Annotated in this window: 45 protein-coding genes (1 of these 45 running past the window's edge); 26 read left to right on the forward strand and 19 right to left on the reverse strand. The window is 62.5% G+C overall.

What is annotated here, in order from left to right; translation table 11 throughout:
- Nucleotides 1–463 precede the first annotated feature (463 nt).
- The 7 genes from Q1M04_RS08900 (at nt 464) to Q1M04_RS08930 (ending at nt 6976) form a co-directional block, all read left to right on the forward strand.
- Nucleotides 464–1396 (forward strand): sugar-binding transcriptional regulator, encoded by a 933-nt coding sequence (locus Q1M04_RS08900; RefSeq protein ID WP_297998860.1) that lies wholly within the window; start codon nt 464–466, stop codon nt 1394–1396.
- Nucleotides 1397–1580: 184 nt separating this feature from the next.
- Nucleotides 1581–2189, forward strand: coding sequence for a DAK2 domain-containing protein (locus Q1M04_RS08905; protein ID WP_297998861.1), 609 nt, complete (start codon nt 1581–1583; stop codon nt 2187–2189).
- Between the two features lie 31 nt (nt 2190–2220).
- On the forward strand, nt 2221–3219 hold the full coding sequence (locus Q1M04_RS08910) for a dihydroxyacetone kinase subunit DhaK (RefSeq protein WP_297998864.1): 999 nt from the start codon (nt 2221–2223) through the stop codon (nt 3217–3219).
- 3 nt (nt 3220–3222) lie between these two features.
- Entirely contained in the window at nt 3223–4104 is an 882-nt protein-coding gene (gene lsrF, locus Q1M04_RS08915; protein ID WP_297998866.1) for a 3-hydroxy-5-phosphonooxypentane-2,4-dione thiolase, read from the forward strand.
- Nucleotides 4105–4119: 15 nt separating this feature from the next.
- Nucleotides 4120–4443 (forward strand): hypothetical protein, encoded by a 324-nt coding sequence (locus Q1M04_RS08920; protein WP_204791180.1) that lies wholly within the window; start codon nt 4120–4122, stop codon nt 4441–4443.
- 227 nt (nt 4444–4670) lie between these two features.
- Nucleotides 4671–5786 (forward strand): Ldh family oxidoreductase, encoded by a 1116-nt coding sequence (locus tag Q1M04_RS08925; RefSeq protein ID WP_366131989.1) that lies wholly within the window; start codon nt 4671–4673, stop codon nt 5784–5786.
- Nucleotides 5787–5803: 17 nt separating this feature from the next.
- The gene (locus tag Q1M04_RS08930) at nt 5804–6976 is read left to right on the forward strand and encodes an NADP-dependent malic enzyme (RefSeq protein WP_297998870.1); all 1173 of its coding nucleotides are present in this window, start codon (nt 5804–5806) and stop codon (nt 6974–6976) included.
- Nucleotides 6977–7056: 80 nt separating this feature from the next.
- Here the strand turns inward: Q1M04_RS08930 and nifJ (Q1M04_RS08935) are convergent, their stop codons facing one another.
- The 16 genes from nifJ (Q1M04_RS08935) to Q1M04_RS09010 form a co-directional block, all read right to left on the reverse strand.
- Nucleotides 7057–10602 carry a pyruvate:ferredoxin (flavodoxin) oxidoreductase gene (nifJ, locus tag Q1M04_RS08935; RefSeq protein ID WP_297998871.1) on the reverse strand — a complete coding sequence of 1182 codons (3546 nt, stop codon included), beginning with the start codon at nt 10600–10602 and terminating at the stop codon, nt 7057–7059.
- Between the two features lie 18 nt (nt 10603–10620).
- Nucleotides 10621–11784, reverse strand: coding sequence for a UxaA family hydrolase (locus Q1M04_RS08940; RefSeq protein WP_297998873.1), 1164 nt, complete (start codon nt 11782–11784; stop codon nt 10621–10623).
- A 12-nt stretch (nt 11785–11796) separates the two neighbouring features.
- Nucleotides 11797–12075: a UxaA family hydrolase gene (locus tag Q1M04_RS08945; RefSeq protein WP_293278733.1), complete on the reverse strand. Its 279-nt coding sequence runs from the start codon at nt 12073–12075 to the stop codon at nt 11797–11799.
- Nucleotides 12076–12121: 46 nt separating this feature from the next.
- The gene (locus tag Q1M04_RS08950; protein ID WP_293278730.1) at nt 12122–13492 is read right to left on the reverse strand and encodes a GntP family permease; all 1371 of its coding nucleotides are present in this window, start codon (nt 13490–13492) and stop codon (nt 12122–12124) included.
- 77 nt (nt 13493–13569) lie between these two features.
- Nucleotides 13570–14853, reverse strand: coding sequence for a DUF362 domain-containing protein (locus Q1M04_RS08955; protein WP_297998875.1), 1284 nt, complete (start codon nt 14851–14853; stop codon nt 13570–13572).
- Nucleotides 14854–14886: 33 nt separating this feature from the next.
- Nucleotides 14887–16767, reverse strand: coding sequence for a sigma 54-interacting transcriptional regulator (locus tag Q1M04_RS08960; RefSeq protein WP_297998876.1), 1881 nt, complete (start codon nt 16765–16767; stop codon nt 14887–14889).
- Between the two features lie 127 nt (nt 16768–16894).
- Entirely contained in the window at nt 16895–17401 is a 507-nt protein-coding gene (locus tag Q1M04_RS08965) for a TRAP transporter small permease (RefSeq protein ID WP_293278723.1), read from the reverse strand.
- Between the two features lie 7 nt (nt 17402–17408).
- Nucleotides 17409–18089 (reverse strand): cyclase family protein, encoded by a 681-nt coding sequence (locus Q1M04_RS08970; RefSeq protein ID WP_293278721.1) that lies wholly within the window; start codon nt 18087–18089, stop codon nt 17409–17411.
- A 31-nt stretch (nt 18090–18120) separates the two neighbouring features.
- Nucleotides 18121–19200: a DctP family TRAP transporter solute-binding subunit gene (locus Q1M04_RS08975; protein WP_293278718.1), complete on the reverse strand. Its 1080-nt coding sequence runs from the start codon at nt 19198–19200 to the stop codon at nt 18121–18123.
- Between the two features lie 36 nt (nt 19201–19236).
- On the reverse strand, nt 19237–20511 hold the full coding sequence (locus Q1M04_RS08980) for a TRAP transporter large permease (protein WP_204790322.1): 1275 nt from the start codon (nt 20509–20511) through the stop codon (nt 19237–19239).
- A gap of 96 nt (nt 20512–20607) precedes the next feature.
- On the reverse strand, nt 20608–21618 hold the full coding sequence (locus Q1M04_RS08985; protein ID WP_297998879.1) for a 4-hydroxythreonine-4-phosphate dehydrogenase PdxA: 1011 nt from the start codon (nt 21616–21618) through the stop codon (nt 20608–20610).
- 518 nt (nt 21619–22136) lie between these two features.
- A complete protein-coding gene (locus Q1M04_RS08990; RefSeq protein ID WP_297998881.1) occupies nt 22137–22916 on the reverse strand; it encodes a 5-deoxy-glucuronate isomerase in 780 nt (259 codons plus the stop codon).
- A 76-nt stretch (nt 22917–22992) separates the two neighbouring features.
- Nucleotides 22993–23853 carry a sugar phosphate isomerase/epimerase gene (locus Q1M04_RS08995; protein WP_295754875.1) on the reverse strand — a complete coding sequence of 287 codons (861 nt, stop codon included), beginning with the start codon at nt 23851–23853 and terminating at the stop codon, nt 22993–22995.
- Nucleotides 23854–23993: 140 nt separating this feature from the next.
- The gene (locus Q1M04_RS09000) at nt 23994–24914 is read right to left on the reverse strand and encodes a sugar phosphate isomerase/epimerase family protein (RefSeq protein ID WP_293278707.1); all 921 of its coding nucleotides are present in this window, start codon (nt 24912–24914) and stop codon (nt 23994–23996) included.
- Between the two features lie 44 nt (nt 24915–24958).
- A complete protein-coding gene (locus Q1M04_RS09005) occupies nt 24959–25972 on the reverse strand; it encodes a Gfo/Idh/MocA family protein (RefSeq protein WP_297998882.1) in 1014 nt (337 codons plus the stop codon).
- Nucleotides 25973–26389: 417 nt separating this feature from the next.
- Entirely contained in the window at nt 26390–28051 is a 1662-nt protein-coding gene (locus Q1M04_RS09010; protein ID WP_295754879.1) for a solute:sodium symporter family transporter, read from the reverse strand.
- Nucleotides 28052–28431: 380 nt separating this feature from the next.
- Between Q1M04_RS09010 and Q1M04_RS09015 the strand changes: the two genes are divergently transcribed.
- From Q1M04_RS09015 to Q1M04_RS09035, 5 genes are all read left to right on the forward strand, one after another.
- Nucleotides 28432–29466 carry a LacI family DNA-binding transcriptional regulator gene (locus Q1M04_RS09015; RefSeq protein WP_293278701.1) on the forward strand — a complete coding sequence of 345 codons (1035 nt, stop codon included), beginning with the start codon at nt 28432–28434 and terminating at the stop codon, nt 29464–29466.
- 196 nt (nt 29467–29662) lie between these two features.
- Nucleotides 29663–31042, forward strand: a complete 1380-nt coding sequence (locus tag Q1M04_RS09020) for an ROK family protein (protein ID WP_293278699.1) — start codon at nt 29663–29665, stop codon at nt 31040–31042.
- 166 nt (nt 31043–31208) lie between these two features.
- Nucleotides 31209–32411, forward strand: coding sequence for an AGE family epimerase/isomerase (locus Q1M04_RS09025; protein ID WP_293278697.1), 1203 nt, complete (start codon nt 31209–31211; stop codon nt 32409–32411).
- A gap of 14 nt (nt 32412–32425) precedes the next feature.
- Nucleotides 32426–33280: a MurR/RpiR family transcriptional regulator gene (locus tag Q1M04_RS09030; protein ID WP_297998889.1), complete on the forward strand. Its 855-nt coding sequence runs from the start codon at nt 32426–32428 to the stop codon at nt 33278–33280.
- Between the two features lie 9 nt (nt 33281–33289).
- A complete protein-coding gene (locus Q1M04_RS09035) occupies nt 33290–33934 on the forward strand; it encodes a YesL family protein (protein WP_297998891.1) in 645 nt (214 codons plus the stop codon).
- 85 nt (nt 33935–34019) lie between these two features.
- Here the strand turns inward: Q1M04_RS09035 and Q1M04_RS09040 are convergent, their stop codons facing one another.
- Entirely contained in the window at nt 34020–34847 is an 828-nt protein-coding gene (locus Q1M04_RS09040; RefSeq protein WP_297998894.1) for an AraC family transcriptional regulator, read from the reverse strand.
- 353 nt (nt 34848–35200) lie between these two features.
- Here Q1M04_RS09040 and Q1M04_RS09045 point away from each other — a divergent pair, with 353 nt between their 5' ends.
- The 13 genes from Q1M04_RS09045 (at nt 35201) to Q1M04_RS09105 (ending at nt 52234) form a co-directional block, all read left to right on the forward strand.
- Nucleotides 35201–36586: a carbohydrate ABC transporter substrate-binding protein gene (locus Q1M04_RS09045; protein ID WP_297998896.1), complete on the forward strand. Its 1386-nt coding sequence runs from the start codon at nt 35201–35203 to the stop codon at nt 36584–36586.
- 110 nt (nt 36587–36696) lie between these two features.
- A complete protein-coding gene (locus tag Q1M04_RS09050) occupies nt 36697–37572 on the forward strand; it encodes a carbohydrate ABC transporter permease (protein WP_293278687.1) in 876 nt (291 codons plus the stop codon).
- 12 nt (nt 37573–37584) lie between these two features.
- On the forward strand, nt 37585–38475 hold the full coding sequence (locus tag Q1M04_RS09055) for a carbohydrate ABC transporter permease (RefSeq protein WP_293278685.1): 891 nt from the start codon (nt 37585–37587) through the stop codon (nt 38473–38475).
- Nucleotides 38476–38484: 9 nt separating this feature from the next.
- On the forward strand, nt 38485–38691 hold the full coding sequence (locus Q1M04_RS09060) for a DUF6903 family protein (protein WP_295754906.1): 207 nt from the start codon (nt 38485–38487) through the stop codon (nt 38689–38691).
- 12 nt (nt 38692–38703) lie between these two features.
- Nucleotides 38704–40872 carry a 1,3-beta-galactosyl-N-acetylhexosamine phosphorylase gene (gene gnpA / locus Q1M04_RS09065; RefSeq protein WP_297999367.1) on the forward strand — a complete coding sequence of 723 codons (2169 nt, stop codon included), beginning with the start codon at nt 38704–38706 and terminating at the stop codon, nt 40870–40872.
- A gap of 99 nt (nt 40873–40971) precedes the next feature.
- A complete protein-coding gene (locus tag Q1M04_RS09070) occupies nt 40972–42333 on the forward strand; it encodes an acetyl-CoA hydrolase/transferase family protein (protein ID WP_297999364.1) in 1362 nt (453 codons plus the stop codon).
- 149 nt (nt 42334–42482) lie between these two features.
- Nucleotides 42483–46049 carry a pyruvate:ferredoxin (flavodoxin) oxidoreductase gene (nifJ, locus tag Q1M04_RS09075; RefSeq protein WP_297999362.1) on the forward strand — a complete coding sequence of 1189 codons (3567 nt, stop codon included), beginning with the start codon at nt 42483–42485 and terminating at the stop codon, nt 46047–46049.
- Nucleotides 46050–46217: 168 nt separating this feature from the next.
- The gene (locus tag Q1M04_RS09080; protein ID WP_297999361.1) at nt 46218–46733 is read left to right on the forward strand and encodes an RNA polymerase sigma factor; all 516 of its coding nucleotides are present in this window, start codon (nt 46218–46220) and stop codon (nt 46731–46733) included.
- On the forward strand, nt 46730–47395 hold the full coding sequence (locus tag Q1M04_RS09085) for a DUF4367 domain-containing protein (protein WP_297999359.1): 666 nt from the start codon (nt 46730–46732) through the stop codon (nt 47393–47395). The genes Q1M04_RS09080 and Q1M04_RS09085 overlap by 4 nt, the downstream gene beginning before the upstream one ends.
- Before the next feature lie 12 nt (nt 47396–47407).
- A complete protein-coding gene (locus Q1M04_RS09090; RefSeq protein WP_297999357.1) occupies nt 47408–48457 on the forward strand; it encodes a hypothetical protein in 1050 nt (349 codons plus the stop codon).
- A 133-nt stretch (nt 48458–48590) separates the two neighbouring features.
- Nucleotides 48591–49385, forward strand: coding sequence for a LytTR family DNA-binding domain-containing protein (locus Q1M04_RS09095; protein WP_297999355.1), 795 nt, complete (start codon nt 48591–48593; stop codon nt 49383–49385).
- A gap of 124 nt (nt 49386–49509) precedes the next feature.
- Complete coding sequence (locus Q1M04_RS09100; RefSeq protein ID WP_293279812.1) at nt 49510–49896, forward strand: BlaI/MecI/CopY family transcriptional regulator; 387 nt, start codon at nt 49510–49512, stop codon at nt 49894–49896.
- Nucleotides 49889–52234, forward strand: coding sequence for a M56 family metallopeptidase (locus Q1M04_RS09105; RefSeq protein WP_297999353.1), 2346 nt, complete (start codon nt 49889–49891; stop codon nt 52232–52234). Before Q1M04_RS09100 ends, Q1M04_RS09105 begins: the two co-directional genes overlap by 8 nt.
- Before the next feature lie 142 nt (nt 52235–52376).
- Here the strand turns inward: Q1M04_RS09105 and Q1M04_RS09110 are convergent, their stop codons facing one another.
- Both Q1M04_RS09110 and thyX read right to left on the reverse strand, forming a co-directional pair.
- Nucleotides 52377–54347, reverse strand: coding sequence for a beta-galactosidase (locus tag Q1M04_RS09110; RefSeq protein WP_300346437.1), 1971 nt, complete (start codon nt 54345–54347; stop codon nt 52377–52379).
- 189 nt (nt 54348–54536) lie between these two features.
- Nucleotides 54537–55883: an FAD-dependent thymidylate synthase gene (gene thyX, locus Q1M04_RS09115; protein ID WP_297999349.1), complete on the reverse strand. Its 1347-nt coding sequence runs from the start codon at nt 55881–55883 to the stop codon at nt 54537–54539.
- A 174-nt stretch (nt 55884–56057) separates the two neighbouring features.
- On the opposite strand from thyX, the gene Q1M04_RS09120 reads away from it, so the two are divergent.
- Nucleotides 56058–57671 carry the 5' portion of a helicase-related protein gene (locus Q1M04_RS09120; RefSeq protein ID WP_297999347.1) on the forward strand. Its footprint extends 600 nt past the window's final position, so only the first 1614 of its 2214 coding nucleotides appear in the window; the start codon lies at nt 56058–56060; its stop codon lies off the right edge, out of view.

The raw sequence follows: 57671 nt of genomic DNA on the forward strand, positions 1-57671 counted from the left end.
GTTTTCTTTTTCCGGCATCTATATTCCATATCGCTAAAACTTTCCTGTTTCATACTCCGCGCCCCCTTTCCCTTATTTTATCACATCTTTTATCATTTCGGGGGATTAAATCAGCGTTTCCTTAGATCAAGCCGAGAAAATCAGAAAGAGCATTTACAGTATTTTGCGGCAAGAACAGCGAACTACAATGGACAAGGGCATAAAAAGATAATGGCCTGACGGTATGCCCGCCGTCAGATTTTCCACTCAATTTGCAGCTTCTCGCTGGCGGCGCGAATGACGGGCTTTCCTTGCGGGCTGGTAACTTTGGCTTCCATTATGAAAGTAAATTTTGGAAACGCGCGATTTTTCGGAGGCAGGCATGTTTCTATTTTCTATGCTTCCCCGCTTGTATCTCCGCTGGCTTTGTGGTATAAACAAAATAGTAACATATGTAACTTCTGTATTCGGAAGAGGGGATTATGTGAGCGCTGGTTTTGAAAAACGGAAAAAGCTGGCTTACGTGGCCCGGCGCTATTATCTGGAGGACCGGAAGCAAAGCGACATCGCCCGGGAGCTGGGCGTGTCCCGCCCTCTGGTCAGCCGGATGCTGTCCGAGGCCCGGGAACTGGGCATTGTGGAGATCAAGGTCCATGAGCCGGGAACCCGGGCGGCCCGGATGCTGGACCGTCTGCGGGCAGCCAGTTCCGTCCGGGGAGGCGTCTTGGTGGAAGACAGTGCGGACAACGACGCCACAAACCGCCTGCTCTCCCAGGGCGCCGTGGAGCTGCTGCACCAATTGGGCGCCCGCCGCCTGGGGGTGGGCTGGGGGTACTTAATTGGCCAGCTGGTAACCTGGCTGGAGGAAAACCCCCAGCCCAGCAGCGCCGTCACCGATATCTGCCCCCTGGTGGGCAACGCCAGCATTCCGGCCCGTAACTACCAGTCCAACGAAAACGTCCGGCTGATGGCACAGCAGCTGGGAGCCGTTCCCCACTTTCTCTACCTCCCCGCCCTGCCGGAGGGCCTGGAGGAAAAGCAGATCCTGTGCTCCACCGAGGTTTACCGCCGGATTCTTCAGCAATGGGAAGCCCTGGATACCGCCCTGGTCAACATCGGCGATTACCCTTCCAGCCCCGACTTCGCCTCTCTGGTCCGCTATGGCGGCCTTCTCCAGCGGCAGCGGGCCTGTGGGCGGATGCTGATTTACTACTTCAACGAGACGGGAACCGTCATCCAGTCGGAGCAGGATTTTGCCATTCAAATCCCCATTGACGTTTTAAAACGCTGTCCCAACATCATCGGCGTCTGCTCCGCCAACACCAGCGCCAAGGCCCTGGGCGGGGCCCTCAAATCCGGCTTCTTCACCCACATTGTGGCCCGCCAGGACTTGGTGCGGGGACTGCTGGAACAATGACAACCGTATGCGCATTACGGCTTCCCGGGCTTTGCCCGGGAAGCCGTTTTTGTGCAGTTTCCATAGTTTTCCTGCCGTCTCTCTGTCCATTACGGGGAAATCCGCGCCATGCGTTGACTTATGTTACATCATGTGCTATCATTTTTAACAAATGTAACTAATTTTGCAGAGGAGGCGCTTACCCATGACAAAGGATGCGTTTGCCGCGCGGCTGAAACACGCCTGCACGTCTGTGGCGGCGGCGGAACCGGAACTGACGGAAATTGACTCCCGCTTCGGCGACGCAGACCACGGATTGACGATGGCCAAAATCGCCGGGGCGATCTCCGCCGCGGCAGAGCGGCCGGAGAACGGCATTCAGGCCATGCTGGACGGTGCGGCCACGGCGGTGATGACCCTCAACGGCGGCAGCGCCGTGCCGCTTTGGAACACCTGGCTGGACGGGATGCAGGAGGCCGCCCCGGAGGGGGACGAGATTGATGTGGCGGGACTTCAGGCCGTCTTCGCCCAGGCCCTGGAGGAGCTAAGCGACATGTCTGGGGCCAAGGTGGGCGACAAAACCATGATGGACGCTCTGATTCCCGCCAGCCGGGCCGTCGCCGCCTATGGGGGGGACGACGAAAACGAGCTGTTTGCCGCCGCCGCCAAGGCCGCTATGGAGGGGGCCGAGGCTACCCGGGGCTTCGCGTCCAAATTCGGCCGGGCCAAGAGCTACGGCGAGAAGACCCTCGGCACCCCGGACGCGGGAGCCATGTCCATGGCCTATTTCTTCCAGGGCCTGGCCCAGCCTTAAGTACAAAAATCAACTTTTAGGAGGTACATACATGAAAATGAAGAAATTTATCAACGCCCCGGAGACCATTACCGACGAGGAGCTTGTGGGCCTGGGCCTGGCCTACCCCGATATTCTGGACGTGGACGGCCATCTGGTCATCAGCAAGGACCTGGCGAACGCGGACCGGGTCACCATCGTCACCTACGGCGGCTCCGGCCACGAGCCCGCCCAGGCCGGCTTTGTGGGAAAGGGCATGCTGGACATCCAGGCTGTGGGCGACATCTTCGCCGCCCCCAACGGCCAGCTGGTGTTTGATGCCATGAAGCTGGCGGACAAGGGCCACGGCGTGCTGCTGCTGACGCTGAACTACGCCGGGGACCAGCTGGCGGGCAAGCAGGCCATGAAGCTGGCAAAGAAGGCGGGACTGAACGTCCGTCAGGTGGTCACCGGGGAGGAGATCCAGTATGACCCCAACGGCGAGGACAACAAGCGGGGCCTGGCCGGAGCCGTGGCCCTGTACCACATTGCCGCCGCCGCCGCCCGGGAGGGCAAAACCTTAGACGAAGTGGCGGACATCGCCCAGCGCTACGCGGACAGCATGGCCTCCGTCACCGTGAAATCCACCGACGCCACCCATCCCCAAAACGGCATGTCCTTCGGCGACCTGGGGGAGACGGACCTGATGGAAATCGGCGCGGGCCAGCACGGCGAGGGCGGCGGCGTCCGGGTGCCCATGATGAGCTCCAAGGAAACCGTGTCCACCGTGGCCCAGGCCCTGTGTAAGAACCTGGATCTGAAATCCGGCGACCGGGCCTTCATCATGATCAACGGCTGCGGAGCCACCACCATGATGGAGCTGCTGGTGCTGTTTAAGGATACCGTGGAGTTCCTGAAGGCCATGGGTGTGGAGGTCGTGGCCAGCATGGTGGGCGAAATCCTCACCGTGCAGGAGGCTGCGGGCTTCCAGATGAACATCGCCAAGTGGGACGACGAGTTTATCCGCCTCTGGAGCGCCCCCTGCCACACGCCCGCCTACAGCAAGGAGTAAGGCATGGCGGACAACATCGGAAACAAGGCCGCCCACGATTATCACCTGGACGTCCCCGCCGCCCAGGAGGGCTTCTATGTAAAGGGCGCGGCCCACTGCGATTGGGGCATGAAGGCCCGGCTGGCCCGGATGTTCGACCCCAGCTCCGGGAACACCGTCATGCTGGCCTTCGACCACGGCTATATCATGGGGCCCACCGCCGGGCTGGAGCGGATTGACCTGGTCATCCCGCCGCTGATTCCCTATGTAAACGTACTGATGGGCACCCGGGGCGTCTTCCGCTCCTGCATCTCCCCCGCCGCCCAGGTGGGGCGCTGCCTCCGGGTGACCTATGACTCCACGGTGCTCTATGACGACATGTCGGACGGCGGCGGCTTCGCCAGCGACATGGAAAATGCCCTGCGGATGAACGCGGACTGCGTGGCGGTGCAGACCTTCATCGGCGCTCCCGGCGAGAGCCGGTCCCTGGAGCTTCTCTGCCGGACCGCCGACGCCGGGGCCCGGTACGGTGTGCCCACCCTGGGCGTGGTGGCCGTGGGCAAGGAGATGGAGCGGACGGAGAAGTTCTTCCTCCTGGCCACGAGGGTGCTGGCGGAGAACGGGGCCAACATCGTCAAGAGCTACTACTGCGAGGGCTTTGAGCGGGTAGCCGCCGCCTGCCCCGTGCCCATCGTCATCGCCGGGGGCAAGAAGCTGCCGGAATTGGAGGCCCTGGAAATGGCGTACAAGGCCATTCAGCAGGGGGCCCACGGGGTGGATATGGGCCGGAACATCTTCCAGTCCGACTCCCCGGCGGGCATGGCCCAGGCCATCGGCAAGGTGGTTCACGAGGGATATACCCCCAAACAGGCCTATGAGGTCTACCAAGCGGTCAAACATCAATAATCAGGAGGAAACGCCATGTCTGCCGAATATATGCACATCGGAATTCCCGTCACCAACCGCAAGCCCAACATGACCTATAACGAGGGGGCAAAATTTTGGGTCAGCAATGTGGACGACTACGACTATAAAATCGAGTACCTGAAATTTGAGGAGGGCACCCCCTTCCCCGAGGACATCCACCGCCATCCCCATGTGGCCTATAAGGTGGACGATCTGGAGAAATACGTGGCCGACGCCGACCGCGTGATCTGCGGCCCCATGGCCGCCAACGACAAGGGGGACCGGCTGGCCTTCGTCTGGAAGGACGGGGCGATTCTGGAGCTTTATCAGGAGGCTTAAGAGCCTCTTCACGCCGCCGCCCGCTCTATGGAGCGGGCGGCGTTTTTTCCGCGCAGGAAATCCTTGCAATCCTCGCAAAGGCCTGTTATACTATATATACTGACGACAGCTTGCAAGAATCAGAGTATGTGAGATGAGTGTGATAACTGCCTAGTACGGTGTGGTTATTGCGCTCTTTTTGCGTATGCAAAATGCCCCTCAAAATTGGCAAAAGGAGTATGGAACACATGGAAACGAGACCTTACGTACCCTGGGACCTGATGAACAGCTTCCTCATCGACGCCTTCAAGGGCTACGGCGTACCGGAGGACGACGCGAAAATCTGCGCCGACGTCCTGCTGGAATCCGACCGGCGGGGCATCGAAAGCCACGGATGCAACCGGTTCAAGCCCATCTACATTGACCGGATTGTCAACGGGACCCTGCTGCCGGAGACTAAAATGGACATTGTGAAAGACACCCCCACCACGGTGGTCATGGACGCCAACAACGGAATGGGCATGGTGGCCAGCTACCACATGATGGAAATGCTGATTGAAAAAGCCGCCAAATACGGCATGGCCGGCGGCGCGGTCTACAACTCCACCCACTACGGCATCGCGGGCTACTGGACTACCATGGCGGAAAAAGCCGGCATGATCGGTATTACCGGCACCAACGCCCGGCCCTCCGTAGCTCCCACCTGGGGCGTAGAGCCCATGATGGGCACCAATCCCCTGACCTTCACCATGCCCACCGACGAGGAGTTCCCCTTTAACTTTGACTGCGCCACCTCTACCATCCAGAACGGAAAAATCGAGTTCTATGCCCGCAGCGGCAAGCCCACTCCCGAGGGGCTGGTGGTCACCAAGGACGGCGGCACCATGAGCGATTCCGCAAAAATTCTCACGGAGATGCGGGCCGGGAACTGCGCCCTGCTCTCTGTCGGCGGCCTGGGGGAGGCCACCGGCGGTTACAAGGGCTACGGCTTTACCACCATCGTGGAGATTCTCTCCGCGGCGCTGGCCGGGGGCCCCTACTTGAAGGACCTCAGCGGCAAGGCCCCCGACGGCAGCAGCCAGATGTACCGCCTGGGCCACTTCTTCTTCGTCATTAATACCGAGTTCTTCATGGGCCTGGATACCTTCAAGAAGACTGCCGGCGGCATCTGCCGGGGCCTCCGGAACTCTCAGAAGGCCCCCGGCGCGGAGCGCATCTACACCGCCGGCGAGAAGGAATGGCTGGCCTGGCAGGAGCGGAAGGACAAGGGCGTACCCGTGGGCGAGACCATCCAAAAGGAAATTATCGAGGTCCGGGATAAGCTGGGTCTGCCCTACCACTTCGATTTTGAGGACCAGAAATAAGAAGGAGGAACAGCATTATGGATTACGCGAAGGAATCCCTCCGGCTCCACGGCGAGTGGAAGGGTAAGATTGAGGTCGTGACTACCGTCCCCGTGGAGACCAAGGACGATCTGAGCCTGGCCTACACCCCCGGCGTGGCCCAGCCCTGCCTGGAAATTCAAAAGGACGTGAGTAAGAGCTATGAGCTCACCCGGCGGCACAACCTCTGCGCCGTCATCACCGACGGCTCCGCCGTCCTGGGCCTGGGAGACATCGGCCCCGAGGCGGGCATGCCCGTCATGGAGGGCAAATGCGTGCTCTTCAAGGCTTTTGGCGATGTGGACGCCTTCCCCCTGTGCGTGAAGACCCACGACGTGGACGAGTTCGTCAACGCCGTGTGGCTGATGTCCGGCTCCTTCGGCGGCATCAACCTGGAGGATATCGCCGCCCCCCGGTGCTTTGAAATCGAGCGGAAGCTGAAGGAAAAGTGCGACATCCCCATCTTCCACGACGACCAGCACGGAACGGCCATCATCACCCTGGCGGGCCTGACCAACGCGCTGAAGGTGGTAGGCAAGAAAAGGGAAGACGTGAAGGTGGTCACCTCCGGCGCGGGGGCCGCCGCCATCTCCATCGTAAAGCTGCTGCTGTCCGCGGGCTTTAAAAACGTCACCATGTGCGACCGGAAGGGCGCGATTTACCAGGGCCGGGAGGGCCTGAACTGGATTAAGGAGGAGATGGCCCAGGTGACAAACCTGGAGAAGAAGCCGGGAACCCTGGCTGATGCCCTGGTGGGCGCGGACGTGTTCATCGGCGTCTCCGCCCCGGGGACCGTCACCACGGAGATGGTGAAAACCATGAATAAAGACGCCATCGTCTTCGCCTGCGCCAACCCCACACCGGAGATTTTCCCCGACGAGGCCAAGGCCGGCGGCGCGGCGGTGGTATCCACGGGCCGCAGCGACTTCCCCAACCAGATCAACAACGTCCTGGCCTTCCCGGGCGTGTTCCGGGGCACCTTCGACGTCCGGGCCAGCGACATCAACGAGGAGATGAAAGTGGCCGCCGCCCAGGCGCTGGCCGGGCTGATCTCCGACGAGGAGCTGACCGCCGACTATATCATCCCCAAGGCCTTTGACAAGCGGGTGGGCCCCTCTGTCGCCAAGGCTGTGGCCGATGCCGCCCGGAAATCCGGCGTCGCCCGGCTGTAAGCCTTTCCCCTGCCTGAAAAAGCCCGGCCCGGAGGATATCCTCCGGGCCGGGCTTTTTCTGATCCTTAGACGGCAGGGGTTCAGTCCCCTTCCGCCATCCTCTTGTACCGAGCGCAGCGGGCCTTGACGTCCTCCACAGCCTTCTCATAGAGGGCGTCGGCCTTGCCGGGGAAGTTGTTCTTCAAGGAGGCGAAGCGGTTCTCGCCCATGAGGAAGGGCAGCAGCATCGAAGTGTCCGGCTCCGCGGAATCCAGCTGGAAGGGGTTCTTGCCCTCCGCCTTCCGCCGGGGATCGTAGCGGTAGAGCTGCCAATAGCCGCACTCCACGGCCTTCTTCATCTCGTCCTGAGAGCAGCCCATGCCCCTCTTGATATGCTGCTCCAGGCAGGGGCAGTAGCAGATGACGATGGAGGGGCCGTCGTACTCCTCCGCCTCCCGCAGGGCCTTGAGGGTCTGGGCCTGGTCCGCGCCCATGGCCACCTGGGCCACGTATACATAGCCGTAGTTCATCAGGATGGCCCCCAGGTCCTTCTTGGCAATCTGCTTGCCGCCCGCGGCGAACTTCGCCACCGCCGAGGTGGGGGTCGCCTTGGAGGACTGGCCGCCGGTGTTGGAATAGACCTCGGTGTCCAGCACCAGCAGATTCACGTTCCGGTTCTGGGCACAGACATGGTCGATGCCGCCGAAGCCGATGTCATAGGCCCAGCCGTCGCCGCCGATGGCCCACACGGACTTCTTCGCCAGGAACTCCTTGTTCTCCAGGATGTACCGGACCTCCGGCGTCTGCTCAACGGCCTCCAGGGCGGCAATCAGCGCGTCGGTGAGGGCCCGGGATTTTTGGGAATCCTCCCAGCCGTTCAGATAGGCGTCCACAGCCTCCGGGGCCGCGCCGGCTTCCTTCAGGGCCTCCAGGCGGATCAGCAGCTCCTTGCGGATGGCGTCCTGGGCGTGGAAGAAGCCGTAGGCAAACTCGGCGTTGTCCTCAAACAGCGAGTGCTCCCAGGCGGGGCCCCGCCCCTGGTCGTCCCGGCAGTAGGGCAGGATGGGCGCGCCGCCGCTGATGGCGGAGGAGCAGCCCGCCGCGTTGCCCGCGTACATCCGCTCGCCCACCATCTGGCTGAGGAGCTTGATATACGTCGTCTCCGCGCAGCCCGCGCAGGCGGAGGAGAACTGGAAGTAGGGCTTGGCGAACTGGATGTTTTTCACGCTCTTGCTGCTGATAACTTCCGGCTTGAGGTATTTCTCGTTCATAGCCACCTGGTCGAAGAGCGTCTGTTCCGGCTTCATCTCCTCGAAGGGAGTCATGACCAGGGCGTCGGCGGACTTCTCGCTCTGGTTGGCGGGGCAGGCCGTCAGGCACACGCCGCAGCCCAGGCAGTCATAGGGGCTGACCTGCATGCGGAAGGAATACGCCGGGGCGTCCTTCCCCAGGCCCTTGGCGGGCGCCGTGGCAAAGGCGGCGGGAACCTCGGCTTTTTCAGCCTCGGTCAGCAGCACCGGGCGGATGGCGGCGTGGGGGCAGCTCATGGCGCAGCGGTTGCACTGGATGCAGCTCTCGGCGTTCCACTTGGGCACCGTAATCGCAACGCCCCGCTTGGAGTACGCGGAGGTGCCGTTCTCCCAGGTGCCGGAGAGCACGCCGTGCTTCTTGAAGACGGACACCGGCAGCTTGTCGCCCTGCTGGCGGTCCATGGGCAGCACGATCTCCTTAACGAAATCGCTGGCCTGAATTTCCGGGGCGGGCGCATCGGGGGCGGAGGCCCAGCTCTCGGGGATTTCCACCTTCACCGCCGCGCTGACGCCCACGTCTACGGCGGCGTTGTTCATGTCCACGATTTTCTGCCCGGCCTTTTTGAAATAGGAATTGTAGTTGTTTTTCTTCATGTCCTCCACGGCCATATCCAGGGGGATGACCTTGGTCAGGGCGAAAAAGGCCGATTGCAGGATGCTGTTGGTCCGGTTGGCCCCCAGGCCCACCTGGACGGCCAGCTTGGCGGCGTCGATGATGTAGAATTGGGCGTGCTTCTTCGCCAGGTCCCGCTTCATCTTCCCGGGCAGACGCTCTTCCAGCTCTTCCGCGCTCCAGGGGCAGTTCAGGAGGTAGATGCCACCTTCCTTCAAGTCCCCGGTGGTGTCGTATTTTTGGATGTACGTGGGGGCGTGGACCGCCACGAAGTCCGCGGAGCTCACCAGGTAGGTAGACCGGATGGGCTCGTCGCCAAAGCGCAGGTGGCTCTGGGTCAGGCCGCCGGACTTCATGGTGTCGTAGGAGAAATAGGCCTGGGCGTACTTGCCCGCGATGAGGCCGATGGTGGAAATGGCGTTTTTGTTGGCTCCCACGGTGCCGTCGCCCCCCAGGCCCCAGAGCTTGCAGGAAACCTGTCCCGGATGGGGCAGCTCCACCTCTGTGTAATCCAGGGAGGTGTGGGTCACGTCGTCGATGATGCCGATGGTAAAATCATTTTTCGGCGCGGCCTGTTTCAAGTTGTCATAGACGGCGATGAACTGGCCCGGGGTGGTGTCCTTGGAGGAAAGGCCGTAGCGGCCCCCCACCACTTGGATGTTCCCCCGGCCCGCCTGGGCCAGGGCGGTCACCACGTCCAGATACAGCGGCTCGCCCACGCTGCCGGGCTCCTTGGAGCGGTCCAGCACCGCGATTTTCTTCACCGTGGCGGGCAAAGCGGCGGCGAAGTGCTTCACGGAGAAGGGGCGGTACAGGTGGACTTGCAGCAGGCCCACCTTCCGGCCCTGCTGGTTGAGGTAGTCCACCGTCTCCTTCACCGCCTCGGAGGCGGAGCACATGACCACGATGACTTCCTCCGCGTCCTCCGCGCCGTAGTAGTTGAAAAGCTGGTAGTTCCGGCCCGTCAGCTGGTTGATCTCGTCCATGTAATGCTGGACGGTGTCCGGCAGTGCGGCGGTGGTTTCGTTCACACCCTCCTTGCACTGGAAGTAGATGTCCGGGTTCACGTTGTTGCCCCGGTTGGTGGGATGCTCCGGGTTCAGGCACTGGCGGCGGAACGCCTGGAGGGCCTCCCAGTCCACCAGGCCCCGCAGGTCCTCGTAGTCCAGGGCCTCGATGCGCTGCATCTCGTGGGAGGTGCGGAAGCCGTCAAAGCAGTGCATGAAGGCGTAGCGGGAATGGATGGCGGACAGATGCGCCACCGCCCCCAGGTCCATGGCCTCCTGGGGAGAGGCGGACATGAGCATGGCGTAGCCGGTGGTGCGGCAGGTCATGAAGTCCGTGTGGTCGCCGAAGATGGAGTGGTGGTTAGAAGTCACCACCCGGGAGGCGATGTGCATGACGTTGGGCAGGAACTGGCCCCCCATGGCGTACATGGCGGGGATCATCAGCATCAGGCCCTGGGAGGAGGTGAACGTGGTGGTCAGCGCGCCCGCCTGGGCCGCGCCGTGGCAGGTGCCAGCAGCTCCCGCCTCGGACTGCATCTGGATCACGTCCACCGTGGACCCGAACAGGTTCTTCCGCCCCTTGGCGGACCACTCGTCCACCTTCTCCGCCATGGGAGACGACGGCGTGATGGGATAGATGGCCGCTACCTCCGTGAAGGCGTAGGCCACATGGGCGGCGGCTGTGTTGCCGTCCATGACGACGTATTTTTTATTCATATTGGAAGCGCTCCTTACTTATACGTAATTGCAGACCCGGGCAATGGCCATTTCCGTGAAGCCCAGGGCCTCCGCCTTCGTCTGGCGGCCGCAGGCCACCTGCCGCACCAGCTCATAGAGCTCGCCGCCCAGCTCCTCCAGGGTCTTCTCCCCATAAATCAGGGGGGAGGCGTCCAGGTCGATGTTGTCCTCCATCTTGGCGAAGGTCAGCTTGTTCCCGGTGATTTTCACCACGGGGACAATGGGGTTGCCCGTGGGAGATCCCCGGCCGCTGGAAAAGACCACCACCTGGGCTCCTCCCGCCGCCATGGCGGCAACAGAGGAGGGGTCGTTGCCCGGGGTGTCCATAATGACCAGGCCGCTCTTGGCTTCCACCTGCTTGGCGTAGTCATAGACCGCCATAACGGGGCTGTGGCCCCCCTTGTGGATGCAGCCCAGGGATTTTTCCTCCAGGGTGGTAATGCCGCCGGCCTTGTTGCCGGGAGAGGGGTTGCCCTCCCGGACTTCCTCCCCCACCAGCCGCAGGGCCTTCTCATAGCGCCGGACAATCTCCAGAATGCGGTCGTGGACCTCCGGCGTGGCGGCCCGCTTCGCCAGAATGTGCTCCGCGCCGATGAACTCCGTGGTTTCGCTGAGGATGGAGGTGCCCCCGTTCTTCACCAGCCGGTCGCTGAGCTCCCCAATGACGGGGTTGGCCGCGAGGCCGCTGGTGGGGTCGCTGCCGCCGCACTCCGTGCCCACGATCAGCTCCGACATGGGGAACTCCTTCTTTTGCAGCAGCGACGCCTCCGCCGCCATCTCCTTGGCGTAGCGCACGGCGATGTCCACCGCCTTCAAGGTGCCGCCCACCTCTTGGATAATGACCTGCTTGAGGGGCTTGTTGGTCCGCTCCTGAATGGCCTTGACCACCAGGTCCATCTGGCAGTTCTCGCAGCCCAGGGACACCACCACGGTGCCGTAGACGTTGGGGTTGGCGGCGTAGCCCGCCATCACGTCCATGGTCAGCTGCTGGTCGGACTCCACCTGGGAGCAGCCCTGCTGGTTGTTGAAGGTCACCGCGCCGTTGACCTGCTGGGCAACGATCCGGGTGGTGTCGGAGGCGCAGACGCTGGCGGGCAGAATCAGCACGTAGTTGCGCACGCCCACCCGGCCGTCGGGCCGTTCATAGCCATAGAATGTCATTCGATTCCCTCCTCAAACATTGGTGGAGTGGCTTTCCACGTTGTGGACGTGGACATGCTGCCCGGCCCGGATGGCCGTGACGGCGGAGCCGATGTGCTGGCCGTATTTCACCACCGGCTCCCCCTGGGGGATGTCCCGGCAGGCCAGCTTGTGGTAAATGGTGATGTCCTCCAGGGCGGTGAGCTGCCGGACTTCGCCGCCGGCGTCAAATTCCACCACTTCGCCCTTGGCGATGGGTTCGATGGCCACCACCACGTTGTCGGCGGGGTCAATGCGCATTGCGTTTAGCATATGGTTTCACTCCTTAACCCGCGGCCAAAGCCGCGAAACGTTTCGCTTACAGCGGAATCACCAGCGCACCAATCAGCGCCAGCAGGAAAATGAACACGGAGGAAATGAAGGAGCCCAGGGTGTAGGTCTTTAGTCCGCCGGTGATGGTGAGGCCAGACATATTGGTGGCCACCCAGAAGCCGGAGTCGTTCACATGGCCGATGGAGTTGCCGCCGGAGAGGCAGGCCAAGGCCAGCCACACGGGATGACAGCCGATGGCGGGGGCCACGGTGGCCATGATGGTCATGGAGGTCATGCCCGCCACTGTGCCGGAGCCTTGGGCCACCCGGAAGATCATACCGATCAGATAGCAGAGGAACATGGCCGGAACCACGGAGCTGGCCCCCGTGCTGAGCAGGGAGACAATGGAGTCCCCGATGCCCGTGGCGGCGATGACGGAGGAGAAGCTTCCACCCGCTCCGGTGATCAGCAGCACCACGCCGGCGCTTTTCAGGGCCTCGCCGGCGGACTTCTCGAAGTTCTCCCGGCCGATGAATCGGATGCTCACCAGATAGGCGCCCAGGGTGCCCAGCAGCATGGCGATGACCTTCTCCCCCAGGAATCGGCAGATCACGGGGGACTCCTCAAAGAGGGCCGTTCCCACGGTGCCTGCCAAGATGCAGACAATGGGGATGACGATGGGAAGCAGGCTCATGGCGAAGGAGGGGCGGGGGCGGTCCGCAGCGGCGTCTCTCTTGGCGGACTCCAGCAGCTCCGTCACCACGTTGGAGCTGTGGTTCACGTCCTTTTCCTCGTTCCAGATGCCCCGGTCGTGAATCTTGATGAACACGAAGTCGCTGAGCAGCACGGTGATCAGACCCACCACCAGGCCCACGCCCATCATGACGCCCAGGTCAAAGCCAAAGATATCCGCCGCCGCCAGAGGGTTGGGCGTGGGGGGCACGACGCAGTGGGCGGTGGTGGCTCCGATGGTCAAACAGCCGGTGACATAGCACATTTTCTTGCTGATTTTCGCGGCGATGGTGATTCCAATAGGAATCAGGATGACAAAAGTCACATCGAAAAACACAGGGATAGACAGAACGAAGCCCGCCAGGGAGATGGCCCACATGGCCCGCTTCTCCGGAAAGGCGGAGACAATCTTGTCGGCGATGACTCCGGCGGCTCCGCTGTCGTTCAGCAGTTGGCCGAGAATCACGCCGAAGCCGATGGGCAGGCCGATGCCGGTCATCATATTGCCGAAGCCGGAGGAGATGGTGGACACGGTGTCCATCAGGCCCAGGCCGCCCATACCGCCCATGTACAGGCAGGCCAGCACCATTCCGATGGAGGCGTTGAGCTTCAAGACGATGATGCACACCAAAATGATGGCAATGGCGATGGCCAAGTGCAAAATCAGCATTGCGGGTGTAACCATAGATGTTTCTCCTTTTTAAACACACACACGGTTTCGCCCCGGAGGAGCGTCCCCCCGAGGACAAGGGATAAGGGATTTTAGAACAGATTGCCCTGTCCGTCGAAGGGCAGGTCGTACAGGTCCGTGAGAATCTCAATGTTGGGATTGGCCTTCGCCAGGGGCAGCAGGCCCTCGGAAATTTCAATCTCCCCGATATGGGCGGTGTTGGGAATGCGGATCAGCTTCATGTGGTCGTGGTCCTCCGCCTCGGGGCAGCACATCAGGGCCAGCTGGAGGGCCTCCCGGTCGTTGTCCATGATCATGGGAATCTTCATCAGGTGCAAAAAGGTGTTGGTCACGCCGGTGGGATAGGTCATCTCCAGCTTCATCCGGTCCACCAGCCGCCGGGTGGTCACCTCCGCCAGGCCGATGCCCTGGGCGTTGCCGTGGGTCTCGTCGGTGATATCCAGGACGACCACCTTTTCCGCGTCAATGCCGCCGGAGCAGTACTGGGGCAGGACGAAGCGGCCGGAGATGTTGGGGTCCATGCCGTCGCCGGAGATGTTCTTCCCGATTTTGTCCACCACCAGCACGTCGCACTTGTCAAAGAGGAGCTTGGCGATGGTCCGGTAGGAGATTTCCTTCAGCTTGGGCTCTTCGTCGATGATCTCCTGGGGGGTTAGGCCCTTGATAAGGTACGTGTCGTCATAGGCGTTTTCAACGACGGCGATGCCGCCCAGCACGGGGCAGTTTTCCAGGATGGTCCGGCCGTATTCCTCCACCAGCTCATGCATGATGGCGGGGCTCTGGTGGTGAATGGACTCCGCCCCCTTCTGCTTGCCAAGGCCGATGGCCATCATCTTCATCAAGCCGCTCTCATAAGGCCCCCGGAAGGAGGTGTGGGGCTTGATGCGGTTAAAGAGCAGGATGCCGTCGGCCTCGCTGGCGTTCTTGTCCACGAAGACCGGCTGATTCCGCACGCCGGAGAGGCCCGCCTGCACCGTTTCCATGGAGCTCTTGACGGGGCAGCCCATGGCCTCCTCCGTGATGCCGTAGTCCCTGAGAATCTGGGTCTGTCCCTCGGCGGTGGCGCCGCCGTGGCTGCCCATGGCGGCCACAATGTAGGGCTCCGCTCCCTTGGACTTGACAAAATCCACCATGGCCCGGGCCATGAGGGCGTTGTTGGTCATGCCCCGGCTGCCGCAGGTGATGGCGATTTTCATGCCGGGCTTGATTTTCCCGCCCAGGTCCTCCCGGTCCAGCTCCTTTTGGACGGTGGAGGCGATGTCCTCCACAGGGATATGGGTCCGGTCGAAGTTCTGCCGGATGCGCACCATTTTGGGAATGGGTTGGTTTTTAATGAGATCGGTAATGGTTTCCATGGAAAGACTCCTCTCAGAAGTGTTATAGCCGGGTTATTTTTGCCCCTCCTGCCGCTTGCTCATCCGCCAGAGGGTGGTCCGGCTAACGCCCAGCTCCCGGGCAATCTCCTGTTTGGTCTTGCCCGGCTGGGAAACCGGGAACGACGCTGGCAGAGGGGTGGGGGCGGGGTCTGGAACGCCGGAGGGCGCGCCGGAAAAGCTGTGGAGCTCGTTTAGATCCTCCACCGTCACATCCGCCGCGTCGGACAAGACCACCAGCCGCTCGCAGATGTTGCGCAGTTCCCGGACGTTGCCGGGCCAGGCATAGCGGCACAGCAGCTTCTGGGCTTCCGGGGTCAGCTTGGGGACCTGCTTGCCCAGGCCCGCCGCCAGAATGCGGAGCTGGCCTTCCATCAGGGGAATCACGTCGTCCGGCCGCTCCCGCAGGGGCGGAATGGAGATCTCCAGGGCGTTGAGCCGGTACAAAAGGTCGCTTCGGAATTTTCCCAGGGCAATCTGCTCCCGAATGTTGACGTTGGTGGCGGCGATGACCCGCACGTCGATGGGGATGACCGACGCGCTGCCGATGCGGCGGATCTCCTTTTCCTGAAGGACCCGCAGCAGCTTGGCCTGGAGGGCCACGGGAATTTCCCCGATCTCGTCTAAGAAGATGGTTCCCCGGTGGGCCAGCTCAAAAAGGCCCATCCGTCCCTCCCGGGACGCGCCGGAGAAGGAGCCGGGCTCATAGCCGAACAGCTCGCTCTCCAGAAGATTTTCCGGCAGCGTGGCGCAGTTGATGGCCACAAAGGGCTGGGACATCCGCCCGCTGGCGGAGTGGATGCTGTGGGCGAACAGCTCCTTGCCGGTGCCCGTCTCCCCGGTAATCAGCACGTCGGAGTCCGCCCGGCTGAACTTTTTGGCAATCTCCACCTTCTTGCGCATCTCCGGATTGACCGCGATGATGCTGCGGAAGGTATACTTGGCGGAGGGGCCCTTTTGAACAAGGCTCTTTCGAATCCGGCGCTCCTCCTGGAGGATTTTGGAGGCGGCGCTGGTGGTGATCAGGGTGCCCACGCCGGAGTCCTCGCCGGAGATGAGCTTATAGCGGACATAGTACCTCTGGCCGCCGATGGTCACCAGCTTCTCCTCCCCGTCCCGGCAGGGCTCCTCCCGGCTGCCGATAAAGGTCAGCCCCGCGTTCAGCCGCTGAACGGAGCCGCCCCTCCAGCCGGCGATGAAGGCCAGGCCATAGAGCTGATAAGCCTGGTCGTTGGCCTCCAGGATGTGGCCGGTCTCGTCCACCGCCAGTACCGCGTCGTCGCTGTTGTCCAGGATCATGCGGATGATATTGGTTTTCGTCCGCTCGGTATTGATGACCCGGGCGGTGTTCAGCGCTTCCTCGATGGCCCGCTCCAAGGTGGCGGGCCGGATGTGGATATAGGTGCAGGGAAAGCCCTGCTCCCGGCAGATGTTGCTGACGGTGCCTCCGCTGACGATGGCCTCCATGCCGTCCCTGCGGCACGCCTCCACCGCATCATAGGCGCTCTGCTCATCCAGCACCTCGTAGAGCTTCAGCTCCGCCCGGCAGAGCTCGCTGAGTCCCGGGAGCACGGCCTTCAGGCCGTCGTGGTGGAGGCACAGGCCGATTTTTTTCGGGTGGAAGGACTCCCGGCACTCCAGCAGGGCGGACAGGATATCCGTCCCGTCGAAGCCCAGGTGGGTGATATGCTTGCCGGGATACAGCCCGCAGAGCATCCGGTAGGTAATGCCCCGGGCAATAATGACGTCGTAGTGGTTCAGGTGGTTTAAGATCTCGGGGCTTCCGAAATGGTGAATCGCGTCAATGCGTACCTCGTCGGTCTGTAATCTCCGCAGCAGGTCTCCGATATAGCCCAGCTGGTCCGGGGAGGGCGCGAAAATCACAACATTGACCATACAGTTCTCCTTTACGACAGGTTCGGGCTGCTTCCGCCGGGTTTACGGGAAAGCCGGGCCGCGGGAATAGCGGCCCGGCTGTTGAGGGAGGGAGGATTCAGACGTCGGCCTTCCGCCTTCCCACGGGTCAGTTCTTGAAGTATTTTGCGCAGCCGATCAGCTTTCCAACGCTCGCGGCCACAATCAGCCCCATGCCGATCAGGATGCCGCTGTTCAACACCCACAGGGGGTATTTCAGCACGGTGGTAGCCTCTCCGGTGGACAGCTGCGTGCCGACAATGGTGAACAATTGCACCACAAGCAGCGCGGAGATGCCCAGGGCGGCGGCATACTGCACAATCTTCAAAATCCCAAAGAGCTTCATGTTCCCCTTCTCTTTGGCGCGGTCTTCAATCAGGGTCAGCGAAATGAGGTCATCCGAGAGGAAGGCCAGCGCGGACCCCACGAAAATGCACCACACGAAAAGGAGCTTCAGCATCTCGTCCGCCCAGGGAACGGGGACCTTTAAAATCTCACGGCCAAACACCGCGTAGGTCTCCACCAGAATCATCACAACGCCCAGGAAGCCAAACAGAATCTTCGACCCGTCCAGCAGCTTCTCGGGCAGCGTTTTCACAGAGGATACGTTTTCCATATGGACCTCACTCTTCTACAACGGCGATCACGCGGATCTGGCTGCCGTCCGCGTGCTGGGTGTTCAAGGGCAGGGCAATGAGCTGGCAGACGGGAGAGCCGATTTCCCACAGGTTGGTGATGTACTCAATCTGGAGAATTTTGCCCTGTTTCAGGACGTGCTCATGAACCGGCTGGGGAATCTCGTCGCCGGGCTTCATGGTGCGGATTTTGCGGATGGCGTAATCCTGGGCGAAGTCGTACCCCACCAGCTTGGGGTGGTAGTTCTTGAGCCAGATGCCGGCGTCCTCCGTCAGATAGGGAGAATTATCCCAGTATTCCGTGGAGGTCCATTCGGCCTTTCTGGCCCGGTCCGTGCGGATCAGCAGGCTGTCAAAGTGCCGGTCCCGGAAGCGCTCGTTGGCCTTTTCCAGCATCTCGGCGGTGATGGCCGTGTTGTCGCCGCAGTCGGAGAAATCCAGCACCAGGCAGTCCGTGATGGCCCAGTCCTGAATGGGATAGGCGTCCAGGGACTCGCCGTTGGGGTCGAAGTGGAGCGGAGCGTCAATGTGCGTGTACCAGTGAGACTCCAGGTTGTAGGACGCGTTCTGCCAGGGGTCCCCGTTCGCGTGGGTTTTGACGGGCGTCACCTTGAACCCGTAGCGCCAATGTTCCTCAATGGGCACGGTCAGATCTACGATTCTTCGCATGTTGCGTCACTCCTTCTTTCTAAAATGGGGCTTATTTCTGAATCATATCCACCAGGTCCGTGCCGTACTGATCGGTAAAGATGGCCCAGGTGGGCATAGCCTTCTGCTTAAACGCGTCCTTATCGGGCTCTTCCACGATTTCGCACTTGTTGTCAATCAGGGTCTGGAGAGCGGCGGCCTGCGCCTCGTCGGTCAGCTCCAGCTGCTTCTGGCGGGCCACGTCGGCGGCCTCCTGAATCAGGGCCTGCTGAGACTCGCTCATCCGGTCCCAGGTGGCCTTGCTCATGCCCATGTAAAGCGGGGTGTACACCGCGTCGGTCAGGGTCACGTAGGGCTGCACCTCATAGAACTTCCGGGAAACAATCTCGTGGAGGGGGTTGTCCTGGGCGCTGACGGTGCCCTGCTGAAGGGCGGTATAAAGCTCAGAGGCGTCGATGGTGGTGGGCAGGGCGCCCATGGCCTTCCAGGTCTCCACCTGAACCTCGGCGGGGAGCGTGCGCATCTTGATGCCGGACATATCGTCGGGAGTGGAGACGGGGCGGACGTTGTTAGTCAGCTCCCGGAAGCCGTTCTCCCAGAAGGACAGGCCCTTGATGCCCACGGACTCGAATTTGGCGTTGATCGCGTCGGCGGCGGGGCCGTCGGTGGCCGTCCGGGCGCTCTCCAGATCACCGAACAGGAAGGGAAGCTGGAACACCTCAATTTCAGGCACCAGGCCGGAGAAATAGGCCGTGCCCGCCACGCCGATGTCCACGGTGCCCTGCTGCAGGCCCTGAACCATGGAGGTGGCGTCGCCCAGGGCGGTGTCATAGAAGGCCTCGGCCTGGATGGTGCCGTTGGAATAAGCGTTGATATACTCCGCCATCACCGCCAGGGCGCCGCCGGTGGGGGTGTTCTCCGGCAGGGAGCCCGCGAAGAGGCTGATGGTCATGTTATCGCCGGAAACCTCCGCGGACGCGGCAGGTCCCGCCGCGGGCACGTCGCCGGAGGGAGCGGCCGCGCCGCCGTCTTGAGAACCGCCGCCGTTGCCAGAGCCGTTGCCGCCGCCGCAAGCAGCCAGGGTGAGGGCCAGGGCCAGAGCCAGGGTAAACGCCAAAATTTTCTTTTTCATCGTGATAATCTCCTTATATTTAAATTTAGGGAACGCTTACAGGACGCTGGGGAGGAAGGTCACAATGCCGGGGAACAGCACCACCAGCAGCGTGCCGACAAAGATAGCCATCAGAGGGATGGGCAGGTGGGGAATGATTTTATGGACCGGCTGGCCTCCAACACTGGAGGCCACGTACAGATTGATGCCCACCGGAGGCGTAGCCAGGCCGATGCAGAGCACAATCACCATTACCACGCCGAAGTACACCATGTTGATGCCGTAGGCCTGGGCGGTGGGGCAGAAGATGGGGGCGAAAATCAGCAGCGCGGGCACCGCGTCGATGAAGCAGCCCGCCACCAGCAGAATCAGGCAAACCGCGAAGGTGAACACCAGGGGGCTGCTGATGGAGGAGGTAAACATCCGCGCCAGGGTCTGGGGGATGCCCGCCCGGGTGATGACCCAGCCGAATACCTGGGTGGAGGCCACGATCAGCATGATTCCGGCGGCGCTCTTCACGCCGTCAAAGACAATACGGCAGATTTCTTTCGGCTTGATCTCCCGGTAGACGAAAAGCCCAATGACCAGGCAGTAGAAGCAGCAGATCGCGGAAGCTTCCGTAGGCGTTACAAAACCGGAATAGATGCCGCCCAGGATGATCAGCGGCGCCAACAGCGCGAAGAAGGCCCGGCCGAAGGAACGCAGCGCCTCTCCGGCGTTGAACCGGCTTTTGCCGGTGTAGCCCTTCTTTACACACAGCAGCACCACCACCACAATCAGAACCAGGCCCAAAAGCAGGCCGGGCAGCAGTCCCGCCATCAGCATGTCGCCCACGGACTCGCCGGAGGCCACCGCGTAGAGCACCATCAGAATGCTGGGCGGAATGATGGGTCCAAAAATGCCGCCCATAGCCTGGATCGCGCTGGCAAAGCCCGGGTCATACCCCTCTTCTTCCATGGAGGGGATCATGATGCCGCCCACAGCCGCCGTGGTGGCCGCGCCCGCTCCGGTCATAGCGGCGAAGATCATGCTGGCCACGATGTCCACCACCGCCATGCCGCCGGGGAGCCAGCCCACCAGCTTCTTCGCGAAATCCACGATGCGCCGGGAAATGCCTCCGTTCTGCATCAGGCAGCCCGCGATCACAAAAAACGGAATCGCCATCAGCGTGAAGGAGTCTACACCCTTAAGCATCTGCTGGGCAATGATAATCAGCGGAACCTGGGAGTACAGCACCAGGTACGCCAGCGCGGAAAGACACAGCGCGAAAGCAATGGGAATGCCCAGGAAGAGCAGCAGGAAAAACGCTCCTACCAGAACTACCAAATCCATTCTTGTCACCTCTCCTACATTTTACTATAAAATTTTATATATTTGAAGACGGCGGCCACCGGAACAGGCGCTTCCGGCCCGGCGGCTCCCGGCCGGTTACTGACCCTTCGTCCGTTTTGCCTCCGCCATCTTGGCGGTGGTGCGGACGGCCCGCTCGAAGGAATCGGTGGTGACGCTGGCCTTGCCCACCTTGTCGAAGGCGGTGCCGTGGGCGCAGGTGGCGATGGGATAGGGCTGGCCTCCCGCCACGGTGATGCAGCGCTGGAAGCCCACCAGCTTCAAGGCGATCTGGCCCTGGTCGTGGTACATGGTCACCACCACGTCGAAGTCCCCCGCCAGGGCGCTGATGAAGAGGGTGTCGGCGGAATAGGGGCCGGTGACGTTCCAGCCGGTCTCCTTCACCACCTTTTCAATGGTGGGCCCGATGATGTCCACTTCCTCCCGGCCGCACAGGCCGAACTCGCCGCAGTGGGGGTTCAGGGCCGCCACCGCGATGCGGGGCTTATGGCCCAGGCTCTCGCCGGTGATCTCGCCCAGCTCGATAGCCTCCCGGAGGGTGGTTTCATTGATGATGGAGCTGACCTCGCTGATGGGCACATGGCTGGTGGTCCGGACGGTCATGAGATCGTCCATCATATTGACCTCACAGAAGGGGGTGGTGAGGTTGAACGCGTGGGCCAGATAGGTGTGCTCGCTCTCGTCGTGGAGCCCCGCCATCTTCATGGCGCCCTTGTGGAAGGGGCCGAAGACGAAGCCCTCGATTTTTCCGGCCTTGCAAAGCGCAATGCCGGTATCCAGCTGCCTGAGGTCGCTGGCCCCGCAGTAAGCGTTGGCCTCACCGTAGACCACCTGGGCGGGGTCCTGGTCCTTCAGGTCCAGCACGGGGAAGCCCTTGGACCAATCGCACTCGCTGAGATCGCCGACCACGTAGTGGGGCACGTCCCCCCCCACGACCTTCAGCCCGTGCTCGAACATGCGCAGGTCTCCGATGATGACGGGGCGGCAGTAATCCTTGTAGTAATCCTTCACGGCCAGCATGGCCACCAGCTCCGGGCCAACGCCGGCGGAGTTGCCCAGAAGAACGCCGAGGATAGGCTTTTCACTCATAATCATACCTCCACAAATCACCTTTTATCCGCGAAATATGTCCGGTTTCCGCGAACTCGCTTCGGCAGATAATATAGCAAATTTCGTGCCAAAATTGAAACTTTCACTCCTCCCGCTCTCGGAAAGCTCCCTTTTTGTGAATTGTGTGTGAATAGATTGTCAAGATTTCGGCAAAGTCACCAGGCGGAAACCGACAAGACCGGCGCTGCTTCCAGGGAATGTTCCAGGCAAATTATACAGCATCGGAGAACTTAGGAAAAGCATGAAACGCAATTTGAAACAGTTGAAACATTTTGTTTCACTTGTTTCGGCTGAAACACGCTGCCGCGCTTTTCTGAAACAGGAAACATTTGGATGTTCAGCCCGCCAAGCCGCCGCTTCCGGCAGACAGACCGGCAGGGCCCGCCGCTGCCGCGACAGGCCCTGCCGGTTTCTCCGGGACGCTGAAACGCGGCCGCGTTTCCCGTTTCCCGCAGATATCATTTTTTTGCCCGCCGCCGCGCTCGGCACAGGCGAAGTCAGACCTCGTGGAGCCAGGTGTAGCGCTCGTCCTCGCAGCGGTCGGTTTGGAGCCAGGGATTGCCCTCCAGGTGCCGAATCATCCAGGTGGTGTACATCTGGAAGCCCGGGGCCACGGCCTGGGGATGCAGCGCCCCGCCGGGGATGGCGGAAAAGCTGTGGTCCACGCTCTTAAACACCTCGTCCCCCACAAAGCTGGCCCCGAACCCCTCGGGCCGGTCAAAAAGGAAGAAGTAAGTCTCCGGCTGGGGATGCCGGTGGGGAAGATACCCGGACCAGTTCCCCCGGTCGTTCAGCACTTCCCCCAGGACCATGTTGGAGTCCGGGCAGATCTCGTGGTCGAAAATGGTGTTGACCCGCCGCTGGGCCACGCCGCCGAACTTGCCCACGCAGGAGTATTTCCAGGGGGCGTCCTCCGGGCGGTAGAGGCGGCTGGAGAAGCTCTTCTCGTTCTTCGTGCACTGGACCAGAATCTCCGCCCCAGCCTCTGCGGTGACGGCAATTTCCACCCCGCCGGAGGCGTGGACGCACCACGGGCCCTCGGTGAAGACGTTCCGGCGGACGGCCTCGGCCCGCTGGGTCTCCCAGGTATAGCTCACCCTGCCGTGAAGCAGCAGCACCGCGATCTCCTCGCCGGGGCGGCAGAAGCTGCGGGTTTCCCCCGCCTTCATTTGGTAGACCCGCACGTCCATCAGCATGGCGGCGTAGTCCCCGTCGTAAGTGGTAAGGACCATTTCGCCGCGTTCGTCAAACTTGGGATATCCAAATACCTTGCTCATGGTGACACTCCCTTTCGCCATTTTAAATCAGGCCGAAAGCCCCGGCAGTGCCGGGGCCGTTCTGGCGGCTTATATTTTACCAATACTTCTCCACGTGGGCCCGGGTGACCTCGGCGGCCTTCTTGATGTTCTCCTCGCTGGAGAGCTTATAATAGTCGGGCCGGAAGACCTCGATGGTGCAAACGTCCCCTTCGAAGCCGATCTTTTTCAGGGTGTCCGCGAAGCGCTTATGGTCCAGGCAGTCGCCGCTCTCGCCGGGCCAGAGGCGCTTTTCGTCGGTGTTGTAGGACGCGCCGCAGGGCATGTTCTCCGTGCCGTTGAGGTGCCAGACGAAGATTTTCCTGCCGTCGGCCTTTTCCAGGGCGTCCCAGCCGGAGGCCATGGCGTTGAAGTGGAACTGGTCCAGGGTCACGCCCACCAGGGGAGAATCCACGGCCTTCACGATGTCATAGGCGTACTCAAAGCGGTTGATGGACATAGTAGGCGCGCCGCAGAACTCCAGGGACAGCTTGATGCCGTGGGGCTCCACCTTCTTGACCATCTCCTTGAGGACGGCCACGGCGTCGGCCTTGATTTCGTCCACGGTGGCGTGGACCGTCAGGTCCATGGAGGGCACGACGACGATCATCTTGCAGTCCAGAATCTCACAGCGGCGGATGATCTCGTCCAGCTGGGCCATGACGGCGTCCTTCTCCGCCTGGGTCTGCTTCATGTTGAAGAAAATCAGGGCGTTGTAGGACAGCATTTTCAGCTTATGGCTCCGGAAGAAGTCCCCCAGCTGCTCCAGGGTGTATTTCCCGGCGGCCAGCTCCCGGTCCAGGCACTCGGACTGGACGTCGATGTAGTCAAAGCCGTATTTCTCGCACAGGGCCAGGTCCTCCAGCACGGAGTGGTTCTCGCAGAAGCGGTTGCAGCCTTCGTTAAATCCGATTTTCATGGCTCGTTCTCCTTATCGTTCCTTAATCGTTCCATAATTGTATACCCGGCGGCGGGGTTTTCCAATTGCGCGGGAACGCCCAGCCGTTTCCGATTGGGCGTCCCGCAGAGAAAAGAAGTATGTAAGCGGGATCTCCCGTCTTACCTGCCCAAAAGCTCGCTCTGAATGCGTTCCAGCGCCTCGGGGGCCTGTTGATCCATCTTCTCCGGGAAGCCGAAGTAGCTGACGCAGATGATATTGTCCCCGCCCGCCTTGGGCGCGCCGGGCTTGAGCTGCTTGTTGACAAAGTCCATCTCCCGCAGGGTCTCGAAGATGCCGTCAAAGTCCACTTCCCCTTCGCCCATGGCCGTGTGCTGGTGGATGGTCACGTCCGCCCGGCCTCTGGCGTTCAGCCAGGGGGGGTTCAGGATGTAACGGCAGTCCTTGGTCTGGTTCCAGGTGTCGGCCAGGAGGACATGGGTCAGCTCGTCGCCGGCGTATTTCAGCATGTGGCGCACGTCGCCCTTGCCCTGGTCGTAGAAGAAGCCGTGGGACGCGGAGTACACATAACCCAGGTTCTTGGACCGGAAGGACTTCACGATGTCGCAGGTCTCGTCGTTGAGCTCGCAGAAGTCGTAGGGGTGGGACTGGATTTCCACCCGGAGGCCCTCCCGCTCAATGATGGGCAGCAGCTCCTCCATGGAGCGGAAGAACATGCCGTTGCAGATCTCCTGCTGGTTGGGGTCGCCGGAGAACTCGGTGTTGATAACGGGAACGCCCATGTCCACGGCAATCTGAATCATCCGCTTCCAGTTGGCAACCGCGTGCTGCCTCTGCTCCTCGGTGGGGCCGGACCAGCGGTAGACCACGATGAAGCTGGAGATTTCCACGCCGGTTTCCTTCAGGGCCTTGCGGTACTCCTCCTCGCACTCCTTGGAGAACAGGGGGTGCTTATAGAAGGGGTTGATGCGGGGATGGGGGGACTGCTCGATGTATTTATAACCCCAGTCGGCCACCTTGCGGACGTAATCCCTGATGGGCATCTGCTTGGCTAAAACGTCGACGTCGAACGCGATTTTCATTATAGGCGCTCCTTTCCGATATATGGATAAGTCAAGAAGAGGTCTTATTTCTTATAGAAATCCGGGGTGCCGCCGGTGACCACCTTCTCCGCCTGGCCGGAGGTCTGGGACTTCACCAGGGCGTCGGCGGTGATGGAGGCAACATACCCGTCCCAGGCGGAGGAGCCGCCCGTCTCGCCCTTGAGGGCGTGGTCCACCCAGTCCTGGATCTCCACGTCGTAGGAGTCGATGAAGCGGAGAATCCAGTTGTCCTCAATCTTGGTGGAAACCTGATTGGCATAGCGGACCGTCGGGAAGGACGGGCAGGGCAGGTTCACCACGCCGTTTTCACAGACCACCTCGCAGTTGATGTCATAGCCGAAGCCGCAGTTCACATTGACTTCCAGCATCACCACGATGCCGCCCTTGGTTTTCATGATCATAACCTGGGGGTCCCGGAGTCCTTCATGAGCCTTGCTGGTGACCTTGGGGAGAATGCACTGAACCTCGTCCCACTCGTCGTTCACCAGCCAGGGCAGGCAGTCGATCTCGTGGATGGCGGTGTCCGTAACCGCCATGGCGGTGGTGTAGCTGGGGGCCACGCCGTCGGCCCGGTGGGTGCACTTCACAATCAGGGGGGTGCCGAACTTGCCGGAGTCCAGCAGCTCCTTCACCTGGTTGTAGCCCCGGTCATAGCGGCGCATGAAGCCGATCTGGACCAGGTGCTTGCCGGAGGCCATCTCCGCGTCCACCACGGCCTTGCAGTCGGCGGCGGTGTTGGCCAGGGGCTTTTCGCAGAAGACGGGCTTTCCGGCCTTAATGGCGGCCAGGACGGGGTCCTTGTGGAACTGACCCGGCGTGGTGACCACGACCGCATTCACGTCCGGGTCGTTGATGGCCTCGTTGAAGTCCGTGTAGGTCTTGGTTCCGGGGCCCGCCAGCTCCGCGCCCTTCTTCACGCCCTCTTCAAACACGTCGCAGACGGCCACGACCTTGGCCCCCCGGATACGGTTCTGGATGCGCTCGATGTGTTCCTTTCCAATCATGCCGCAGCCGATTAAGCAGATGTTGAGTTCCATAACGATTTCCTCCTATAAAAATAAGTTGGTTTTATGACATTGTTCCGGATGCACTTGCCTTGCGCCTGGCGGGCTCTTGCCGGAGCCGCCGGAGGCGACGCCTTTGCGATGTGTGCCTTTGCCTGCGTTTCATTTCCTTTTCTCTAGCTCCGATTATAGCAAAGCGTTCACGAGAACGCAAGCAAAATATCGGCGTATTCTTCACAATAATCCGGAACAGAAATTGTGAAATCCTCTGTCTCCGCCATAGGGCGGCCGCCGTTTTTGAAGAAGATGCCCAAATATAAACGGCCCGCTTTGCGTTCTGCACGCAAACTTCCCCAGGGCAAACGAAACGCCCCGCGGGAGACCCGCGGAGCGTTTCTATGAAGATACCGGGCCGCCGAAACTACCGGGCGGCTACAGCGCGCGAACGCATCAGGCGGCGATGCCCAAGGGGGAGAACAGGATGTAGATGGCCACCGCCAGAATCAGGCCGACGATGGAAACCACATGCCGGTACTTCCAGGGCGTCAGGTCCACCGCGCCCACGTCCTGGGGCACATACTCCTGGGCGGGCCGGTACTTGTTCAGGGCCCACATGATGACGAGCTCCACGGGGAACAGCACCGCCATGGCGTAGAGATAGTGAATGGGATTGTCCGTGCCGGGGTAGCTGGGGGCAACGAGGAGGAACACGCCATAGCAGACCACATGGAAGATGGTGATAACCTTCGGCGTATAGGCGGGCAGGCGCTTGAACAGGAACACTCCCAGGACGGCACACAGCACCGGCAGGGACACAAACTGGCTCATGGAGTTCAGGAAGGTGGTGATGCCCTTGGCGTTCATCACGAAGGGGGCAATGACAATGGACACGCAGCCCGCAATGGTCCCGTAGATTTTGCCCACCTTGACGCAGTGGGCGTCGGAGGCGCCGGGCTTGAACGCGGAGCGGTACAGGTCCAGCGTAAACATGGTGGAGGCGGAATTCAGCACCGAGTTGAAGGAGGACAGGATCGCGCCGAACATGACGGCGGCGAAGAAGCCCATCACCGGCTTGGGAATGATGGCGGAAATCAGCGCCGGGTAGGCGAAGTCGATGGCCTGCTCACCGGCGGCGGCGATGGCGTCCTGAATGGAGGGCAGATAGAAGGCGATGATGCCGGGGATAACCAGGTACAGGGGGCCCAGGCACTTGAGAAAGCCGCAGAAAATCGCGCCCTTCTGGCCCTCTTTCAGGGACTTGGCCGCCAGGGCCCGCTGGACAAAGGACTGGTTCGTGCACCACCAGTAGAGGTTGTTGAAGAACATGCCGGTGATGATGAGGGGCCAGGGGACCTCCGGCTCCGCCGCGTTCCAGGCGTTGACGGCGTTCATTTTCGCCGGGTCCGCCTGGACGATGTATTGGATGCCGTCGAGGATCCCGCTGCCCCCGGTCTGGGAGGCCAGCGCCGCGAGGCCCAGGAAGGGGACCATCAGCCCGCCGACGATTAATCCAATGCCGTTGATGGTGTCGGACACCGCCACGGCTTTCAGTCCGCCGAAGATGGCGTAGCAGCCGCCGATGATGCCGATAATCAGGCACAGGATGGCCACCGACTGGAACTTGCTCACGCCCAGCATGCCGGAGATGCCGAAGATCTGCTCAAAGACCACCGCGCCGGAGTACAGGATAACCGGCAGGTTTAAAATGGAATACATCACCACAATAACCAGGGAGAACATGGTCTTCGTGCCCTTGCCGTAGCGGACCTCCATCAAAGAGGGGATGGTCATGGCCCCCATTTTCAGATACCGGGGCAGGAAGTAGTAGGCCAGCGCCAGCAGGGTGAACATGGAGCCCACCTCCCAGGCGATGGGGCCCATGTTGGACGCCCAGCTCTGGCCGTTCAGGCCCACCAGCTGCTCGGCGGAGAGGTTGGTCAGCAGCAGGGACCCGGCGATGACAACGCCCGGCAGGCCCCGGCCCGCCAGGAAATAACCCTCGGCGGAGTCCAGGTCGTCGCCCCGGGTCTTCCAGCCGGAGATGATCGCCACCAGAGCGGTAAAGAGGACGAAGGAAATCAGCGTCCATGCGAGTGAACTGAAGAACGTCATTGTTACAGCCTCCATTCAAGTTGTGGGAAAGGAAACAGAGGCACGCAAAACGCACGCATCGAGGGCGGCAGGCAGGCGGTCCCGCCGGGAAGCGCGCGGCAACACGCTGTAGAAATCCCAGACGGGCTTTTTGATTGACTGGTATCAAAATACCATAGAAATCCCGGCTTTGCAAGGGCATTTTCGGTAAATTTCCTCAAAACGCAAAAGTTTGGAGAAGCCGGAAAAGCCGGGGGAGCTTTCTTGTGCAATTCTCCCTTCTCCGCCGCAAAAATGCGTGCAATAGCGTTCAATTTGGAGAAGTCCTGGAAATTCCCTTGCCAAAGGGCGGGGGATGTGCTATAATGCCCGCATATTGAAACAGAGGGGAGGGGCGCGGCATGGCGGTAACTTCACAGCAGATCGCCGAGCTGGCGGGGGTCTCCCGGGGAACGGTGGACCGGGCTCTCCACAACCGGGGCCGGGTGAACCCCGAGGTAGCCGACCGCATCCGGAAGATTGCCGAAGAGCTGGGCTACCGCCCCAACTCCATCGGACAGGCCCTGGTCCGGGCCCGGCAGGGCCTCCGGCTGGGGGCCATTCTCCAGTCGGCGGAGACGCCCACCATGCAGGACGTGGCCGCCGGGGCCCGGCAGGCCGCGGAGGAGCTCCGGGTCTCCGGCCTGGAGGTGGACATCCGGGAGGTCCAGGGCCGGGATACCGCCAAGGTCCTCCGGCAGATTGACGAGCTGATGGAATGGGGCGCCGCCGGACTGGCCGTCGCCTCCAACAACACCCCGGATTTGGTCCGGCGGATTGACCGGCTCCACGAGCAGGGCGTGCCGGTGGTGACCTTTAACACCGACGCGCCGGACAGCAGGCGGCTGTGCTTCGTGGGCATGGACAGCTACCGGGCGGGACAGACGGCGGCGGGCCTCGTCCGGCAGATGCTGCCGGGGGGCGGGCTGGTCCTCCCCATTGCCGGGCACGTCAATAACGGCGCCCATTACAGCCGCCTTCAGGGCTTTCTGGACACGCTGAAAGGCGAGGGGGATATCCAGCTCCTTCCCTTCCAGCCCTGTTTCGACCGGGACGACTACGCCCACGAAATTGCCCAGCACACCCTCCGGGAGTACCCTTCCCTTGCCTGCGTCTATATCACCTCCAACGGCCAGCGGGGCGTCTGCCGGGCCGTGGAGGACGAGCGCCGCAAGGGCCGGGTCCGGGTGGTGGCCTACGATCTGAACGCGCCAAACCGCCGCCTTCTGCAAAGCGGGGATCTGAGCTTCGTGTTGGATCAGGTGGCCCTGGAGCAGGGGCGGCAGCCCCTGCAGATTCTCTATAACTACCTGCTAAACGGCAAAGCGCCGGAAAAAGAGCTGCTCTACACGGACATCCTGATCCGCACAAAATACAACAGCGGGGATGAAATTTGAAAGCCCGGCCCCGGTGGAACCGCCTCCCGCGGCGGCTCCGCCGGGGCCTTCGCGTTTCCCCGGCAAAATGTACGACGGGAATATATTCCAGGGATTGAAAATTGGATAAATTTGTGTTATCATCAATTTGTTGCCCTGCAAGTACCATTCCCGGCGGCGTCCCGCGACTTAGAACGAATGGATAAAGGAGAATATTATGGATCGTTTCGGCATCAATGTGGCGCTCAAACACACGCCTTCCCTGGACCCGGACTTTATTCCCCTCATGCGGTTCAACCGCGCCTTCCTGGCCACGGCGAAAAAGCCCGTGGGCATCGCCGTGGAGCGGGCGGACGGCCAGATGGCCTCCTGCCATACCTTCATTCACGGCACGCCGGAGATGGCCGGGGCCGACCACTATTACATTGAACGCCTGGTGAAGACCATCCTCTGGATGAAGGGCGGCTTCAAGGTTTACGTCAGCGGCGACGCGGGCGTCTGCGAGTACCTGAAATCCGTCTACTGCGCTGGAGGGCAGCAGGAATTCGACTGGGACTACATGGCCGGCGTCTTCGAGCACCCCTTCGAAGTGGTGCTGGTGGACGAAATCCCCGAGGCCAAGGACGCTCCCAAGGCCATCGGCGGCCACATGGAGGGCTGCCGCATCGGCTTCGACGCCGGCGGAAGCGACCGGAAGGTCTCCGCCGTCATCGACGGCGAAACGGTCTACTCCGAGGAGGTGGTCTGGTTCCCCAAGACCAACTCCGACCCGGACTACCACTATGACGGCATTGTCTCCGCCCTGAAATCCGCCGCGGAGCACATGCCCCGGGTGGACGCGGTGGGCGTCAGCTCCGCCGGTGTGTTCATCAACAACCGGACCATGAACGCCTCCCTCTTCCTCAAGGTTCCCAAGGAAATCTACGACGAGAAGGTCAAGGACATCTACATCCGGGCCATTCACGACACCTTCGGGGACGTGCCCTACTGCGTCATCAACGACGGAGACGTCTCCGCCCTGGCGGGAGCCATGAGCCTGAACGACAACAGCGTCCTGGGCATCGCCATGGGCACCAGCGAGGCCGTCGGGTATGTGGATGAGGAAGGCCGGATCACCGGCTGGCTCAACGAGCTGGCCTTCGTCCCCGTGGACGCCCAGCCGGACGCCATGCGGGACGAGTGGAGCGGGGACATCGGCTGCGGCGTGAAGTACTTCTCCCAGGACGGCGTCATCAAGCTGGCCCCCCGGGCGGGCATCGAGCTGGATGAGAACGCCTCCCCCGCCGAGAAGCTGAAAGCCGTCCAGGCCCTCATGGCCCAGGACGACCCCCGGGCCGCCAAGGTCTACGAGTCCATCGGCGTGTACCTGGGCCACACCCTGGCCTATTACTTTGACCTCTACGGCTGCCGCCATGTGCTGCTGCTGGGCCGGGTCATGAGCGGCAAGGGCGGCGACCTCATCCTGGATACCGCCAAGAAGGTGCTGGCCGACGAGTATCCGGAGCTCACCGGGAAGATCGTCCCGGAGCTGCCCGACGAGAAGTTCCGCCGGGTGGGCCAGTCCATGGCCGCCGCCAGCCTGCCGGAGCGCAAATAAGGGGTCCCGGGCGCCTGGAATTTCCGGGAAAATGGCCCGGCCAGGTCCCCGCAGGGGGATGCGGTATCCGTAAGCGGCAAAGCCGCCAGCGGCTATCCAATGGCCAGGCCCCACAAAGAACCCAATGCCCCCAACTGGCCGGGAGCATTCAGAAAAGAGGAATATGATGGATCGGCAAACATTACAGGAAGCCCGGACCTGGGTCCGGGGAGAGCTGGAGCGCTCCGCCGCCTTTTGGCTGGAGCACGGCATGGATAAAGAACACGGCGGCGTATACACCTGCCTGGACCGGAAGGGCGAGATTTACTCCACCGACAAAAGCGTCTGGATGCAGGGCCGCTGCGGCTGGATTTTCGCGTTTCTCTGCCACAACTACGGGGTCAGGCAGGAGTGGCTGGACGCGTCGAAAAGCTGCCTGGACTTTATGGAGGCCCACTGCTTTAACCGCGAGTGCGGCGGCCGGATGTATTTCACCGTCACGGCGGAGGGACAGCCGCTGCGCCAGCGGCGCTACTATTTCTCCGAGGCCTTCTGTGCCATCGCCAACGCCGAGTACTACGGCGTGACGGGGGACAAGGCCCGCCTGGAACGGGCCCGCCGGTGCTACGATCTCTATTGGGACCTGAGCCAGGGCAAGCCGGACCCCGTGGGCATGGGCCCCAAGACCATTCCCGAAACCCGGACGGGCCGGGCCTTCGGCACGCCCATGATCATTTTGAACGTCACCGGCGTGCTGCTGCGGACGGACCCGGAGCGGAAGGCCCTCTATGAGGAGCGGGCCCGGCAGTGCGTGGAGGACATCTTCAAATACCATGTGAAACCGGAGCTGAAATGCACCCTGGAGAACGTGGACGTGGACGGAACGCCGAGGCTGTACTACACCGAGGGCCGCACGGTCAACCCCGGCCACGACATTGAGGGCGTGTGGTTCCTGCTGGAGCACGCCCAGCGGACCGGGGACAAGGCTCTGGTCCAAAAGGCGGCGGAGATGTTTGACTGGGCCATCGCCGCCGGATGGGACCAGAAGTACGGCGGGCTGCTGTACTTCACCGACTGCCTGGGCAAGCCCCCGGAGGCCTATGAGCACGACATGAAGCTCTGGTGGCCCCACAATGAAATTCTGATTGCCTCCCTCATGCTGTACCGGGACACCCGGGAGGAGAAATACCTGGACTGGTTCTACAAAACCCTGGACTACTGCAAGGCCCACTTCGCCGACCCGGAATATGGCGAGTGGTACGGCTACCTCCGCCGGGACGGCCTGCCCACGGAGCCCAGCACCAAGGGCAGCACCTTCAAGGGGCCCTTCCACCTGCCCCGGAGCATGATCCTGGCTGACAAGCTGATAGGGGAAATTCTCGGAGAGTAAGCAAGGAGACGCGGATGGGCAAGGATATCATCGCGCTGATGATCCAGGAGTACGAGCGCTTCACCCGCTCGGAGCGGAAAATCGTCGATTATGTACTGGAACACCAGGAGGAAACCCAATATGTCAGCATCACCGATCTGAGTGCCCAGTGCGGCGTGGCGGTGTCCACCGTGTCCCTGTTCTGCCGGAAGTTAAAGCTGGCGGGATTCAACGACTTCAAGCTGGAGCTGGCCCGGGCGGCGCTGCCCGCCCGGGCGGCTTTCAGCGAACCGGGGAGCGAAATCACGGAGGGGGACTCTGCCGCCGCCGTCATGGGCAAGGTGCTCTCCGCCGTCCAAGACGCGCTCAATAACGCCTACCACATGCTCTCGGAGCAGGAGATCATCCGGGCGGCGGACCTTCTGCGCCGGGCGGGCCAGGTGATCTGCCTGGGCCAGGGGAATCACTCGGTGGTGGCACTGGCCGCCTGGGCCCAATTCTCCACCACGTCCCCAAAGTTCAAGACCATTCAGGACTCCCATATGCAGACGGTGGTCCTGTCCACCCTGGCGGAGGGGGACGCGGTGCTGTACTTCTCTTACTCCGGGGCCACCCACGAGCTGCTGGAGGCGGTGGAAGTCATCCGAAACCGGGGCGGGAAGCTGATCCTGGTGACCCGCTATCCGAATTCCCCCGCCAGCGCCTACGCCGACGCGGTGCTCCTCTGCGGCCCCAACGAGCAGCCCTTCCAGTTTGGTTCCACCTCCGCTCTCATCGCTCAGCTCTATGTGGTGGAGGCGCTTCTCAGCGAGTTCATCCGCCGGGACCCGGAAGAGGCGGAGCAAAACCGCCGGTCCGTGGGCAAGGCGCTGACGCAGAAATGCGTATAGGAGACGGGCATGGGCGAATTCTTTAATCCTGAAAAGGGCATCTGGGTCTGGCTGAGCACCCTGGTAGACATCGTCGGGCTGTCCATCTTCTGGGCGGTCCTATGCCTGCCCGCCGTCACCATCGGCCCGGCCACGGCGGCGCTGTACTACACGGTGGTCAAGTGCGTGCGGGGCCGGGAGAGCGGGGCCTTCGGGTACTTCTTTCGCTCCTTCCTGCAAAATTTCAAGGTTGGCCTGCTGGCGGGGCTCATTGCGATCCCCCTGGCCCTGCTGCTGTTCGGGGGGCATTTCATTGTCCGCTGGTACGGGACCCACTGGGGAGGATGGGCCTATGTGCTCTACGTGGCCTACTATTTTGCCCTCACGCTTCCGGCGGGGGTATTGTGCTGGCTTTTCCCCCTGCTAGGGCGGTTCGACTACGGCGTGGGCGGGCTGTTTCGCACGGCCCTTCAGCTTACCATCGCCCACCTGCCCAGCACCGTTGTGGTGGTGCTGCTGACGGTTCAGACCGCCGCGTTCTGCATAGAAGAGTGGTGGCCGGTCGTCTTTATGCCGGTGATTGCCGCGCTGCTGGCCTCCCTGTTTTTTGAAAAGATTTTTCAGCGCCACTCCCCGGAGCCCGATCCGGAGGAATCGGAACATCGGGAAGGATAAGGGCCCCTTTTTTCCTTTCCCGCACTCTCAAACTTTACTGCAAGAAGCCCCCGCCTGCCGGCGGGGGCTTCTTTTCAATACGGCTTCACGAGCGGTTCCGCCTCCGGTACTCCAGGGGGCTGACGCCCTCCACCCGGCGGAAACACTGGGAGAAGTAGCTCAGGGAGGAAAAACCCAGAATCTGAGCGATGAGGGACAGGGTGTGGTCCGTCTCCCGGAGGAGGAAGCGGCTCTCCTCAATGCGGCGGGAGTTCAGGTAGCTGATGGGGGACACGCCGAACTCCCGGCGGAAGGCGTGGGCCAGATAATACTTGTTCAGATGGGCCAGCCGGGCCAATTGGTCCAGGTTCAGGTTCTCCTTGAAATGATTGTCGATGTACCGCCGGACCAGGTCGCACTCCCGGCTGGACCGGGCGCCGGAGGGCTCGCCGGAAAGGGCGGCGTCCCGCTGGCGGTTCAGCCGGACCAGCACCACGTCCAAAAGGCTCCGGCAGACCCGCTCATAGCCCGGAAGGGCGGCTTCCGCCTCCTGAAGCATCAGGTGGAGGCAGCCCATCAGCTCCTCCCAGCCGGAGTGAAGGTGGAGCAGGGCGTAGCCCTCGGCCCCGGCCATGGTTTCCAGCCCCTCCACCCCCAAAACGGCGTACTCCAGGGGGCTGTCCAGCTGGCTGGCCTCCGTGTGGGGCACGTTGGCGTTGACGATAACCGCGTCGTGGATGGCAACGGGAAACTCCTCCCGCCGGGTGCGGAAGCGGCCGTGGCCCCCGGTGATGAAAAAGAGCTCGGCGCAGCCGTGGGTGTGGAGGCTGGAGTTCCACTCCGGGCTGTACTGAGCCCGGGAGACGTAGGCCAGCCTGGGGGACCCGCCGGGGGCGGCGCTCTCCCGCTGGAACGCGTATTGACGCTGGCTCACGGACATTCCTCCCTCCGGGGCGCAATTTTTTGAAAATTGGCAGCATCACGGCCTGTCCCTCATTATACCGCCTTTGTCCCGGCGGCGCAACTTTTGATAAAATATTTTTTCCATCCTGCCGGGATTTTGTCGAGGAGACAGAGAGCGGAAGGAAGGAATATGCAAAATTATCAGTTTTGCCTAAAGCGGGGCATGGTATCTCCTAGAAATTAAGGCAAAATGCAAAGAGAGCAAGATTTCTAAAAAGTTGCGCAAGAAAGGGATTGCTTTGCCAGCGGCTAACTCGTTATACTAAATTTTACAAGGCCGGAAACCGGCCTGCGGAAGCCCCTATATTATAAGGAGGTAGACTTATGAAGAAGTTTTTCAGTCTCTTGCTGACTCTGGCGCTGGTGCTGTCCCTGGCCGCCTGCGGCGGCGGGAACGGCGGTTCCGACGCCGGGACCACCACCCCGCCCCCCGCCGACAGCGGCGATACCCAGACCCCGCCGCCCGCCGAGGACGTGACCATCACCGTGGCCGCCCTGGCCTCCGGCTATGAGGAAGCCTATCCCGGCATGTGGCAGGAGGTCTGCGACGCTTTCACCGCCGAGACCGGCGTGAAGGTCAACCTGATCTGCGACAAGAACCTGGAAGACGTCATCGGGCCGTCCATGCAGGGCGGCGACTTCCCCGACGTGATCCACCTGGCCACCGGCCGTGAGAAGGGCCTCACTGAGCAGTTCATCAAGGACCGCAACATCGCCGAACTCACCGACGTGCTGTCCATGACCATCCCCGGTGAAAGCGTGAAGGTCTCCGACAAAATTGTCGGCGGCTTCACCGACACCTCCGTGACGAACCCCTATGGCGACGGCGTGACCTACCTGGCCCCCATGTTCTACTCTCCCTGCGGCCTGTTCTACAACGCGGGCCTCTTCGAGGAAAAGGGCTGGACCGTCCCCGCCACCTGGGACGAAATGTGGGAGCTGGCCGAGAAGGCCCAGGCCGAGGGCAGCTACCTCTTCACCTATCCCACCACCGGCTACTTTGACGCTTTCCTGTACGCCCTGATGTACTCCGTGGGCGGCCCCGACTTCTTCAACAAGGCCACCACCTATGCCGAGGGCATCTGGGACACCCCCGAGGCCCAGCAGTGCTTCGACATCATCGCCAAGCTGGCTTCTTACACGAACCCCGTCACCCCCGCCCAGGCCAATGACCAGGACTTCACCCAGAACCAGCAGCTGGTGCTGGACAACAAGGCCCTGTTCATGCCCAACGGCACCTGGATCGTCGGCGAGATGGCCGAGGCTCCCCGGGCCGAGGGCTTCCAGTGGGGCATGACCGCCCTGCCCGCCGCCAAGGCCGGCGGAAACGGCGCCAGCTACTGCTGGCTGGAGCAGGCGTGGATTCCCGCCGCCGCTCCCAACCTGGACGCCGCCAAGCAGTTCGTGGCCTTCCTGTACAGCGACGCGGCCTGCGCCATCTTCGCCAAGGGCGGCGCGGTGCAGCCCGTGCCCGGCCTGACCGACAACCTGGAAGGCGACAACAAGATGTTCTACGCCATCTATGACAACGGAGCCGACGCGGCCATGGGCAACTTCGCGGCCTACAACGCCGTGGCGGGCCTTGGCACCGTCCGCGAGGTCTTCCTGGACCCCGTCAACGGCCTGGTGAACGGCAGCGTGACCGTGGACCAGTGGGTCAGCGACATCAAGGCCGCCAGCGACCAGATGCGGGCCAACATCATGGGCTGAGCCCCGCGTCAAAAACCGCATAGTCCGTAATCCGTGGGCGGCGGCGAGTGTTTCTGCTCGCCGCCGCCTGTTTTACTTCCGCGATATGACCCGAAAGGAGTGGATTTCCTATGCGCAGCAGCAAGAGCCGGGGGCGGTTCCTGACCCTGTGCGTCGCCCCGGCGGTGATCCTGTACTTCGTATTCATGATTCTGCCCACCCTGAATGTGTTCCGCATGTCCCTGTTTGAGCGGGGGGCCTACTCGCCCACGGAAACCTTCGTGGGCATGGCGAACTTCCAGGCTCTGGCGAAGGACGTGAAATTCATCACGGCTATGCAGAACACGATTCTGCTGATCGTCACCGTGACGCTTATCACCTTTTTCTTCGCCATCGTATTCGCGGCGATTCTGACCCGGGAGAAAATCAAGGGGCAGAACTTCTTCCGCATCGTGTTCTACATTCCGAATATTCTCTCCGTGGTGGTCATCGCCGGCATCTTCTCCGCCATCTACAAGCCGGAAAACGGCATGCTGAACAGCATCCTGTCCTTCTTCAAGGGGGAGACCGTCATGGTCCTCTGGAAGGACCAGCCCATGGTCATCGTCAGCGTCATCATCGCCATGGTCTGGCAGGCCATCGGCTATTATATGGTCATGTACATGGCCTCCATGTCCGCCGTGCCTGAAAGCCTCTACGAGAGCGCCGGGCTGGACGGCGCGGGGCGGCTGACCCAGTTCTTCCAGCTGACCCTGCCTTTGATTTGGACCAACATCCGTACCACGCTCACCTTCTTCATCATCTCCACCATCAACATGGCGTTCCTGTTTGTCAAGGCCATGGTGGCCAAAGGCATGGCCGACGTGGGATTAAGCTTCATGTACGCCCAGAAGGACGCCGGGCTCTACGGCTATTCCATGGCGGCGGGCGTGGTGATTTTCCTGTTCTCCTTCCTGCTGTCCGCCCTGGTGAACTGGGTGACGAAGCGGGAAGTGCTGGAAATGTAAGGGGGCGAGGATATGACGAAGGAAAAGAAAGGCATGTCCGGCGAGACGCTGTATAAAATCTTCATCTATGTGGTATTGATTACCCTGGCCGTGGTCATCATCGTGCCGGTGGCCTGGGTGTTCCTGGCCTCCATCAAGCAGAACAGCGAGTTCTACGGAAACCCCTGGGCCCTGCCCGCGGGCTTTTACTGGCAGAACTTCGTGGAGGCGTGGAACGCCGCCAGTATGGGCAGCTATATGCTCAACTCCGTCCTGGTGACGGCCCTGTCCCTGGTGCTGCTGCTGGTGATTGCCCTGCCCGCGGCCTACTGCCTGGCCCGGTTCCGCTTCCGGGGGAGCCGGTTTTTGAACACCTGCTTCATGGCGGGTCTGTTCATCAACGTGAACTACATCGTGGTGCCCATCTTCCTGATGCTCCGGGACGGGGACGCGTGGCTGAAAAACCTGGTGGGGAACGGCTTTTTGCTGAACAACCTGGTGGTGCTGGCGGTGGTGTACGCCTCCACGGCCCTGCCCTTCACCATCTATCTGCTCTCCGGCTACTTCGCCACCCTGCCCCACGACTTTGAGGAAGCCGCCTACATTGACGGCGCGGGCTATGGACAGGCCATGATCCGCATTATCTTCCCCATGGCCCAGCCCTCCATCATCACCATCATTCTCTTCAACTTCCTCTCCTTCTGGAACGAGTACATCATCTCCATGACGCTGATGAGCAGCGCCCAGGGGCAAAAAACCCTGCCCGTGGGCCTTTTGAACCTGATGCAGGCCCAGCAGTCCTCGGCGGAATACGGCATTCTCTACGCGGGCCTTGTGCTGGTGATGCTGCCCACGCTGATTCTCTACATGTGCGTGCAGAAGAAGCTGACCCAGGGCATGACCGTGGGCGGACTGAAAGGATGAGGTGACGGTATGAAATTTTGGAAAGAGCACATGGGCCTCCGGGCGCTGTTCATCGCGGGTTTCTTTTTCGCGGGGCTGGCCCTGGTCGTCTTCGGCTGGACCCTGACGGGGCAGATGAAGGGCCTGGGGCTGATGATCCTGGGCGTGATTCTGCTGCTGGCGGCGCTGCTGGTGTACAACAAGCCCTTTGAGGGCGACAAAGGCCCTGGCCTCTAAGGAGTGTAACGCATGAGTGATTTACAGAACAAGGGCCGGGTGACCATCCCCACGGACGTGGACGTGGTTCCCGAGACCCTGGCCCTGCTGGAGCGCTGGGGGGCCGACGCCATCCGGGACTGCGACGGCACGGACTACCCGGAGGAATTGAAATCCGTGGGGGCCAAGGTCTACGCCACCTACTACACCACCCGGAAGGACAACGCCTGGGCGAAAGCCAACCCCGACGAGGTCCAGCAGTGCTACATTATGACCGCGTTTCACACCGCCTCCGGCGGGCCGCTGTCCATCCCTCTTTTGAAGGGCGTCAGTGAGGAACTGCTGAAGGTCAACGACCGGGACGGCATCAAGCGCTGGTGGGAGGTCATGGACCGCACCGCGGGAGCGCCCCTGGCTCCGGAGAAGTGGGACTACGACGCCGAAAGCGGCGCGGTGGTGATTCCCGCCCCGGAGGCGTTCCACGACTACACGGTCAGCTTCCTGGCCTATCTCATCTGGGACCCGGTCCACATGTACAACGCCGTCACCAACGACTGGAAGGACTTCGAGCACCAGATCACCTTCGATGTCCGCCAGCCCAAGACCCGGAAGTTTACTATGGAGCGGCTGCGGAAGTTTATAAAGGACCACCCCTATGTGGACGTCATCCGCTACACCACCTTCTTCCACCAGTTCACCCTGATTTTCGACGAGCTGAAACGGGAGAAGTACGTGGACTGGTACGGCTACTCCGCCTCCGTGTCCCCCTATATCCTGGAGCGGTTTGAGAAGGAGGCCGGCTACAAATTCCGGCCGGAATTTATCATCGACCAGGGGTATTATAACAATCAGTATCGGATTCCCTCCAAGGAGTTCCAGGATTTCATGGCGTTCCAGCGGCGGGAGGTAGCGGCCCTGGCAAAGGAAATGGTGGACCTCACCCACGAACTGGGCAAGGAGGCCATGATGTTCCTGGGGGACCACTGGATCGGCACGGAGCCCTATTTGGAGGAGTTCAAGTCCATCGGCCTGGACGCCGTGGTGGGCAGCGTGGGCAACGGGTCCACCCTGCGCCTCATCTCCGACATTCCCGGCGTGAAGTACACGGAGGGGCGCTTCCTGCCCTACTTCTTCCCGGACACCTTCCATGAGGGAGGGGACCCGGTGAGAGAGGCCCGGGAGAACTGGGTTACCGCCCGGCGGGCTATTCTCCGCAAGCCCATCGACCGCATCGGCTACGGCGGGTACTTGAAGCTGGCCTGTGAATTCCCGGAGTTCATCGATTATGTGGAATCCGTCTGCAAGGAGTTCCGGGAGCTTTATGTCCACATCAACGGGGCCAAGCCTTACTGCGCCAAGACCGTGGCGGTGCTGAACTGCTGGGGAAGGGCCCGGTCCTGGGGCTGTCACATGGTCCACCACGCCCTGTATCAAAAGCAGAACTACTCCTACGCCGGGGTCATCGAAGCCCTGTCCGGCGCACCCTTCGACGTGCGGTTTTTGAGCTTCGATGATTTGAAGAACGACCCCCACGCCCTGGACGGGATGGATGTTATCTTGAACATCGGCGGCGGGGATACCGCCCACACCGGCGGGGCCGTCTGGGAGGAGCCGGAGGTATCCGCCGCGGTGAAGCGCTTCGTCTGGAACGGCGGCGGCTTCCTCGGCGTGGGCGAGCCCTCCGGCCACCAGTACCAGGGACGCTATTTCCAAATGGCCCCGGTGCTGGGAGTTGAAAAGGAGACGGGCTTTACACTGGGCTACGACAAGTACAACTGGGAGGAGCACCGCTTCCACTTCATCCTGGCGGACGCGGAGGGCCCCGTGGACTTCGGAGAGGGACAGCGGAGCGTCTACGCCCTGGAGGGGGCGAAGGTGCTGGTCCAGCGGGACCGGGAGGTCCAGCTGGCGGTAAACGCCTTTGGCTCCGGCCGGGGGGTGTATATCTCCGGCCTGCCCTATTCCTTTGAAAACTGCCGCCTGCTCCACCGGGCGATTCTCTGGGCCGCCCATGGGGAGGACTGCCTGGAAAAGTGGTTCTCCTCCAACTGCCGCGTAGAGGTCCACGCCTATGTGGAGAGCGGACGCTTCTGCGTGGTGAACAACACCTGCGAGCCCCAAAGCACCACCGTTTTCCGGGGGAACGGGTCCGGGTTCCCGCTGGAGCTGGCCGGGGGCGAAATCCGGTGGTATGAGGTTTAAAGCTCCGCCCGGCCTCAGCGGAAAATGAACTCCAAAATTTTTGATAAACGCAAGCTGCTCTCAGACATGAAAGAGCCTTGAGAAACGGGGGAGATTGCAATGACTTTACCAACGCCGGTCCGAAAGGGGCGCGCTTCCGGCCTTAGCGGCTGGCGGCGGCAATACGAAGCGCTGCGGACGACCGCCGTACAGGCTGCGGAATGGATCCGTCCCGGGGACGCGGTGGCGGTCAGCGGCTCGGCCAACTGGCCCTATGCCGTGGACGGAGCCCTGGCGGAGCGGCTGCGGTCCCTGGAGGGACATATCGAGCTGCTGTCCCTCTATGCCCCGCTGGACACCGCGCTACTGGCCCCGGAGAACGCGGACCTGGTCTCCTATCAGGCCAATTTCTTCTCCGGTGAGCGGTTGCTGGCCAAACAGGGAAATGTCTGGTACGTCCCCGCCCACCTCAGCGCCACCGGGGACTGGATGTGCGCCCGGCAGCCCCGGGCGGCGGTGATTGCCTGCTCCCCTCCGGATGAAAACGGGTGGATGTGCCGCTCCCTCTGGGGGGCCAGCGTCCCCCGGGCGGTGCTGGAACAGGCGGAGACCGTCGTGGTTGTTGTGAACAGCGGACTCCCCTCCTTTTCCAGCGGCGGGGAGGGACACATGCTGTTTCACGTCTCGGAGGCGGACGCCATTGTAGAGGACAGCCGTCCCCCGGCGGAGCACCCGCCCGTCCCGGCGGGAGAGACGGACCGCCGCATCGCGGCGTACATCGCGGAGCTGATCCCCGACGGGGCCTGCGTCCAATTCGGCCTGGGGGGCCTGGCCAACGCTGTGGGCGAGTGCCTGGTGGACGCGGGAAAGCGGGACCTGGGGCTCCAGACGGAGGTTATCGGAAACTGCGTCATGGAGCTGATGAAAAAGGGCGTCCTGAACAACAGCCGCAAGCAGACCTGTCCGGGCCAGTCCGTGGGCGCTTACTTCATCGGGGACAAGCGCCTGTGGGACTTCGCCCGGGACAACCCGGCCTTTTGCCAGAAGGACATCCACTGGACCAACGATCCCCGCCGCATCGCTCAGAACGACCGGGTGGTCTCCATCAACAACGCCATGGAAATCGACCTCACCGGACAGGTCAACGCCGAGAGCGTAGGGCCCCGGCAGTACTCCGGCACCGGGGGCCAGCTGGAATGGGTGCTGGGCTCCCAGTGGTCCAAGGACGGGAAGAGCATCATTGCCCTCCGCTCCAGCTACCGGGACAAGGCGGGAGTCCCCCGCTCCAAGATTGTCCCCCAGCTCCCGCCGGGAAGCACCGTCACCACCCCCCGCACCTGCGTCCAGTACGTGGTCACGGAATACGGCGTGGCGGACCTGAAATACAAAAGCGTTCTGGAACGGGCCCGGGCCCTCATCGCCATCGCCCATCCGGACTTCCGGGCAGAGCTGTCCCGGAATCTTTTGGGAACCCTCCTTTGAGGGTTCCCATTCTTTTTTCCGGAACCCTCTAATCGGAAGGAATTGGCAAACTCTCTCCTTGACAGTCTGATGTCTGCGTGCGATAATAGACATATGAATTTTACAGCCTGGCATCCAGCGGACCGGGCAGATGAGAGAAGGGGGATTTTATGAAACGCAAGACCATGGACGGCAACGAGGCCGCCGCCTACGCAAGCTACGCCTTTACCGAGGTCGCGACCATCTACCCCATCACGCCCTCCAGCCCCATGGCGGAGCATGTGGACACCTGGGCCGCCAACGGGATGAAAAACATCTTCGGCCAGAGCGTGCGCCTCATGGAGATGCAGAGCGAGGCCGGGGCCTGCGGGGCCATGCACGGCTCGCTGGAGGCGGGGGCCCTCACCACCAGCTACACCGCCAGCCAGGGCCTGATGCTGATGGTGCCGCCGCTGTACCGGATTTCCGGCCAGCTCCTCCCCGGCGTCATTCATGTGGCCGCCCGGACCGTGGGCACCAGCGCCTTCTCCATCTTCGGGGACCACTCGGACGTGATGGCCTGCCGCCAGACGGGCTTTGCCCAGCTGGCCAGCTCCTGCGTGCAGGAGTGCATGGATTTAGCCGCCGTGGCCCACCTCTCCGCCATCAAAAGCCGGGTGCCCTTTATGCACTTCTTCGACGGCTTCCGCACCAGCCATGAGATTCAGAAGATCGACGTGCTGGACTACGGGGACCTTGCCAAAATGGTGGACCGGGAGGCCCTGGACCGCTTCCGGGCCAACGCTTTAAACAGCGAGCATCCCCTGATGCGCTCCACCGTCATCAACCCGGACACGGCCTTCCAGCTCCGGGAGGCGGTGAACCCCTACTACGACGCCGTCCCCGGCATTGTGGAGGACTATATGGCCCGGATGTCCGCCCTGACGGGGCGGGACTATAAGCTCTTCAACTACTATGGCGACCCGGAGGCGGAGCAAATCGTCATCGCCATGGGCAGCGTCTCCGGCTGCCTCCAGGAGGTGGTCCGGTATCTCAACGCCCAGGGCCGCAAGGCGGGCTTCCTCCAGGTCCGGCTCTACCGGCCCTTCAGCGCCGCCCATTTCCTGGCGGCCCTGCCGGAGAGCTGCCGGCGGTTAACCGTGCTGGACCGGACCAAGGAGCCCGGCGCAAGCGGCGAGCCCCTCTATAAGGACGTCTGTTCCGTCCTCCAGCAGGGGAACCGCCGGGTCCAGGTGCTGGGCGGGCGGTACGGCCTTTCCAGCAAGGACACCACCCCCGCCCAGATGATCGCCGTCTACGACAACATGGCCGGGGAGCAAAAAGACCATTTCACCGTGGGCATCACTGACGATGTGACCCACCACTCCCTGCCCGTCGGGGAAAACGTGGTCACCGCCGACAGCCGGACCATCAGCTGCAAGTTCTGGGGCCTGGGCTCCGACGGCACGGTGGGGGCCAACAAAAACTCCATTAAAATCATTGGGGACAACACGGACCAGTACGTCCAGGCGTACTTTGAATACGACACCAAGAAATCCGGCGGCGTGACGAAAAGCCACCTCCGCTTCGGCCACACCCCGATTCTCTCCACCTACTACGTCACCATGGCGGACTTCATCGCCTGCCACAATCAAAGCTACATCGCCAAGTACGACATCGTAAACGAGCTCAAGGAGGGCGGAATCTTCCTCCTCAACTGCAACTGGTCCGACGCGGACCTGGAAGCCCATCTCCCCAACAAGGTCAAGCGCCTCCTGGCGGAGCGGAAAGCGAAGTTCTATACCATCGACGCGGGCGCCGCCGCCCAGGCCATCGGCCTGGGGAACCGGACCAACAGCGTATTGCAGGCCGCCTTCTTCAAGCTCTCCGGCGTGCTCCCGGTGGACCAGGCGGTGGACTACATGAAGGCCGCCATCCAGAAAACCTATGGCCGCAAGGGCGACAAGGTGGTCCAGATGAACTGCGCCGCCGTGGACGCGGGGCTGGCGGGCCTCCATGAGATCGCCGTCCCCGCCGCCTGGGCAGCCCTCGCCGGCGAGCCGGAGGAGAAGGACACCACGTCCCCCTGGTACGTCCGCACCGTCATGCGGGCCGTCAACGCCCAGAAGGGCGACCAGCTCCCCGTCAGCGCCTTCCGGGACGCGGCGGACGGAAGCGTCCCCATGTCCACCTCCAAATACGAGAAACGGGGCTTTGCCTCCCATGTGGCAAGCTGGCTTCCCGAAAACTGCATCGGCTGCAACCTGTGCTCCCTCATGTGCCCCCACGCCGCCATCCGGCCCTTCCTGTTAAATGAGGAGGAGGGCCAAAAGGCCCCGGCGGGCTACGTGACCAAGGAGGCCAGGGGCAAGGGCTTCGAGGGCCTGCGCTTCCGCATCCAGGTGGACCCCCTGGACTGCACCGGCTGCGGCACCTGCGCCGCCGCCTGCATCGCCAAGGAAAAGGCCATCGTCATGGAGCCCATCGAAAGCCAGATGCCGGAACAGCCCAACTGGGATTACAGCCTCGCCCTGTCCCCCAAGGAAAACCCCATGAACAAGTTCACCGTCAAGGGCAGTCAGTACGAGCAGCCCCTGCTGGAGTTCTCCGGGGCCTGCGCGGGCTGCGGCGAGACGCCTTACATGAAGCTGCTGACCCAGCTCTTCGGCGAGCGGATGGTGGTGGCCAACGCCACAGGCTGCACCCAGGCCTGGGGCTTCAGCGTCCCCAGCTATCCCTACACCACCAAGCCCAACGGACGGGGCCCGGCCCTCTCCAACTCCCTCTTTGAAAACAACGCCGAGTACTCCCTGGGCATGGTCCTCAGCGTCCGCCAGCAGCGGCTCCGCCTCCAGCGGGAGGTCCGGGAGCTGCTGGAGGAGACGAAGGACGAAAGCCTGAAAGCGGCCCTCTCTGCCTGGCTGGAGGGCTTCGAGGACAAGGAGCGGACCATCCAGCTCAGCGACGCGGTAATGGACGCCCTGAAAAATACCTCCGAGACCGGGGAGAAGATCGAGGCCGTCCGCAAGGCCCAGGACCAGCTGGTGAAAAAGAGCATGTGGATGTACGGCGGCGACGGCTGGGCCTATGACATCGGCTACGGCGGATTGGACCACGTACTGGCCTCCGGGGAGGACGTGAACATCCTGGTGGTGGACACGGAGGTCTACTCCAACACCGGCGGACAATCCTCCAAGGCCACGCCCTTCGGCGCGGTGGCCCAGTTCGCCGCCGCGGGCAAGCGGACGGAGAAAAAGGACCTGGGGATGCTGGCCACCCAGTACCAGAACGTGTATGTTGCGTCCGTCGCCCTGGGGGCGGACCCCGCCCAGTACATCAAGGCCCTCCGGGAGGCGGAGGCCCACGACGGGCCGTCCCTCATCGTGGCCTACGCTCCCTGCATCAACCACGGCATTGTCAAGGGCATGGCCTGGGCCCAGGAGGAGGCCAGGCTGGCCGTCCGCAGCGGCTACTGGGTCCTCTACCGCTATGACCCCAAGCGGAAGCTGGAGGGCAAGAACCCCTTCATGCTGGACTTCCAGGAGCCCCGGTATGATCTCCGGGAGTTCTTCATGGGCGAGGTCCGGTTCAACTCCCTCCAGCGGACCTTCCCCGAGGCGGCGGAGGCCCTGCTGGTGGAGGCCCGGAACCAGTGCCGCAACCGCTGGGCCCGGTATACCCACCTGGCGTCCCAGGACTATTCCCGTCTGCTGGACGTGCTGGAGGACTATCCCATCCACGCCCAGGAAAAGGAATAAACGCCGGCCGTTCCATCGCGCCTCCCCGTGCTTTCGGGCACGGGGAGGCGTTTTTTGACGCCGCCGCAAATCCGGCGTATAATAAAATCCGAAAAAATTTTTCATGAGCGCGTCACATTCCGCTTCGCCGGAGCGTTTAAGAGAACAGAGACGAGAGGAGGCGGCAAGATGCTGGCATACCTGCAAGCCATCGACAACCCGGAGGACCGGACGCGGTTCGAGGCGATGTACAGCGCCTACCGGGGACTGATGTTCCACGCGGCCAACCGTATCCTGCAAAATCCCCAGGACGCGGAGGACGCGGTGCATCTGGCCTTCCTCAGTCTCGCAAACTGCCGCCTTCCCGCCAAGCTGGGGCCCCAGGCCCGGCATCTGGCCGCCGTGACGGCGGAGCGGAAGGCCATCGACCTCTACCGGGCCCGGAGGCGGAGGCCGGAGGTGGAGCTTGAGGAGGAAGCGTTCCCCGGCTGCGCCCCGCCGCCCTCCGACGGGACCCTGGCGGGGGCCATGGCGGCCCTGCCTCCCCGGTACCGGGAGGCGCTGCTGCTGAAGTACTACAACGGCTATTCCGCCGCCGAAATTGGGGAGCTCCTGGGGACCACGGCGGCAAATGTGCGCCAGATTCTCGCCAGGGCCAAGCGCAAGCTGGCGGAGGAGCTGGCGGAAAGGGGGGAAATCGTTTGAACATCACCGACGAGATGCTGTACGCCGCGGCACCGGAGGCGGCGGAGCGCTGGCTGGATACCCTCCCCAAGCGGGAGGACTGCGGGCACAACTTTTCCCTGACCTTTGAGGCGTCCATGAGCGCCCTTCTGCGGAGGAGGAGGAAACGGCGCTGGAAAACCCTGGCCCTGCTGGCGGCGGTCATCGCGGCCCTGGGGGCTCTGCTGGCCTCCGGCGCGGTGGCGGAACGGCCCGACAACTACCGGGTCTACGCCGCCCAGGAGAACGGACTGGTCAGCTACTCCGCCCGGCCCAAGGACACGGGCGTGGACCTGCCCTTCCGCCCCCTGATCCCCGGCTGGGCCCCGGAGGGCTTTGTCCGGGACCCGGACAAAACCAAGGCCACAGGGCACGCCGTCTTTTCCTACCACTCCCAGGAGGACCCGGACAATCTCTACTTCTATATAGACCAGTGGCACGGGGAGGAGCAAAACGGCCTCTTCGCGGGGAACTTCACCCTGGAGGACGTGGAGGTGGACGGGGAGGACGCCATCCTCATCTATAACCCGGACACCTCCCTGTCCCGCCTCCTGTGGACCCAGGGGGCCGACGTGTTCCTGCTCAGCGCCAAGGGTCTGGAGCGGGAAGACCTGTTTCAGATCGCGGAAAATATGAAATGGTAAAGGAGAATTACAATGCACGGCAAACGGGAAATGAGAAAGAACTACACCCCCTTCGTGGCAGGCATGGTCACCATGGTCCTGCTGATCGGGCTGATTTCCGCGTCCTTCGCGGCCAACGGCGATTCCAAAGCCCCGCCCTCCGGCGGAGCGGAGCCCGCCCAGGTCGGCGTGGGCGTGTTCCTGAAACAGCAGATTGCCCCCGGCGAGACCCTGACCACGGAAAAGGGCGGCACGGCACCCAAGGTTCTGGCGTACCCGGATAACAAGGGGGAAGTCCACTACTACATTGAGGCCACCGCCGTGGCGGAGCTCTTCGACGTGACCGACGGCGTGAACTTCCATGAGGAGGCCAACCAGCTGGAGTTCGGGGCCAAGGGCCGGGAACTCCGTGATAAAGAGGGGAAGCCCACCGGAGAACAGGATTGGAGACCGCTTTACGCCTCCGCCCAGCGGCATGACTTTAATCTCTATGGCTCCACCGAAGTGGGCAGCGACGGCAAGGCGGACCCCAACTCCTTGGTAATCACCAGCGAGGGCTTCCCTATAACCGGCAGCAGCGGAGCCTCCGCCGGCGCCCACTTTAATGGCCGGGGCTCTGTCGACCCGGAGCTCCAAATGGAGCAGTGGGCCCGTCAGAAGAGCCTCCTGAAGGAAAAGCCCGAGTACGGCCAGACCTTCGGCATGTACACCGAGGTGGACCCGGCAGAGATGAACCTGGGCAGTATCTCCGGACGGTCCATGGACGGGCAGGAGTTTAAGGACGAGTACGAGATCGAGCACACCTTCGCCTTCACGGGCCTGCTGGGCAAATACGCCGCCGTCACCATAGAGAACACCGGTGAGTCGGAAGCCCGAATTAATATCGAACGCCTCCATACGGTCGGCGCGGGCAAGGAGGGCTTTACCGGCATCTACCTCCCGGCGGGGCAGAAAATCACCCGGGCCTTCCGCATCGACGAAAACAGCCCTCTGGAGAACCAATTGCAGGTTTGGGCCACGCCCCTGGGCCCCGGCGGGGTCAGCGTCAAGCTGACGGCGGAGCAGTACCGCAGCGGCGTGTAACCAGGCGCTGAAATCCCGTACAGAATGTATCAAATTTCCAGCCGAACCTAAAGGTATCACCTTTTCCCTCTTGCCTTTTTCTGACGGTTATTGTATAATATTGTTACAATAATCACAAAGGGGAGGGAGCCCCATGAGCGGACAGCTGGAGGATACCGTGGCCCTGACCCGGGAGATCACCCACGGTTACTACGCCGGGAATTTTGAGCCCTATTTATCCCGCCTCTGCCCGAAAAGCGTGTGGCTGGGCACCGGGGGACGGGTGTTGATCGGCGGCGAGGTCATCCGCGCCCGGCTGGAGGCCGGGGTGGAGAAGCGGAAGAAAATCTATCAGATCACCCAGGAGGAATACACCCCCTTGTCCATCACCCCCCGCTGTCAGGCGGTGATGGGCGAGGTGCGGGCCTGCATTCCGGATCACCCGGAAGAGGACACCGTTACCGCCTCCTATACCTTCCTGTATCAGCTCATCGGCACGGAGACCAAGCTGGTGCTGCTCCACGCCAACTATGAATTCCTCCACCCCTTTTCCCTGAGCGAAAGCGGGCCCAAGCTGGAGATGTCCGCCTATCAGTTCGTCCGGGACGTGCTGATTGAGATTCCGCCTAAAAAGCGGCTGGCCGTCCCCTGCGGCAGTTCGACGCTGTTCATCCAGCCGGACATGATTTTCTACGTCCAGAGCCGGAACCGCAAGGCGGAGTTTCACTGCGCGGACAAAATCATCCAGAGCGACCTCAGCATCAGCGAGGTCAACGCCATGCTGCCGGAGCCCTTCTGCCCCATCCACCGCTGCTACACGGTGAACAGCCGCTACGTCATGTCCGTCCGGCGCTACGAGGCAGCCCTCATCACCGGGGAGGCCCTGCCCATCCCCTTCCACAACTACATGCAGGTGAAAGCGGAACTGGAACGGAAAATTACCGGATAACCCAACCCCGCCGGAAGGCCATGCCTTCCGGCGGGATTCTTTTTCTTCCCGGCCTCTTGACAATTGGCCTACATGGTGTTATCATAATTTTAGCCTACAACTTGTACGCAAAGGAGGATGCTTTATGAGCGCGCCGCAGATTTCCGATTCGGAGCTGGAGCTGATGAAAATCATCTGGTCCGCCGGGGGGGCCGCTTTGTACGCCCAAATCATGGAGGCCCTGGCGGAGGAGGGCCGGAGCTGGCAGAAGAACACGGTCATCACCCTGTTGTCCCGGCTGGTGGACAAGGGCTTTCTCACCGTCCGCAAGCTGGGACGGCGGAACGAGTACGCCGCCGCCGTGTCCGAGGCGGAGTACCAGGCCGCCCAGACCCAGGTGCTGGTAAACAAGCTCTACGCCGGAAGCGCCATGGGGCTGGTGGCCGCCCTGATCCGGCAGGAGGCCATCTCCCCCGGCGACTACGAGGAGCTGAAACGCTTTTGGGAGGAGGAACGGAACGGCCATGGCTGAATACCTAAAGGTCCCGGTCTCCCTGTCCCTCTCCGGGTCCCTGGTCATCCTGGTCCTGCTGCTGTGCGGCCCCCTGCTCCGGGGGAGGGTCAGCCGCCGCTGGCAGTACTATGTCTGGCTCGTCGCCATCTTCCGGCTGCTGCTGCCCCTCTCGCCGCAAGCAAGCCCCATCGGAGCGCTGTTCCGGGAGCCGGAAGCCCCGCCCGCCGTCCAGGCCGCAAGTCCCTACGCGGCGGAAATGGACACGGTTCCCGCCAAGGCTGAAACCGCCCCAAATCCGCTCCATCCGGTTCAGCCCTCCGTTCCCCCGCCGGACCCGGCGTCCGCCGGGATTTCCCCGGCGGAGGCGCTGGCCCTGGCCTGGCTGGGCGGCGCGCTGGTCCTGATGGTGTGGAGGGTAAGCGCCTATCTGCATTTTCTCCGCTGTCTCCGGGCCGGACGGCGGGAGGTCTCCGACCCCGCCCTGCTGGACCTGCTGGCCCGGACCGGGGAGGAGCTGAAGGTCCGGCGGCCCGTGGAGCTGTGGGAAAATCCCCTGGCCGCCTCCCCCATGCTGCTGGGGCTGTTCCGGCCCCGGATCGTCCTGCCCTCGGCGGCGGTGAGCGAGGCGGATTTTCGCTGTACGGCCCTCCACGAGCTGACCCATTACCGGCGGCGGGATCTGCTGTACAAGTGGCTGGTCCAGCTCACCGTGTGCCTCCACTGGTGGAACCCCTTGGTCTGGGTCATGGCCCGGGAGATTGAGCGGGCTTGTGAGCTGGCCTGTGACGAGGCGGTGCTCCGCCGCCTGAAGCCGGAGGAGCGCCTGTCCTATGGGGACGCCCTGCTCCGGGCTCTGGAGTCCGGCGGCGGATACCGTGCCGCCCGGGGCTCCGTGTCCCTGGGCGAGAGCGCGGAATTATTGAAAGAGAGGTTGAGCGCGATCATGAACTTCAAAAAACCTTCCAGATGGACGGCCCTGCTGTCCCTGGTCCTGGCGGCGGCACTGACCACGGGAGCCGCCGCGGCGGGAGCCTACACCGGGCCCGCCAAGCGGGGCGCAAGCCCGGTCAAGGGAACAGCCCTGCCGCCGCTTTCCGCCCAGGCGTCGTCGAGCGAAAATCTCCGCCTCCGGTCCGCCCTCCTGGCAGAGCGGAGCTATGAGGAGGGCGATGTCGCCGCGTTCAGCATTGCGGTTCCCTTCCTCAGCCGGGAGGAACAGACGGCCTTCCTGGAACGGGCCTATGAGGACGGCAGCAGCGCCTTTTTCTCCGTTCTCGTCAACCTTCTGGATTGGGACGAGCTGGATTGGGACGAGGCCACGCTGGACGCCTGGATCGCCCGGGCCGCCAAGGAAAACGTCGCCCTCTGTTCCATCCTGCTGAAAGCATTGGACCGGGACGAGGAATTAGAAGCCCTGGAAAAGGAGCTGGAGGCCAAACAGGTCGAGGAATACAAGGCCGCCGGAATCACCAAAGAGGGCCGGGTCTATTACTACCAGGGGCACATGGTCCGGATTTTCCTGGACTCCCGCCCCGACGCCTCCTTCGTGACCCTGGACATGAATCCCCAGGGCCTGCTGGATCTCAAGGTGGAGCGGGGCGCGGACGGTAAAATCCGGTCCGTCCGGGAAATGACCAAAGCGGAGGTCGAGGAACTATTCGGCGATTGGGACGATCTGGAGGAGGGCGGCATGGATGTCACCATTCCTGTGGAGCAGACCCGGATGCAGGGCGGCAGCTGGATATATTTGGGGGAATACATTCTGTCCCAAGGGGATCGGATTCATTACGACGTGACGGCGGAAACAGGCGGACGCATGAAGATCGGCTTTTGCGGCATGGAGCAAAGCCCTGAGGACGTAACCTATTACAGCGTCTCCAACAAACGGACGAACGGAGAGCTCCGCTGCGCGGCGGACTTTGTGTTCGACGGCGAGGCCGTAAAGCCGGGATCTTACCGCCTGTTCCTCCATGCCCCGGAGGGGGATCTGGGGAACCTCAAGGGCAGTATCTCGCTGACACTGAAGCAGGGAAATCCCCCGGACCTTGCCGCCAATCCCGACGCACGGGCCATGACGGTGGAGGAGCTCCCCGCCGCCGCCCGGAAGGCCATGGATCAATGCGCCGTCAAGACCTGGTACGTCATCCACTCCGAAGGGCGGCAATATCTCTATTGCAACGGCTTCCCCTGGCTGTACGCCTGGCAGCCCACCTGGGAGGATGGGAGCTGGCGGGTGAACATCCATAAGCTCAAAAAGCTGGACTCCGGCTATGTTCTTCTCTCCTTCCCGGACAACGCCCCCCTGCACGTCACCCTGGAGGGGGAGGCGGTCCGGCTGACGGATATCCAGACCTGACCGCCGCCGAAAAACCGTCACAAAAGGCCCGCCTCCCGGCGGGCCTTTTCCTATTGGTGAAGCGAGTTGACGGCCTGCTCTAGCTCCGCCCGTTTGCGGGCGGCAGGCACGGGACGCATTTGGCCCACCACGGGGCTTTTCCTTAAAGCGTCTGGACCACGCAGCCGTAAGGCGGCAGCGTTATGTCCAGGGCCTCCGTCTCAAAGGCGTTGTGGTTCATCAGCATCCGGATTTTCTGCTCCGGCCCTCCTCGGACGGCGATCTCCACACCGCTGGGGGAGGGAACGCCCTCGATACGGCAGTCCGACAAAATGGTTTCCGTCAGTCTGGAAGTGACGCCCTCGTCCAGGGAACAGCCGAAATAGTATACCGCGCCGGGCCCGTGCCGTTTCCGGGTGACGGCGGCGAAGTCTGTGTAGAAGGGGTCGCCGTAACGGTAGAGGACCTCGGCGTCCCGGACCTCCAGCATGTCCCGGAAGACGCCGCCGCGGCCCTCCGTTCCGGCAAACGCGCCCTCGCCCACGACCGGGAAGGCGTTCAAGGTCTGGAGGCTCTCCGTCTCCGCCACCGTCACCCCGGCAAGCCCGGCCCAGCCCACCGGCAGGACCTCCCCAAAGAAGAGGTTGTTGTCCGGGTCTTTCACCCCGGTCCGGTACGTGAGGACCAGCGTGCCGCCCTCCCGGACAAACCGCTCCGCCCTGGCCAGGAACTCCGGCTTGACGACGGTGAGCTGGGGGAGGAGGACCGCCTTGTAGCCCGTGAGGTCCGCCTCCGCCGGAATAACGTCCACGGAGACGTTCCGGTCGTAGAAGGCCTTGTAGAGCTTTTTCATCTCGCCCGGGCAGTCCAGCAGGAGGCTTTGGCGCTGGATGCGGAAGGAGGCCAGGGAGTCGTAGTCATAGACGATGGCCGCCTCGCCGCGCATGGGGGACTCCAGGGCCTGGGCGTAACGGGAAACCTCCCGGAAAAAGCTCTGGACCTCATAGAATTTCCGGCCCTTCCGGTTGTCCGCGTCAAGGATGCCGCAGCAAAACTGCTCCGCCCCCTTGGCCGCGCCCCGGTAGCGGAAATACAGCAGGGACTCACAGCCGTGGGCCATACTCTGCCAGGACCACAGCTTCGCCTGGCCGGGCCGGGGGAGGTAGCCGGTGACGTCGTGGCCCTGGGCCCCCATGATGGCCTCGGTAATCCAGAAGTTCTGCCGCTTCAGTCCCCGGATATAGTCCAGGCCGAACGCAATTTCGTGGGGAGGGAGGGGTTCCTTTTCCCCGCCCCAGACAGGGTAGTTGTTATAGGCCGCCGCGTCCAGGCTTTTGGCGGCCTGGGCGTAGTCAAAGCGCCGGTCCAGACCCCCGCCGGGGAAGTCGTGAATGACCACGGCCCCGGGGGAAAGCTCCCGAATCAGGCGGGCCTGAAAGTCCAGGAAATTGCAAAGGATTTCGCTCCGGAACCGCTCCCAGTCCAGCCGCAGGGCGGGATTATGGGTGGTGATGGTAGGAGCGGGAAGGGGAATCTCGTCAAAATCATTGTATTCCTGGGACCAGAAGGCAGTCCCGTAGGCGTCATTGAGGCGGTGAATGTCCCCATCGAACTTTTTGCGGAGATACCGGCGGAACGCCTCCCGGCACCGGGGGCACCAGCAGAGGTCGCTTCCCTCGTGGCCCAGCTCGTTGTCGGCCTGCCAGACGGCGATCTGCGGCTCGTTCCGGTAATGGCCCGCCATGGCCCGGATGATTTTCTCCGAATACGCATACAGCTCCGGGCTGTTGTAGCAGCAAACGTGGCGTCCGCCAAAGGCCCGGGGCTGTCCGTTCTCAAACCGGGAGAGGATATCCGGGTATTTGCTCGCAAGCCATGCGGGAATCGTGGCGGTAGGCGTGCCCAGGATGACCTTCAGGTTCTTTTCCTTGGCCTTGGCGATGACGCGGTCAAAAAAGGAGAAGTCATACTGCCCCTCGGCAGGCTCCATCAGATGCCAGGAGAACTCGGCAATCCGGATTGTATCGCCCCCCATCTCCCGAATGACGTCCATATCGGCGTCCATCAGGGCGGGGTCCCATTGCTCGGGGTAGTAGTCAACGCCCAGCAGCATCGTGCGCCGCTCCTTTCTCATGGGGCGCGAACCGCCCCCTTTATTTTGGAACCCACTATAGCAGATAACCCCGGCCCTTGCAAGGGTTCACCCGGCTCATTTTTCCCAAAGCCGCGGCAGTCCGCCCCGGAAGCACGGCAGGGTCCCCGGCCGCGCCGGCGGCGGGAGAGGTTGGAAAGGCGGGGACCGTCACGGTCCCCGCCGGTTTTCTCAGGCTTCCAGATCCTTGAACCGCCGGACGGCATCGCCCATCTGGCCGCAGGTCAGCCGCCCCTCGGGGCAGCGGCCCTCGGAGAAGCAGGCGGGGCCGAAGCGGCCGAAGAGCTCGGGGAAGCTCCGCCGGAGCTGGCGCAGCAAATCCACCGCGATATCCCGAATTTCCCACTGGGCCCGGCTGCACGAGCGCAGCCGGATGAACCATTGAAGCTCCCGGGCGTTCATGGTGGTCATGACGTCCATCAGGTTCCCGCTGAGGGCAAAGTAGTAGTGGAGCTTTTCCAGGGCGGGGCGCTCCCGGATCTGGAGAAGCCGGTCATGGGCGTCCCGGACAGCCGTTTGATACCGCTCCAGCGCGGCCGGATCGGCGGCGACGGAGTCCGGGAGGATGACCCTGCTGTGGTCCACGCTTTGAATGGGGGGAACGACGATGGACTGCATCCGGTGGCGGACCAGGTGGGTGACGCCGGAGAGGGTGATGCCGGAGACGGTAAAGGTATACGCCAGCTGTTCCAGCTCCCGGGGCCGCCGGGAGGAGGACAGGGCGGCCAGGTCCAAAGGCTTCCCGGGGTGCTGAACGCGGTGGGCGGCCTCCAGAAGCTTCATGGGCTCCGCCGGGGCGCGAAGCAGGGAGACAGTCCCCGCCGTCCCCCGGGCGAGGAAGACGGGCTCGCGGGAGGAACAGCGAAGGGGGAAGGCCTCCCCGGCGGGGGCATCTTCGAAGGACTCACAAAGCTCGGGAAGCAGGCAGGGAAACTGCTCTTCCAACTGTCCGGTGAGCTCGTCCGCCAGGGCCAGCAGCTCCGGGACGTCCCGGCCCCGACTGCGGATTTCACAGAGGAGCCGGCCCAGCTCCCGGGCGTTGAGGGTGCAGTAGAAGTTGCTGTGGAAGGCGTAGGGCAGGAGGAAGCGGGCGTCCTCCCGGGGGACTCCGGCCTCCAGAAGGTCCCCATAGGCCGCGAAGAGCCCGTCCATATAGCGGCGGTACAGGGCCAGGTCCTCCCCCTTCAGCTCTGGGGGAATGTAGTAGCCCAGGCGGCTGAAGTCCACGTAGCGCCGGGACTTGACGGTGAAGGAGGCCAGGCGGAACTCAATGAAAAACTGCTCCACAAAGACGGACACGTCCCGCAGGGCGATGGTGAAGACGGCGTGCTCAATGAGGGACTTGTGGCCGGAGGCCAGGACCTTCCCAATGAGGGCCCGGTTCTTGGAATTCCCCCGGGCGTCTTCAAAGATCGCCTGGGCGTCCCCGGCGGTGGTGGAGATGCGGGCGGCGCCGGCGCAGACCTCCTCGCCATAAGCGTTGCGGCTGATGATTTTGGCGTGCGGTTCCCTTTCCATGTCGATACCCCTTTTTGCGTTATTGATTACCGATTATACCATAAATCCGACGGAAAATCCACCCATTTCTCCCGCCCCGGCGGGGCCGGAAAATCCGCCGTTGAAGATTTGCCGGATTTGGGCTATACTATCCATAAGAATCGACGCGTTTCGAGAAGGAAAGGGGGAAGCGCCGTGCCCAGACGCCGCCCAGCCAAAAACTGGTCCGCCGCCACATTAAAGAGCCGGGGCTGGACCAACGCCTTGATTCGGGAGCTTCTTCCCCCGCCGGAATATGAGGTGACGGAGAGCGGCCGCCGCCGGATATGGAACAAAAAGCTGGTGAAGGCGGCGGAGGAGCACCCTCACTTTCAGGCCCGGAGAATCGAGCCCCGGAAGCCCCCCGCCCAGGGAGCGGGGAACGCCTGTAAGCTGCTGTCCCAGGCCTGGGAGGATGGGGGCTTGGAGGAGACGGCCTCCGACGCCGCCATATTGGCGAAATTGATTCACCGGGGATTGCTGGCCCTGCTGCCGGGGGTGGCCAAGGGGCGCAGCCTGGCCTCCTCCCGGGCCCAGGGCTGGATGAAGGAGTTTCTGGCCCTGGAGGAACGGGGAGACAGCAAGAACCTCCCCATGGTGCTGAAAAACTTTCTCAAGGCCGGGGGCTGGATGGGAGAGCGGGAGGGCGCGCCCCTGGTCCGCAAGGTCCAAAGCCGGTATCCGCAAGTGCTGCTGGCCTCCGCCGGGCGGGCGCTGGAGGATCTGGCCACCGCACAGCCGGAGGCGGACCTTTCGCCGATGCTGCGCGCGCCGGGCTTCCCGGCGGACCTTCTGGTGAAGGAGGGGCTGACGGCGGTCTGGTCCGTGTGGTACGTGCCCCAGGCCATCCGCACCAGCCTGTCCCTCCTCATCGCCCTGAACCCCAAGGACGAATACCCGGAGGCCCGGGCGATGCGCCGCCACTTTACGCTCCACCTGGGGGGCACCAACACCGGCAAGACCTACGCCGGGTTCCAGCGCCTCAAGCAGGCCCGCAGCGGCGTATACCTGGCCCCCCTGCGCCTGCTGGCCCTGGAGGCGCAGGAAACCCTTTTGGACGCGGGGGTGGATTGCAGCCTCACCACCGGAGAGGAAGAGGACGCCCGCACCTGGGACACCCACACCGCCGCCACCGCCGAGAAGCTGGACATGCGGCGGTACTACGACGTGGCCGTCATCGACGAATGCCAGATGATTTCCGACGGACAGCGGGGCTACGCCTGGACCCGGGCCATTCTGGGGGTGCTGTCCCCGGAGGTTCACCTCTGTGCCGCCCCGGAGGCGGAGGATCTGCTGATCCGCCTGATTGAAAGCTGCGGCGACACCTATGAGGTGGAGCGCCACAAGCGGACCACGCCGCTGATCTGCATGACCCGCACCGTGGACTACCACCGGGTGCAGCCGGGGGACGCCCTCATCACCTTCTCCAAGGTGGGGGTCCTCAGCGTGGCAGAGGACCTCCGCCAAAGCGGAAAGGAGCCCGCCATCATCTACGGAGCCCTGCCCTACTCCACCCGGCGGCGGCAGATGGAGGGCTTTTTAAAGGGGGAGATGGAGTATATCGTCTCCACCGACGCCATCGGCATGGGGCTGAACCTGCCCATCCGGCGAATCATCTTCCTGGAGACGGAGAAGTTCGACGGCGTGGAACGCCGGGAGCTGAAGCCGGAGGAGATCCGCCAGATTGCCGGACGGGCGGGGCGCTTCGGCATGTACAACAAGGGCTATGTGGGGGCTGTCCAGGGCCTGCCCATTATCCGGGCGGGGCTG

Origin of the sequence: uncultured Oscillibacter sp. (assembly GCF_950073225.1) — a bacterium.
In the GTDB taxonomy this organism is placed as follows: domain Bacteria; phylum Bacillota; class Clostridia; order Oscillospirales; family Oscillospiraceae; genus Oscillibacter.

Excerpts from the sequence above, each read along its gene's own strand:
- Q1M04_RS08905 (WP_297998861.1), top strand. The coding sequence starts at position 1,581 with ATGACAAAGGATGCGTTTGCCGCGCGGCTGAAACACGCCTGCACGTCT.
- Q1M04_RS08910 (WP_297998864.1), top strand. The coding sequence starts at position 2,221 with ATGAAAATGAAGAAATTTATCAACGCCCCGGAGACCATTACCGACGAG.
- lsrF (WP_297998866.1), top strand. The coding sequence starts at position 3,223 with ATGGCGGACAACATCGGAAACAAGGCCGCCCACGATTATCACCTGGAC.
- Q1M04_RS08920 (WP_204791180.1), top strand. The coding sequence starts at position 4,120 with ATGTCTGCCGAATATATGCACATCGGAATTCCCGTCACCAACCGCAAG.
- Q1M04_RS08925 (WP_366131989.1), top strand. The coding sequence starts at position 4,671 with ATGGAAACGAGACCTTACGTACCCTGGGACCTGATGAACAGCTTCCTC.
- Q1M04_RS08930 (WP_297998870.1), top strand. The coding sequence starts at position 5,804 with ATGGATTACGCGAAGGAATCCCTCCGGCTCCACGGCGAGTGGAAGGGT.
- nifJ (WP_297998871.1), bottom strand. The coding sequence starts at position 10,602 with ATGAATAAAAAATACGTCGTCATGGACGGCAACACAGCCGCCGCCCAT.
- Q1M04_RS08940 (WP_297998873.1), bottom strand. The coding sequence starts at position 11,784 with ATGACATTCTATGGCTATGAACGGCCCGACGGCCGGGTGGGCGTGCGC.
- Q1M04_RS08945 (WP_293278733.1), bottom strand. The coding sequence starts at position 12,075 with ATGCTAAACGCAATGCGCATTGACCCCGCCGACAACGTGGTGGTGGCC.
- Q1M04_RS08950 (WP_293278730.1), bottom strand. The coding sequence starts at position 13,492 with ATGGTTACACCCGCAATGCTGATTTTGCACTTGGCCATCGCCATTGCC.
- Q1M04_RS08955 (WP_297998875.1), bottom strand. The coding sequence starts at position 14,853 with ATGGAAACCATTACCGATCTCATTAAAAACCAACCCATTCCCAAAATG.
- Q1M04_RS08960 (WP_297998876.1), bottom strand. The coding sequence starts at position 16,767 with ATGGTCAATGTTGTGATTTTCGCGCCCTCCCCGGACCAGCTGGGCTAT.
- Q1M04_RS08965 (WP_293278723.1), bottom strand. The coding sequence starts at position 17,401 with ATGGAAAACGTATCCTCTGTGAAAACGCTGCCCGAGAAGCTGCTGGAC.
- Q1M04_RS08970 (WP_293278721.1), bottom strand. The coding sequence starts at position 18,089 with ATGCGAAGAATCGTAGATCTGACCGTGCCCATTGAGGAACATTGGCGC.
- Q1M04_RS08975 (WP_293278718.1), bottom strand. The coding sequence starts at position 19,200 with ATGAAAAAGAAAATTTTGGCGTTTACCCTGGCTCTGGCCCTGGCCCTC.
- Q1M04_RS08980 (WP_204790322.1), bottom strand. The coding sequence starts at position 20,511 with ATGGATTTGGTAGTTCTGGTAGGAGCGTTTTTCCTGCTGCTCTTCCTG.
- Q1M04_RS08985 (WP_297998879.1), bottom strand. The coding sequence starts at position 21,618 with ATGAGTGAAAAGCCTATCCTCGGCGTTCTTCTGGGCAACTCCGCCGGC.
- Q1M04_RS08990 (WP_297998881.1), bottom strand. The coding sequence starts at position 22,916 with ATGAGCAAGGTATTTGGATATCCCAAGTTTGACGAACGCGGCGAAATG.
- Q1M04_RS08995 (WP_295754875.1), bottom strand. The coding sequence starts at position 23,853 with ATGAAAATCGGATTTAACGAAGGCTGCAACCGCTTCTGCGAGAACCAC.
- Q1M04_RS09000 (WP_293278707.1), bottom strand. The coding sequence starts at position 24,914 with ATGAAAATCGCGTTCGACGTCGACGTTTTAGCCAAGCAGATGCCCATC.
- Q1M04_RS09005 (WP_297998882.1), bottom strand. The coding sequence starts at position 25,972 with ATGGAACTCAACATCTGCTTAATCGGCTGCGGCATGATTGGAAAGGAA.
- Q1M04_RS09010 (WP_295754879.1), bottom strand. The coding sequence starts at position 28,051 with ATGACGTTCTTCAGTTCACTCGCATGGACGCTGATTTCCTTCGTCCTC.
- Q1M04_RS09015 (WP_293278701.1), top strand. The coding sequence starts at position 28,432 with ATGGCGGTAACTTCACAGCAGATCGCCGAGCTGGCGGGGGTCTCCCGG.
- Q1M04_RS09020 (WP_293278699.1), top strand. The coding sequence starts at position 29,663 with ATGGATCGTTTCGGCATCAATGTGGCGCTCAAACACACGCCTTCCCTG.
- Q1M04_RS09025 (WP_293278697.1), top strand. The coding sequence starts at position 31,209 with ATGGATCGGCAAACATTACAGGAAGCCCGGACCTGGGTCCGGGGAGAG.
- Q1M04_RS09030 (WP_297998889.1), top strand. The coding sequence starts at position 32,426 with ATGGGCAAGGATATCATCGCGCTGATGATCCAGGAGTACGAGCGCTTC.
- Q1M04_RS09035 (WP_297998891.1), top strand. The coding sequence starts at position 33,290 with ATGGGCGAATTCTTTAATCCTGAAAAGGGCATCTGGGTCTGGCTGAGC.
- Q1M04_RS09045 (WP_297998896.1), top strand. The coding sequence starts at position 35,201 with ATGAAGAAGTTTTTCAGTCTCTTGCTGACTCTGGCGCTGGTGCTGTCC.
- Q1M04_RS09050 (WP_293278687.1), top strand. The coding sequence starts at position 36,697 with ATGCGCAGCAGCAAGAGCCGGGGGCGGTTCCTGACCCTGTGCGTCGCC.
- Q1M04_RS09055 (WP_293278685.1), top strand. The coding sequence starts at position 37,585 with ATGACGAAGGAAAAGAAAGGCATGTCCGGCGAGACGCTGTATAAAATC.
- Q1M04_RS09060 (WP_295754906.1), top strand. The coding sequence starts at position 38,485 with ATGAAATTTTGGAAAGAGCACATGGGCCTCCGGGCGCTGTTCATCGCG.
- gnpA (WP_297999367.1), top strand. The coding sequence starts at position 38,704 with ATGAGTGATTTACAGAACAAGGGCCGGGTGACCATCCCCACGGACGTG.
- Q1M04_RS09070 (WP_297999364.1), top strand. The coding sequence starts at position 40,972 with ATGACTTTACCAACGCCGGTCCGAAAGGGGCGCGCTTCCGGCCTTAGC.
- nifJ (WP_297999362.1), top strand. The coding sequence starts at position 42,483 with ATGAAACGCAAGACCATGGACGGCAACGAGGCCGCCGCCTACGCAAGC.
- Q1M04_RS09080 (WP_297999361.1), top strand. The coding sequence starts at position 46,218 with ATGCTGGCATACCTGCAAGCCATCGACAACCCGGAGGACCGGACGCGG.
- Q1M04_RS09090 (WP_297999357.1), top strand. The coding sequence starts at position 47,408 with ATGCACGGCAAACGGGAAATGAGAAAGAACTACACCCCCTTCGTGGCA.
- Q1M04_RS09095 (WP_297999355.1), top strand. The coding sequence starts at position 48,591 with ATGAGCGGACAGCTGGAGGATACCGTGGCCCTGACCCGGGAGATCACC.
- Q1M04_RS09100 (WP_293279812.1), top strand. The coding sequence starts at position 49,510 with ATGAGCGCGCCGCAGATTTCCGATTCGGAGCTGGAGCTGATGAAAATC.
- Q1M04_RS09105 (WP_297999353.1), top strand. The coding sequence starts at position 49,889 with ATGGCTGAATACCTAAAGGTCCCGGTCTCCCTGTCCCTCTCCGGGTCC.
- Q1M04_RS09110 (WP_300346437.1), bottom strand. The coding sequence starts at position 54,347 with ATGAGAAAGGAGCGGCGCACGATGCTGCTGGGCGTTGACTACTACCCC.
- thyX (WP_297999349.1), bottom strand. The coding sequence starts at position 55,883 with ATGGAAAGGGAACCGCACGCCAAAATCATCAGCCGCAACGCTTATGGC.